The 57,671-nt window shown below is 35.7% G+C and carries 51 protein-coding genes (2 of these 51 only partly in view); 38 read left to right on the forward strand and 13 right to left on the reverse strand.

Annotation, left to right across the window (positions count from 1 at the left end; translation table 11 throughout):
* Positions 1–1,455, reverse strand: partial view of a spore germination protein GerKA gene (gene gerKA / locus MKX31_RS01515; protein ID WP_340979780.1) — the 5' portion only. It extends 48 nt beyond the left edge of the window; only the first 1,455 of its 1,503 coding nucleotides appear in the window; its start codon is at positions 1,453–1,455; its stop codon lies off the left edge, out of view.
* Positions 1,456–1,807: 352 nt separating this feature from the next.
* Between gerKA and MKX31_RS01520 the strand changes: the two genes are divergently transcribed.
* The 16 genes from MKX31_RS01520 to MKX31_RS01595 all read left to right on the forward strand — a co-directional run bounded on the left by MKX31_RS01520 (position 1,808) and on the right by MKX31_RS01595 (position 20,983).
* Complete coding sequence (locus tag MKX31_RS01520; RefSeq protein ID WP_088046978.1) at positions 1,808–3,631, forward strand: GAF domain-containing sensor histidine kinase; 1,824 nt, start codon at positions 1,808–1,810, stop codon at positions 3,629–3,631.
* Position 3,632: 1 nt separating this feature from the next.
* A complete protein-coding gene (locus MKX31_RS01525; protein WP_000590680.1) occupies positions 3,633–4,274 on the forward strand; it encodes a response regulator in 642 nt (213 codons plus the stop codon).
* A 390-nt stretch (positions 4,275–4,664) separates the two neighbouring features.
* On the forward strand, positions 4,665–8,906 hold the full coding sequence (locus MKX31_RS01530; RefSeq protein WP_088046977.1) for a S8 family serine peptidase: 4,242 nt from the start codon (positions 4,665–4,667) through the stop codon (positions 8,904–8,906).
* Between the two features lie 258 nt (positions 8,907–9,164).
* The gene (locus MKX31_RS01535) at positions 9,165–9,764 is read left to right on the forward strand and encodes a TasA family protein (protein WP_088046976.1); all 600 of its coding nucleotides are present in this window, start codon (positions 9,165–9,167) and stop codon (positions 9,762–9,764) included.
* A 202-nt stretch (positions 9,765–9,966) separates the two neighbouring features.
* The gene (locus MKX31_RS01540) at positions 9,967–10,653 is read left to right on the forward strand and encodes a CPBP family intramembrane glutamic endopeptidase (protein ID WP_340981536.1); all 687 of its coding nucleotides are present in this window, start codon (positions 9,967–9,969) and stop codon (positions 10,651–10,653) included.
* A gap of 23 nt (positions 10,654–10,676) precedes the next feature.
* The gene (locus MKX31_RS01545) at positions 10,677–11,648 is read left to right on the forward strand and encodes a phosphotransferase enzyme family protein (RefSeq protein WP_064477092.1); all 972 of its coding nucleotides are present in this window, start codon (positions 10,677–10,679) and stop codon (positions 11,646–11,648) included.
* 159 nt (positions 11,649–11,807) lie between these two features.
* Entirely contained in the window at positions 11,808–13,268 is a 1,461-nt protein-coding gene (locus MKX31_RS01550) for an alanine/glycine:cation symporter family protein (RefSeq protein ID WP_098103386.1), read from the forward strand.
* Positions 13,213–14,133, forward strand: a complete 921-nt coding sequence (locus MKX31_RS01555; RefSeq protein ID WP_340979784.1) for an amino acid ABC transporter ATP-binding protein — start codon at positions 13,213–13,215, stop codon at positions 14,131–14,133. The genes MKX31_RS01550 and MKX31_RS01555 overlap by 56 nt, the downstream gene beginning before the upstream one ends.
* Before the next feature lie 12 nt (positions 14,134–14,145).
* Entirely contained in the window at positions 14,146–14,976 is an 831-nt protein-coding gene (gene glnH, locus MKX31_RS01560; RefSeq protein WP_078183481.1) for a glutamine ABC transporter substrate-binding protein GlnH, read from the forward strand.
* A 97-nt stretch (positions 14,977–15,073) separates the two neighbouring features.
* Complete coding sequence (locus MKX31_RS01565) at positions 15,074–15,730, forward strand: amino acid ABC transporter permease (protein ID WP_001112680.1); 657 nt, start codon at positions 15,074–15,076, stop codon at positions 15,728–15,730.
* Positions 15,731–16,375, forward strand: a complete 645-nt coding sequence (locus MKX31_RS01570) for an amino acid ABC transporter permease (RefSeq protein ID WP_064477088.1) — start codon at positions 15,731–15,733, stop codon at positions 16,373–16,375.
* 204 nt (positions 16,376–16,579) lie between these two features.
* Entirely contained in the window at positions 16,580–17,998 is a 1,419-nt protein-coding gene (locus MKX31_RS01575) for an amino acid permease (RefSeq protein WP_064477087.1), read from the forward strand.
* On the forward strand, positions 17,982–18,359 hold the full coding sequence (locus MKX31_RS01580) for an OsmC family protein (protein ID WP_064477086.1): 378 nt from the start codon (positions 17,982–17,984) through the stop codon (positions 18,357–18,359). Before MKX31_RS01575 ends, MKX31_RS01580 begins: the two co-directional genes overlap by 17 nt.
* Positions 18,360–18,370: 11 nt before the next feature.
* The gene (locus tag MKX31_RS01585) at positions 18,371–18,856 is read left to right on the forward strand and encodes an HIT family protein (RefSeq protein ID WP_098103693.1); all 486 of its coding nucleotides are present in this window, start codon (positions 18,371–18,373) and stop codon (positions 18,854–18,856) included.
* 179 nt (positions 18,857–19,035) lie between these two features.
* Positions 19,036–19,593 carry an RNA polymerase sigma factor gene (locus MKX31_RS01590; protein WP_064477084.1) on the forward strand — a complete coding sequence of 186 codons (558 nt, stop codon included), beginning with the start codon at positions 19,036–19,038 and terminating at the stop codon, positions 19,591–19,593.
* The gene (locus MKX31_RS01595; protein ID WP_098103197.1) at positions 19,559–20,983 is read left to right on the forward strand and encodes a DUF4367 domain-containing protein; all 1,425 of its coding nucleotides are present in this window, start codon (positions 19,559–19,561) and stop codon (positions 20,981–20,983) included. The genes MKX31_RS01590 and MKX31_RS01595 overlap by 35 nt, the downstream gene beginning before the upstream one ends.
* Before the next feature lie 41 nt (positions 20,984–21,024).
* Here MKX31_RS01595 and MKX31_RS01600 read toward each other — a convergent pair whose 3' ends face one another.
* Positions 21,025–22,020 (reverse strand): helix-turn-helix transcriptional regulator, encoded by a 996-nt coding sequence (locus MKX31_RS01600; protein ID WP_179194439.1) that lies wholly within the window; start codon positions 22,018–22,020, stop codon positions 21,025–21,027.
* A gap of 65 nt (positions 22,021–22,085) precedes the next feature.
* On the opposite strand from MKX31_RS01600, the gene MKX31_RS01605 reads away from it, so the two are divergent.
* Positions 22,086–22,607, forward strand: a complete 522-nt coding sequence (locus MKX31_RS01605) for a dihydrofolate reductase family protein (RefSeq protein WP_088046970.1) — start codon at positions 22,086–22,088, stop codon at positions 22,605–22,607.
* Positions 22,608–22,626: 19 nt separating this feature from the next.
* Here MKX31_RS01605 and MKX31_RS01610 read toward each other — a convergent pair whose 3' ends face one another.
* Together MKX31_RS01610 and MKX31_RS01615 are read right to left on the reverse strand one after the other, a co-directional pair.
* Entirely contained in the window at positions 22,627–24,012 is a 1,386-nt protein-coding gene (locus MKX31_RS01610; RefSeq protein ID WP_340979788.1) for a sensor histidine kinase, read from the reverse strand.
* 11 nt (positions 24,013–24,023) lie between these two features.
* On the reverse strand, positions 24,024–24,701 hold the full coding sequence (locus tag MKX31_RS01615; RefSeq protein ID WP_064477080.1) for a response regulator transcription factor: 678 nt from the start codon (positions 24,699–24,701) through the stop codon (positions 24,024–24,026).
* Between the two features lie 174 nt (positions 24,702–24,875).
* On the opposite strand from MKX31_RS01615, the gene MKX31_RS01620 reads away from it, so the two are divergent.
* The 4 genes from MKX31_RS01620 (at position 24,876) to MKX31_RS01635 (ending at position 28,558) form a co-directional block, all read left to right on the forward strand.
* Positions 24,876–26,129: a cell wall-binding repeat-containing protein gene (locus tag MKX31_RS01620; protein ID WP_088046968.1), complete on the forward strand. Its 1,254-nt coding sequence runs from the start codon at positions 24,876–24,878 to the stop codon at positions 26,127–26,129.
* 155 nt (positions 26,130–26,284) lie between these two features.
* The gene (locus MKX31_RS01625; RefSeq protein ID WP_000487883.1) at positions 26,285–27,736 is read left to right on the forward strand and encodes a SulP family inorganic anion transporter; all 1,452 of its coding nucleotides are present in this window, start codon (positions 26,285–26,287) and stop codon (positions 27,734–27,736) included.
* Positions 27,737–27,801: 65 nt separating this feature from the next.
* A complete protein-coding gene (locus tag MKX31_RS01630) occupies positions 27,802–28,224 on the forward strand; it encodes a universal stress protein (RefSeq protein WP_000277996.1) in 423 nt (140 codons plus the stop codon).
* A 208-nt stretch (positions 28,225–28,432) separates the two neighbouring features.
* Positions 28,433–28,558 carry a DUF4027 family protein gene (locus tag MKX31_RS01635; protein WP_000453509.1) on the forward strand — a complete coding sequence of 42 codons (126 nt, stop codon included), beginning with the start codon at positions 28,433–28,435 and terminating at the stop codon, positions 28,556–28,558.
* A gap of 100 nt (positions 28,559–28,658) precedes the next feature.
* On the opposite strand, the gene opp4A is transcribed toward MKX31_RS01635, so the two are convergent.
* The 6 genes from opp4A to glpT form a co-directional block, all read right to left on the reverse strand.
* Complete coding sequence (opp4A, locus tag MKX31_RS01640; protein ID WP_000182624.1) at positions 28,659–30,434, reverse strand: oligopeptide ABC transporter substrate-binding protein; 1,776 nt, start codon at positions 30,432–30,434, stop codon at positions 28,659–28,661.
* Positions 30,435–30,446: 12 nt separating this feature from the next.
* The gene (locus tag MKX31_RS01645; RefSeq protein ID WP_000880734.1) at positions 30,447–31,352 is read right to left on the reverse strand and encodes an ABC transporter permease; all 906 of its coding nucleotides are present in this window, start codon (positions 31,350–31,352) and stop codon (positions 30,447–30,449) included.
* 17 nt (positions 31,353–31,369) lie between these two features.
* Positions 31,370–32,335: an oligopeptide ABC transporter permease gene (opp4B, locus tag MKX31_RS01650; protein ID WP_033657692.1), complete on the reverse strand. Its 966-nt coding sequence runs from the start codon at positions 32,333–32,335 to the stop codon at positions 31,370–31,372.
* 14 nt (positions 32,336–32,349) lie between these two features.
* Complete coding sequence (locus tag MKX31_RS01655; RefSeq protein ID WP_001196372.1) at positions 32,350–33,276, reverse strand: ABC transporter ATP-binding protein; 927 nt, start codon at positions 33,274–33,276, stop codon at positions 32,350–32,352.
* On the reverse strand, positions 33,263–34,282 hold the full coding sequence (locus tag MKX31_RS01660; RefSeq protein WP_000795364.1) for an ABC transporter ATP-binding protein: 1,020 nt from the start codon (positions 34,280–34,282) through the stop codon (positions 33,263–33,265). Before MKX31_RS01660 ends, MKX31_RS01655 begins: the two co-directional genes overlap by 14 nt.
* Positions 34,283–34,566: 284 nt before the next feature.
* Positions 34,567–35,916 carry a glycerol-3-phosphate transporter gene (gene glpT / locus MKX31_RS01665; RefSeq protein WP_048562905.1) on the reverse strand — a complete coding sequence of 450 codons (1,350 nt, stop codon included), beginning with the start codon at positions 35,914–35,916 and terminating at the stop codon, positions 34,567–34,569.
* A 272-nt stretch (positions 35,917–36,188) separates the two neighbouring features.
* Here glpT and MKX31_RS01670 point away from each other — a divergent pair, with 272 nt between their 5' ends.
* The 10 genes from MKX31_RS01670 (at position 36,189) to inhA2 (ending at position 47,472) form a co-directional block, all read left to right on the forward strand.
* A complete protein-coding gene (locus MKX31_RS01670) occupies positions 36,189–36,647 on the forward strand; it encodes a MarR family winged helix-turn-helix transcriptional regulator (RefSeq protein ID WP_001132358.1) in 459 nt (152 codons plus the stop codon).
* A gap of 19 nt (positions 36,648–36,666) precedes the next feature.
* On the forward strand, positions 36,667–38,280 hold the full coding sequence (locus MKX31_RS01675; RefSeq protein ID WP_064477078.1) for an MDR family MFS transporter: 1,614 nt from the start codon (positions 36,667–36,669) through the stop codon (positions 38,278–38,280).
* 137 nt (positions 38,281–38,417) lie between these two features.
* Positions 38,418–39,389, forward strand: a complete 972-nt coding sequence (rbsR, locus tag MKX31_RS01680; RefSeq protein WP_000104028.1) for a ribose operon transcriptional repressor RbsR — start codon at positions 38,418–38,420, stop codon at positions 39,387–39,389.
* Between the two features lie 13 nt (positions 39,390–39,402).
* Positions 39,403–40,299, forward strand: coding sequence for a ribokinase (gene rbsK / locus MKX31_RS01685; protein WP_064477077.1), 897 nt, complete (start codon positions 39,403–39,405; stop codon positions 40,297–40,299).
* The gene (rbsD, locus tag MKX31_RS01690) at positions 40,296–40,691 is read left to right on the forward strand and encodes a D-ribose pyranase (RefSeq protein ID WP_098103201.1); all 396 of its coding nucleotides are present in this window, start codon (positions 40,296–40,298) and stop codon (positions 40,689–40,691) included. The genes rbsK and rbsD overlap by 4 nt, the downstream gene beginning before the upstream one ends.
* Before the next feature lie 18 nt (positions 40,692–40,709).
* Positions 40,710–42,194 (forward strand): ribose ABC transporter ATP-binding protein RbsA, encoded by a 1,485-nt coding sequence (gene rbsA, locus MKX31_RS01695; protein ID WP_064477164.1) that lies wholly within the window; start codon positions 40,710–40,712, stop codon positions 42,192–42,194.
* Between the two features lie 2 nt (positions 42,195–42,196).
* A complete protein-coding gene (locus tag MKX31_RS01700; RefSeq protein ID WP_001074641.1) occupies positions 42,197–43,132 on the forward strand; it encodes an ABC transporter permease subunit in 936 nt (311 codons plus the stop codon).
* A gap of 14 nt (positions 43,133–43,146) precedes the next feature.
* Positions 43,147–44,073 (forward strand): ribose ABC transporter substrate-binding protein RbsB, encoded by a 927-nt coding sequence (gene rbsB / locus MKX31_RS01705; RefSeq protein WP_064477075.1) that lies wholly within the window; start codon positions 43,147–43,149, stop codon positions 44,071–44,073.
* Between the two features lie 34 nt (positions 44,074–44,107).
* Positions 44,108–44,755 carry a fructose-6-phosphate aldolase gene (gene fsa, locus MKX31_RS01710; RefSeq protein WP_000667669.1) on the forward strand — a complete coding sequence of 216 codons (648 nt, stop codon included), beginning with the start codon at positions 44,108–44,110 and terminating at the stop codon, positions 44,753–44,755.
* Between the two features lie 317 nt (positions 44,756–45,072).
* On the forward strand, positions 45,073–47,472 hold the full coding sequence (inhA2, locus tag MKX31_RS01715) for a M6 family metalloprotease immune inhibitor InhA2 (RefSeq protein WP_064477074.1): 2,400 nt from the start codon (positions 45,073–45,075) through the stop codon (positions 47,470–47,472).
* Positions 47,473–47,755: 283 nt separating this feature from the next.
* Here the strand turns inward: inhA2 and MKX31_RS01720 are convergent, their stop codons facing one another.
* A complete protein-coding gene (locus MKX31_RS01720; protein ID WP_064477073.1) occupies positions 47,756–48,934 on the reverse strand; it encodes an MFS transporter in 1,179 nt (392 codons plus the stop codon).
* Positions 48,935–49,160: 226 nt separating this feature from the next.
* Between MKX31_RS01720 and bdhA the strand changes: the two genes are divergently transcribed.
* The 6 genes from bdhA to MKX31_RS01750 all read left to right on the forward strand — a co-directional run bounded on the left by bdhA (position 49,161) and on the right by MKX31_RS01750 (position 55,453).
* Positions 49,161–50,213 (forward strand): (R,R)-butanediol dehydrogenase, encoded by a 1,053-nt coding sequence (gene bdhA, locus MKX31_RS01725; protein ID WP_000645834.1) that lies wholly within the window; start codon positions 49,161–49,163, stop codon positions 50,211–50,213.
* A gap of 118 nt (positions 50,214–50,331) precedes the next feature.
* The gene (locus tag MKX31_RS01730; protein ID WP_000948235.1) at positions 50,332–50,676 is read left to right on the forward strand and encodes a potassium channel family protein; all 345 of its coding nucleotides are present in this window, start codon (positions 50,332–50,334) and stop codon (positions 50,674–50,676) included.
* A gap of 264 nt (positions 50,677–50,940) precedes the next feature.
* The gene (cerA, locus tag MKX31_RS01735) at positions 50,941–51,792 is read left to right on the forward strand and encodes a phospholipase CerA (protein ID WP_000731009.1); all 852 of its coding nucleotides are present in this window, start codon (positions 50,941–50,943) and stop codon (positions 51,790–51,792) included.
* 74 nt (positions 51,793–51,866) lie between these two features.
* A complete protein-coding gene (gene sph / locus MKX31_RS01740; protein ID WP_098537750.1) occupies positions 51,867–52,868 on the forward strand; it encodes a sphingomyelinase C in 1,002 nt (333 codons plus the stop codon).
* Between the two features lie 111 nt (positions 52,869–52,979).
* Complete coding sequence (locus MKX31_RS01745; RefSeq protein ID WP_064477071.1) at positions 52,980–54,152, forward strand: amino acid deaminase/aldolase; 1,173 nt, start codon at positions 52,980–52,982, stop codon at positions 54,150–54,152.
* Positions 54,140–55,453, forward strand: coding sequence for a D-arabinono-1,4-lactone oxidase (locus MKX31_RS01750; RefSeq protein ID WP_064477070.1), 1,314 nt, complete (start codon positions 54,140–54,142; stop codon positions 55,451–55,453). Before MKX31_RS01745 ends, MKX31_RS01750 begins: the two co-directional genes overlap by 13 nt.
* 7 nt (positions 55,454–55,460) lie before the next feature.
* Here the strand turns inward: MKX31_RS01750 and MKX31_RS01755 are convergent, their stop codons facing one another.
* On the reverse strand, positions 55,461–56,612 hold the full coding sequence (locus MKX31_RS01755) for a VanZ family protein (RefSeq protein WP_064477069.1): 1,152 nt from the start codon (positions 56,610–56,612) through the stop codon (positions 55,461–55,463).
* A 172-nt stretch (positions 56,613–56,784) separates the two neighbouring features.
* Between MKX31_RS01755 and MKX31_RS01760 the strand changes: the two genes are divergently transcribed.
* Entirely contained in the window at positions 56,785–56,988 is a 204-nt protein-coding gene (locus MKX31_RS01760; protein WP_001268332.1) for a hypothetical protein, read from the forward strand.
* A gap of 117 nt (positions 56,989–57,105) precedes the next feature.
* Here MKX31_RS01760 and MKX31_RS01765 read toward each other — a convergent pair whose 3' ends face one another.
* Positions 57,106–57,671, reverse strand: the 3' portion of a protein-coding gene (locus MKX31_RS01765) for an undecaprenyl-diphosphate phosphatase (protein ID WP_000434544.1). Its footprint extends 247 nt past the window's final position; 566 of the gene's 813 nt are visible here — the last part of the coding sequence; the start codon falls outside the window, past its right edge; it ends in the stop codon at positions 57,106–57,108.

Raw genomic sequence — 57,671 nt, forward strand, 5'->3', positions numbered from 1 at the left:
TCGTTGCATTTTTTTCGGTTTTGAATCATGTGGTCGTTCCCAAAACGACCAAATTGGTAGTCGTACAAAAGAGTCTTTCATATCTTTTATCCGCATCGGAGCAACAGGAGAAAGATATGGGGTATGAAATGAATGTAACTGGCATAAATGAACGAAAGTTATAATGAGACCGAATGATATTCCTACATAGCCGAATATGGCAGCAAGGAGCATTAACGGAAAACGAAGAATCCGAACTGCGGAACTCATATCATTTGATGGAACAAGAAAAGATGAGATTGCAGTTAAAGCTACAACGATAATCATTGTATAAGAAACGAGACCGGCTTTTACAATTGCATCACCAATTACTAAACCACCTACAATACCGATTGTTTGTCCAACTCGGCTCGGCAAGCGAATACCAGCTTCCCGTAATAATTCAAAGATTAATTCCATTAAGAGAGCTTCAAAAATAGGAGGAAGTGGCACTTTTTCTAATGAAGCTTTAATCGTATAAACAAGTTCGAGCGGCAACACATCAGGATGAAAAGCAACTGTTGCGATATATATAGCGGGCAAGAGAAAGGCAATCAAGAAACTGACTAAGCGAATCATTCGGATGAAAGAACCGACAATCCAGCGGTTATTATAATCATCTGGTGATTGATAGAAAGCAAATAACGTAACAGGAACGATAAGTGCAGTTGGATCTCCATCAGATAAAATAGCAACTCGTCCTTCCATTAAATTTGCTGCGACTCTATCTGGACGCTCTGTATTTAATTGTTGCGGAAAGGGTGAGAAAGACGTATCCTCTATAAATTCTTGTATGTATCCGGGAGGCATAAGTGCGTCCGTTTTAATTGTTTCTAATCTTCTTTTCACTTCTGCAACTAAATCGTCATTCGCTATATTTTGCATATAAGCAATTGCCACTTTCGTGTGCATTTCTTCACCAAGTGTGAAATATTTAACGACGACATTTGGACTTTTTATGAGTTTACGAATAGAAGCTAAATTGGTTGCTAAATCTTCTACGAAACCAGTATGCGGTCCACGTACAATGCCTTCATTATCAGGTTCTGTTATATCTCTCTTTAAAGATAAAGCCGTTTCGAAAATACAAAAACTGTCGACCTGTTCATGAAAATATAAGGATTTACCTTGTAATAAAAGCTGTACACCATAATTTAAATTTGTTTCTTTTTTCATATTTAATGTGGAAAAAGCTTTATCTAAAGACAAATCAGACCGCGTTAATAATGGCTCAAGAGCTAATTGATGCATTAAATTTGGATCTGATAAAGATTCGATATATAAGATCGTTCCTTTTTCGTTTTGAAAAGGGAGATCTAATTTTTTTATATCATCAGAATGGAAAAGTTTATTTTCAATGTAATTAATGTTCTCCGGAAGTGATGGAAACATATGCTTTTTGCTATTATCTTGTTGTGAACTCTTCTGTTCGGCCATACTTTCCATCTCCTTTACATAGGAATTATTTCTGTTAATTTTTGCTTTTTGTGAGAAAATTATGCTTGGTTTATTTGGAAAAGGTAGGGTGATGGGAAGAAAGTATGTATTTGCGATATTAATATATATCTTTTGTACTATAAGTGGGTAAACCTAGCGGTATGTATAATTACATCATTCGATGAATATGAAATTTAAGAAAAGCGATTTATAATAATAGTATTGTGTCTTGCCTTTTTAGGTGCAGTACACAGCCGGTGATTGGCTAGTGGAGGTTCTTCCATTTTGCCAGTGCCGGTTTTTTATTGGATAATAGAGAAAATGAAGTTTTATAAAGAAAGAAGGGGTTGTTTTGAAGGATGTAAATTTTATTTTTATAAGAGAAAAGATTGCTAGTTCTTATCTTTATTTTATTTCTTTTCTTGGTTTGATTACTATAACTATATCTTTACTTGAAATTAAAATCCCTTCTCATTCAACAATACTAATATTGTTATTAATATTTATGGGGATTGCAGAGTATTTTCCTGTACGATTTTGGAGAGGAACGAGCTCGCTTACCTTTCCCATAATTTACGCTATGAGTTGGCAGTTTGGAATCCATATAACTATTATTGCTATTGTACTCGTAACGTTAATTATTCACCTGCATCGTCGTTCACCAATACAAAGAATGTTATTTAATAGTACTCAGCATGCGCTTAGCTTGATCTTGGCCGAATGGTTTTCAAATAAATGTATGCACTTATTAATTAACAATATAGATATGTCAGTTCTGTATGAAAATTTAATATCTTTGTTATTATTTTGCGTGTTTTTTTGTTTTTTCAACAACCGCTTTTACGATTTGTTAATGATACTCCTTCCACAGCCATATTCAATCTATCAGTGGTATAAAAAAACTGTAACGGTATTCCTTTGCGAAACTTTTGGTTTCTCTTATGCGGCCTTGATGCATGTATTAATTAGTAAATATAGTGTGGAAGTAAATGAGATTACAGTACTTTTTTTCTTTTTTCCACTTGTAGCAATTTCAGTTATTAGCTCTTTTTCTGTACGGATAAGGATGGAGAAGGAACGATTATATGAGCTGTTTCTTATTACGACAGAAATTAGTCGTGGACTAACCGGAGGGAACCTGAAACATATTAAACAAGCACTTAAAGGTTTTTTTGGCATACAAGCATATGGAATATGGACAAAAGATGATGGAAACTGGAATCTTCTATTAAAAGATGGGAAAGTCCATTTCGATATTTCTGATCATTCGGAAAAGTTTGAGGGAATCTCTAAAAATCTTGTGTTTAATGATTGGAAAACTGGTACGGCTCCTGGAGATGAAATATTTGATAGTGTCATACGCTCCCTTGTATATTTTCCTCTTATTGTAAATGATGAACTAGTCGGAATGTTTGTTGCAGGAAAAAGTAGAACTGCGGGTTTTTTCCCGGAAGATGTACAGTCTTTAGCTACGTTTTCTAATCAATTAGCTAACGTAGTTAAAACAAGGATATTGATTTCTGAACAGGAAAAAAGAATGATTTTAGAAGAAAGAAATAGAATCGCACGCGAAATTCACGATGGTATTGCGCAAACATTGGCAGGGGTGATATATCAACTAGAATCCGCACAGAAAAAATATCGTGATAAACCAATAGATATGCAACAAATAGTAGAGAAAAGTATAAAAGATTTAAGAGGAAGCTTAGGAGAAGTTCGCTATTCTATTTATGCTTTAAAACCATATCCGACACAACAATTAGGGCTAAAGCAGGCGATAGCAAGTAAAATAAAGTCTTTAAAACAAGAATATGAACTAGATATTACATATCATGAAAGAGGTCATGCACGTGCACTTAGCTTTTCAAAAGAAAGAGCTATTTTTGATACATTACAAGAGAGTTTGCAAAACATTGTAAAACATGCACAAGCAGACAAGACTGATGTTTTACTTAGCTATCAAAGTGAGCACGTGCTTTTAAGGGTTAAGGATAATGGGGTTGGTTTTTCACTATTTGAGTCTATGGTTAAAACGAAGAATGAGCCACATTATGGTATATTACATATGAATGAACAAGCTGAACAATTAGGGGCTACTTTACAGATTGATAGTTCTGTAGGGAAAGGGACAGAAATTACACTATTAATTCCAGATTCACAAACAAGGGGTGCGTAAAATGATTAAAATATTAGTAGTGGATGATCATGCTTTTTTACGAGACGCAATTCGGAGCATACTAGAGGATGAATCTGATATGAACGTGGTTGGAGAAGCTAGCTCTGGGGACGGAGTATTGGAAAAAGTAGAAGAATGCAGACCAGATTGTATTTTGATGGATATTAATCTTCCTGGGAAAAATGGTATTGAAGCTACAGAGTTGGTGAAAAAAAATTATCCGAATTGCCGAGTACTTGTGTTTACAATGTATGAGCATGATGAGTATTTAATGGATGCACTCCAAGCTGGTGCTGATGGGTATTTATTGAAAGATTCATCATCGGAGCAGGTAGTAGCAGCAATTCGGATGTTATATCGAGGTGATTCAGTTATTCATCCGCGTATGACTAAAAAATTAATTACATATCATCAGCAAAAAATGAAAGTAGAATCAAATGAAAATGAACTGACGGAACGTGAAAAGGAAATTCTCTTTGAATTAGTAAAAGGACTTAGTAATAAAGAAATTGCTGAAGCTCTGTATATTAGTGATAAAACAGTTAAAATTCACATCAATAAAATTTTTAAAAAACTAAATGTGAAAAGTCGGTCGCAAGCGGTGATTTATGCTGTTCGAAATCAATTGGTTCCGTTGGATTAAATAAGAGATGTTTAAAAGAACTATCGTGTTTCTTTATTCTATATTACAAAGAATAAAGAGCAAGATAGTTCTTTTGTACTATGTAGACATAGAATCATTAGAAAAAAGATACGCCTTTCGTTTAATTTTCAGAAAAGTTAGAATGTGGAATAATAAAAATAGAATTATTGCTTAAAGCTACTAATAATTCATGTTGTAAATCATTGTAGTTGGAAACAATTTATGGGGGCTTTTATAGAAAGAAGATTAGAAGTGTGGGGATGGCGGTAGTAGTGTTGGAGATTTTTGATCCTTTTAAATAGATCCAAGGTTGATAGAATTGCCAATGCTACATAGGAGCTCAGAAGATTTATTTTAGAAAAAATAATTTTAATAATAAGGAGATGCGCTATGAAGAAGGGGAAATTCGGAAGAATACTTATCGGAACGCTAACTGTTGGTATGTTAATGTCTCAAGGAATTCCATATAACGTATTGGCAGAAGAAGTAAATACATCTACTTTAACTGGAATTGATGATGCAAGTTCTATATTGAAAGGACTTACAAAGGAACAACGTAATGCTTTAAAAACACTAGATACAAAACCTGGTTTTGTTATTTCACCAGGCATTAATACAGCAAGTCCTGATAATGTGAATGTGATTGTAGAATTTAAGCAAGCACCTAGCAAAATCGAGATGTTAAAACAAGCAGCTAAAGGGAAAAAAATAGCTCTTTCAACTGCAGAACAAAAGGTGGAAGCATCGCATAAAGGATTTAAAACTGAGCTTGAACAGCTTCAAAAAAAGAAAGATAAGGGGCCGGATTTTAAAACTGCCAAAATAACAAGAGAATATAAGAATGCTTTTAATGGTGTGGCAATGTCGTTACCTGCGAATATGATCGAAGATTTAGTTCGCACTGGTATTGTTAAGCGTGTATGGGAAGATCGTGAGGTCAAAATTGATTTACCGAAAGAAACAGCTAAGACGGCTGCCGAACCCAAAATGGCAGATAGTGTACCACAAATTGGTGTGGACAAGCTGCATGATGAAAAAATAACAGGAAAAGGAATTAAGGTAGGTGTACTGGACACAGGTATTGATTATAACCACCCTGATTTAAAAGATGCTTATAAAGGGTATCGTGCAAAGCAAGGTGAAGATGCAAGCAAAATAGATCCGAACTCAATAAAAGGATGGGATTTTGTTAATAATGATGCTGATCCAATGGAGACAACGTATAAGGATTGGCAAAATTCTGGAGGATATCCTGAAATTTATGATGGAAGTGCATACTATACATCCCACGGTACTCATGTAGCTGGGACAATTGCTGCAGACAAAAAGAATAGTGTGGATTATGCAGTTACGGGAGTCGCTCCGGATGTAGATTTATATTCATATCGTGTATTAGGTCCATATGGAAGTGGACAAACAAGCGGTATTCTTGCTGCGATTGATAAAGCAGTGAAAGACGATATGGACGTTATCAATTTATCATTAGGTGCGTCTATTAATGATCCTTTATATCCTACTTCTATTGCAGTAAACAATGCGACGTTAGCTGGTGTTGTTACAGTAGTAGCGGCAGGTAATAGTGGTCCAGAAGAAGGTACCCTTGGATCACCTAGTGCAGCAGCACTTCCAATTACAGTTGGAGCAAGTGACGCTGCGATGACTATCCCGACATTTTCCGCCGATGCAGCTGATTTACATGTGGATAAAATGATGCTACTTGGAAAAAGCTTTACTGATAAGATTGAAGATTTGAAAGGTCAATCATTATCTGTTGTATATACAGGTCTTGGGAAAATAGATGATTTTAAAGGGAAAGATGTACAAGGAAAGTTAGCGCTCATCCAGCGCGGTGAGATTACATTCGATGAAAAAATTAAAAATGCTAAGGAAGCAGGTGCAAAGGCGGTAATTGTATATAACAATGTAGATGGTGAAATTACAAGTTACCTTGGGGAAAGTACTTCATCTATTCCATCGTTCCGCTTAACAAAGGCAGATGGTGAGAAATTGCAAGCAAAAGCTGTCCAAGGAGATGTCTCTTTAACATTTGGAGAACTGAGTAACACAAAAACAGAAGGAGATCACTTAGCTGATTTCAGCTCTCGCGGTCCTGCAAGTAAAACAGATGATATTAAGCCGGATATTGTAGCGCCAGGTGTTTCTATTTTCTCAACTGTTCCTGAATATATTAATGATCCAAAGGATGGAGAAAATTATCCGGTAGCGTATGGACGTATGTCAGGTACATCTATGGCAACTCCTCATACAGCGGGGGTGGCGGCACTCATTTTACAAGAACATCCAAACTATAGTCCGTTTGAAGTAAAAGAAGCGCTTATGAATACTGCAGTTGACTTAAAAGAGGCACGCTCTGTATTTGAGGTAGGATCAGGCCGAATTGATGCGTATCGTGCAGTTCATGCAGATACAGCTATCGAGGTTATCGATAAAACATCAAACGTTGTAAATGATGAAGAAGTAGAAATTGAAGAAAAAACAGGGTCTATTGCATTCGGGTATAAAAACCAATTGGGAAATGGACCTATTAAAGATAGTCGAAAAGTCTTAATTAAGAACAGCAATAAAACAGACGAGAAAGAGTTTAAATTAGAAGTAGAGTTTTCAACAACAAGTGTAGGTGTGCAAGATGCAGCGAAGAATGGTGTGAAGCTGAACGTACAAGATTCTATTAAAGTAGCTCCTAGTACATCAGGGGAAATTAGCCCTGAAATTATCATTCCAGAAAACGCTGAATTTGGTAGATATGAGGGATATATTCATATTTCAAATAAAAAAAATGAAAAAGAAGTATATCAAGTGCCATTTGCAGTTAAATTCACAGAAAAAGGAATTGAATCTGTAGATTTGCTGAGAGATGCAATGGCAACAGATACATCTAACTTCCATCCATTTATGGAAAGGCCGAGTTCACCGCTGACATTTAAATTGAACAGTCCACTTGAAACTATCGATGCAGTGGTGAAGGATCGAAAAACAGGAAAGGCATTAGGAATTGTGGGGACAATTAATGCTAGCAGTCTAACACCAAATATTGAATATATCATGTTCGATGGTATGGGTGGCTATGTATTCCCGTTTACAGGAGATCCAAATCATCCAATTGGAGACAAGCGAGTTACGTTGCCTGATGGAGATTACCAACTTGATTTCATTGGATATGACAAAGAAGGGAAACCTTATACAAAAGGAGATAGCGTAATTATTGATAATATCAAACCTGAAATGAAATTTACCGATGTAAAACCTGGCGTTCATGAGGTAAATGAATCTATGTTCAAAGAAGAAGATGGTCAGCGTGCATTATGGGTACATGGTAACATTTATGATTCTACGATAGATGTATTAAAGGCAAAAGGCCTTCAGTATGACCAAAAAACTAATGAAATTGTATATTACCAAAACTCTGCTTTTCCGTCAGGTTGGTTGAATACAATTCAAGCCAATGGTGATTTTAAATTTGGTGTACTTCCAGAGGAAATCAATGAACCGCTTAATTTAAGGTTATTTGGATATGATCTTGCAACTGCATCAAATATGGCAAATGGATTTAAAGATTATGTCTTTGTTAAAGAGGGAACGGAATACGCTGTCCCAAGCTATGACAAGGATAAAGTTAAACTAGGAGAAAAAATTACATTAACTTTAAATCTTAATAATGTGAAACAACTTATGTCAGGTACATTTGAGATTCCTTATAGTAAACAGTTGTTTAAATTTGTAGATGTTAAACCAAACCCAGCACTTGCAGAATATGCAAAACAACATGGATTAAATATTAAATTAGAAGATCCAGTGATAAATGAAGAAGGAAACTGGGAAAACAAGGTGAAAGTTGGTGCATCTTTAGAAGGAACAGAATTTAAAGGTCTAGATGGAGACGCACCATTTGTAGATGTTACATTTGAGATGACGAGTGACGAGTATTTTAATAATTTAACAGCATTTGGAGTAGATAAATTCTCTTATACAAAAACAGGTGCATCAGAAGGCGTTGAGATTCCTGTGTTTAAAGATAAATCCTTTTCTATTATTTCGAAACATGCAATGGTTACAGGATATATTGGACCAGAAGCTTTCTTAACTGAAGAGGGGTATTTAGGTAAGAATGACTACACAAAACTAGGAGCAAAAGTGTATGCAGTTGGTAAGGATGGAAAGAAATATACAGGAACGGTTGATGATAATGGGCAATTTGAAATTCATAGTGTTCCAGTAAGTGATACAGAATATAATATTTTCGTAGAAATGCCAGGTCATTTAAATAGTAAATTAACTACAAAAATAGGGAAAATGCAGGATGGAGAATTAGTGGGACAAAACTTTAGAGCTGATATGGATGACAGCCTTGCAGGTGATGTAAACGGCGATAAAATGGTAGATATTCAAGATGCTAGAATAGCAGCTCTTTCATATGAAAAAGGAAAAGTGGCTGTAAAAGATGGAGATGTCAATCAAGATGGTGTTGTAAATGAAACAGATATTCGTTTTATTGAGAAGAATTTCTTGAAAAAGGGTCCAGATGCCAAAGAAAATCAGAAACCGAAAGAAAATGTAGGGCCAGTGACGTTAGATAAAATCTTACGTTCCATTGGATTAGAGCCAAAAAAATAAGTGGGCACAATTCTAGAGTAAACTAAGTGATAAAACAATGAGTATAGAATTAAATAGGATTTACTAACAATGGACCGGTAATGATTCGATGTAACATTACCGGCTATTCTTAAAGTGATAGTTATTTGTATACATGAAGTAAATAGTTTAACGTTGGTTAGGTTTCGTTATGGGGAATATTATTTGTTTAATTAGTATTGTTTGTGGGATGGAAATAAGGTTTGGAGTTTGAACTTTAAAAATAGGGGGACTTGTGAAATGAGTATTAAGAAAAAACTTGGTATGGGTGTTGTAACTGCAGGGCTTGGTTTATCTTTAATTGGCGGGGGGACATATGCGTATTTTAGTGATAAGGAAGTATCACAAAACACGTTTGCAGCGGGTACTTTAGATTTGAGTGTTAATCCTGAAGTTGTTATTAATGTCGACAATATTAAACCAGGTGATGAAATGGAACGCGGTTTTCAATTAGTTAACAAAGGAACTTTAGCGATAGGAGACGTGAAACTTCTTACAGATTATAGTGTAATCGATGCTAAAGGAGATAATGGAAGTGCTGATTTGGGTGATCATATCCGTGTCGATTTCTTATGGAATTTGGATAAAAATGAGGTTCCAATTTGGTCTACTACATTATCTGAATTAAAGGTAGCTACGCAAAACGGAAGTATTCCTGATCTTGTACAAAAAGGTGTTGTAGACCGAGAAGGAAATGGACTTGCTCCTGGTAATGATGATACTTTCTATGTAATGTTCACATTTGTAGATAGCAATGAAGAGCAAAATGTATTTCAAGGAGATTCATTAAAATTAAATTGGACTTTCAATTCAATGCAGACAAAAGGTGAAGAGAGATAAAGATAAATGTTATATATAAGAATAAATTGATGAAGAATTGAGAAATAAAATTTTTAATAGTGTAAGGGTTGATTTAGTGAATCAACCTTTTTTGTGTTTTGAGAGAAAATTATGCTTGGATTATTTGAAAAAAAATAAGCTTGAAAGTTACGTTACGTCATCTTTTATACTTAAGGAAACAAGGAGTAGAGGGATGGTGTATATAATTTTGAAAAGTATGTGGGGATGGAAAGAAATTTTATATTTATTTGTGTTTGTATTTATTATTGTTCCAGTAACTGTTGAATCTCTTTTTTATGACTATGCTTTAAAAATAATAGGGAACTCATTATATGCTGGAGTATTAATGGGATTTATAATGGCAGTGATATTTACTACTGTAGTTTATCTTTTTTGTATAAAAAGATATAAGATCTCGTGGAGAGATATTGGAATTCGGAAGCTTTCATGGAAAGATTTCTTATGGACATTTGGAGCGGTTATTTTCTTAATTGTAGTTAGTATTGCTGTATTAATGATAATGGAGAAAATGGGTATTTCTTTTGAAAATAGTAAAACAGAAACGGTCCAAAATGATAAATCAATATATTCATTCTGTATCGCGGTAATTGGAGCAGCAGTTATATCACCAATCTATGAAGAGATTTTGTATCGAGGGGTTTTTTATACGTTTTTTCGTGATAAATATGGTATATGGGGCGGAGTGCTTATAAGTTCCATAATATTTACCGTTGTTCATATTCCAACATATAACACATTACCAGTGAATTTTTTTAGTGGAGTAGCATTTGCGTGGTTATATGAGAAAACAAATTCTATTTTATCAGCTATGATTGCCCACGCATTATTCAATTTTATAGCAGTACTTCTCACATTTATGTCGAATTAAGAAGATATATAGGAGGGATACATATGGAAATAGCTGTAGAACGTGTTTTTACGAAAGAGATCTTAAGAAGAGCGGCAAAGGCATTTCATGTAACAGTGGAAGAGAAGCCGCTTGGAGATTTTGAAAATTATATTTTTAAGGCGAAGGGAGATAATGATGAGGACTATGTATTACGTTTAACGCATTCTTCGCATCGCTCTAAAAAAGAAGTTGAAGCTGAACTAGATTTTTTACGATATGTTGCGGAGCATGGGGCAAAGGTAGCAGGACCTCTTAACTCAACTTCTCAAAATCTTGTAGAAGAAATTGGAGCGGAAGATAGCACTTTCTTTTTTGCTTCTTTATTTACATATGCAAAAGGTGAGCAAGTAAAAGGGGAAGGATCGCCTTATTGGGGAGATGATTATTTTGAAGCATGGGGAAAAGCGATTGGACAACTGCATCGCCTAACAATGAGCTATCCTAAAACAGACTATCGTGATACGTGGGAAGAAGACGAAAGTGGGATTGTTAATGAATTAGAAGATGATCAAGTGAAAAAGATTGCAGCGGTATTAATGGATGAAATAAAGGTTCTTCCAATTGAAAGAGAAACGTTCGGCCTTATGCACGGTGATATCCATCCCGGTAATTTTCATTATGATGGTAAAGAGCTAACAATCTTTGATTTTGATGATGCGGCTTATAATTACTTTATACATGATTTAGCGATGGTTCTCTATTACTCTGTTCTATTTACACCATGGACAGCGGAAGAGAAGACAGACTTTGCTCGTAAACAGCTACAAGTGTTACGAAAAGGCTATGAGCATGAGCACAGACTGGCGGATAGTTGGTATGAATCGTTACCGTTGTTTTTACGTCTACGTGATGTTGGTTTATACGGTACACTTCAAAAGAAGTTTAAGGGGAAAGATATGCCAGATAACTTCCGAGAATTATCAGAAGAGCTATATGAAAGAATTATAAAAAGAGAAGCAATTGTGAATATATAATACATTTAATTCGAAACAAAGTATATAAAACAAATATATACTTTGTTTTTTTATACAAAAATATGTTTACTTTATTAAAATAATATTGTCCTAGATTCAGTATACACTTATAATTTTATATATATTCTGAATATTCTTTATAAAGAAGGAGGGGGAATGTTGGAAGCTTTCGTGAATTGGTTAAATAATATTGTTTGGAGTCCAGCACTTGTTTATTTATGTTTAGGAGTAGGTTTATATTTTTCCATTCGAACGAGGTTTTTACAAGTAAGGCATGTAGGAGAAATGGTGAAGCTGACATTTCAAGGTGAAAAATCAGAGGCTGGTGTTTCTTCATTTCAAGCGTTAGCGCTTTCGTTATCAGGACGCGTTGGGACGGGGAATATAGCTGGGGTAGCAACAGCGGTTGCCTTCGGTGGACCAGGAGCTGTATTTTGGATGTGGGCAGTGGCCTTTTTAGGAGCAGGATCAGCTTATATAGAATCTACATTAGCGCAAATATATAAGACGAAACATCAAGGACAGTTTCGTGGTGGACCTGCTTATTACATTGAAAAAGGTTTAGGTGTGAAATGGTATGCATTAGTATTCGTTGCAGCGACAATTCTTGCAACGGGGCTTTTACTGCCAGGTGTGCAGGCAAATAGTATTGCTGTAAGTTTAGAAACAGCTTTTGGAATTAACACTACCGTATCAGGGGCTTTATTAGTTGTTGTACTAGCTATTATCATCTTCGGTGGTGTAAAGCGAATTGTTAACGTTGCACAAGTTGTCGTACCGTTTATGGCAGTTGGTTATATTTTAGTAGCTTGCGTTATTGTTGCTATGAATATTGAAAAGTTGCCAGAAGCATTTATGCTAATTATAAGAAGTGCTTTTGCATTAGAAGCGGCTTTCGGTGGTATTATCGGTTTAGCAATTTCTTGGGGAGTAAAACGAGGTATTTATTCCAATGAAGCAGGGCAAGGAACTGGACCACATGCAGCAGCTGCTGCGGAAGTATCACATCCAGCTAAGCAAGGTTTAGTGCAAGCATTTTCCGTTTACATTGATACATTATTTGTTTGTTCAGCAACAGCATTTATGATGATTATTACAGGCATGTATAACGTATTTGATGCAAGCGGAAAAAACTTTATCGTAAATAAATTAAATGGTGCTCAGCCAGGACCGGGATATACACAGGCAGCGGTAGAATCTGTTTTCCCTGGATTTGGAAACGGTTTCGTTGCAATTTCGTTACTATTCTTTGCATTTACAACAATTATGGCATATTACTACATTGCAGAAACGAATATTGCGTACTTAAATCGTGATAAAGACCGCCCTTGGCTGTCTATGATATTAAAATTTGTATTTTTAGGAGCTGTATTCTACGGCTGTATAAAAACAGCAGCAACGGCGTGGGCGTTAGGTGACATCGGTGTAGGAATTATGGCATGGGTAAATATCATTGCGATTTTATTATTACAAAAACCTGCATTAGTCGCATTAAAGGATTATGAAAAGCAGAAAAAAGAAGGAAAAGATCCAGTATTCGATCCAGGGCCATTAGGAATTAAAAATGCTGATTTCTGGGAGCATGAATACGGAAAAGATAAGAAAGAAGAAGTATCTTAATAGAATAGAAGTGAAAAAGCAAAGGGAAAATCCCTTTGCTTTTTTTATGGACAAAATGAGGCTGGAAGTTATTTTTTTTCCTATTTTTGAATATAAAAAGAATGTACATGCTTTGTTAGTGGAAGGGGGGAGTATGTTGATAGAGTTTCGTAATGTAAATAAATATTATGGCAATTTTCAAGTTTTAAAAGATATTAATGTGCAAGTGAAAAAAGGTGAGGTGGTAGTAGTTGTTGGGCCTTCAGGATCAGGAAAAAGCACGTTGCTTCGGTGTATAAATCAGCTAGAGACAATTACAGATGGAGAGTTAATTGTACAAAATACAGAGGTACACAATGTCAAAACAGATATGAATGAATTACGCCGAAATATCGGGATGGTCTTTCAACATTTTTATTTATATCCACATAAAACGGTTCTTCAAAATATTACACTAGCACCTATTAAAGTAAATAAAGTTTCAAAAGAGGAAGCTGAGCAAACAGCGATGTTTTATTTAGAGAAAGTAGGAATTCCGGAGAAGGCTAGTGTATACCCGCATCAATTATCCGGAGGACAACAGCAAAGGGTAGCGATCGCTAGGGGGCTCGCAATGCAGCCGAAAATTATGCTATTCGATGAGCCTACGTCTGCTCTTGATCCAGAGATGATCGGGGAAGTACTTGATGTTATGAAGACGCTAGCTAAAGAAGGGATGACGATGGTCGTTGTCACGCATGAAATGGGGTTCGCGCGAGAAGTAGCAGATCGGATTTTATTTATGGATGATGGCAAAATCATTGAGGATACAACACCGGCGCAATTTTTTGCAAGTCCTGAACAAGAAAGAGCTCGTCTATTTTTAAGAAGAGTGTTAAATCATTAAAGGGGGAGTTTTATGCTTAAAATGAAAAAGTTGTTTACGTTAATCGTATTTTCATGTTTATTCGTACTTGTCGTTGCTGGATGCGGAAGTAAAAAAGATGAGACGAAAGAAACGAACACGAAACAAGGCGGAGCTGTTGAGCAGATTAAAAAGCGCGGGAAACTAGTAGTTGGGGTGAAGAATGATACGAACTTATTTGGCTTGAAAAATCCTTCGACAGGACAGGTAGAAGGGTTTGATGTTGATATCGCAAAGGCGCTTGCGAAAAAAATCCTTGGAGATGAAAAGAAATTAGAATTAAAAGAAGTAACGTCTAAAACGCGTATTCCACTACTGAAAAATGGTGATATTGATGCAATTATCGCGACAATGACAATTACGGAAGAACGTAAAAAAGAAGTAGATTTTTCAGATGTATATTTTAAAGCAGGGCAATCGTTACTTGTGAAAAAAGGAAGCGATATTAAAAATATTGATGATGTGAAAAAGGGTGTGAAAGTGTTAGCGGTAAAAGGTTCAACGTCTACAAATAATATTCGTCAAAAATCACCAGAATCGACTGTATTAGAATTTGAAAATTACAGTGAGGCATTTACAGCGTTAAAAGCAGGGAAAGGCGATGTATTAACGACAGATAATGCAATTCTTTACGGCATGGCAAAACAAGATTCGAATTATGAAGTTGTAGGGAAAATTTTCACGGATGAGCCGTACGGAATTGCAGTGCAGAAAGGTGCAGATGATTTAACGAAAGAGATTAATAGCTTGCTAAAAGATATGAAGGCGAACGGGGAGTACGACAAATTGTATGAGAAATGGATTGGGCAAAAACAAGAGAAGTAAAGTGATAGTTTCATTAATGGAGCTTTATTCTCATTGATAAATAGTAAGAGGATGAGGGATGCTCATCCTCTTCTTGTAAAGAAAGAGGGGAGAATATGTGCCTGATTTTTCTATATTGACGAATAACATTGATATGTATTTAGAGGGCTTTAAGTATACAGTTATGTCTAGTGTAATTGCGTTAATAGGCAGCTTTATTTTGGGAGTAATTTTGGCTGTAATGCGCATTGCACCTATTCGTATTTTAAATTGGTTGGGAACGGCTTTTGTAGAGTTTGTAAGAAATATTCCACTCGTATTAATTGCATTTATATTTTATTTCGCTTTACCTGTAATAGGAATTACTTTAAATGGTTTTGTAGCAGGAACAGTTACGCTTACCGTATATACTGCAGCGTTTATTGCGGAAGTCATTCGCGCTGGTATTTTATCAGTTGCAAAAGGTCAAATGGAAGCAGCGCGTTCCTCAGGATTAACGTATGTACAGGGGATGTATTATGTTGTTTTACCCCAGGCGATGAAAATCGTAATCCCTCCTCTAGGAAATCAATTTCTCAATTTAGTAAAAAACTCTTCCATACTCGGAATTATCGCTGGTACCGATTTGATGTATCAAGGAGATTTAATTTCAACGAAGACATTTGTTACGTTCGACGTTTATATATTTGTCGGGATATTTTATTTAATATTAACAATTCCGCTCAGTATGCTAGTGCGTTATTTAGAAAAACGCTTAGCAAAGGAGGCGGTGTAAATGGATTTTAAGGGAGCAATTACAGGAGATCATATTCTGTTTTTATTAAAAGGATTACTTATAACGTTAGAGGTAGCGCTCGTAGCAATTGTACTTAGCTTTATTATTGGTAGTGTAATAGGAATATTGCGCTACATGAAAATACCTGTCGTCTCACAAATATTAGGAATTATTGTTGAAGTAATTCGAAATTTACCACTACTTTTAATTATATTTTTCACGTATTTTGCACTTCCAGAAGCAGGCTTAAAATTAGAAATTATAACAGCTGTAATTGTTGCCTTAACAATATTTGAAGCAGCAATGATATCTGAAATTGTTCGAAGTGGTTTATTATCTATTGAAAAAGGGCAGATTGAGGCTGCAAGATCTTCAGGATTAACGTATGTTCAAGCGCTTTGGCATATTATTTTACCACAAGCATTAAGAAGAATGGTCCCGCCGCTTGTTAGTCAGTTTATTTCATTGCTGAAAGATACATCATTAGCAGTTGCTATATCACTGCCAGAGCTTATGCATAATGCTCAAATTATTAGCGGACAGAATGTAAATTATATGATTCCAACGTTTATAGTAGTAGCTTGTATGTACTTTATCGTAAACTATAGTTTATCAATTTTATCGAGAAGATTAGAACTTCGTTAACCTTTACAATATATGTAAAGGTTTTTCCTTGTTTAACCTTATTTCCCTCTAATTAGAATCTAAAACTCGCGATAATTCGATTTTTTATATTATTTTATCAGAAAAGTTTTAATTTTATATAGAAATTGTAATCGCTTTCGTGTATATTTTTATTATCAGAAAATTTTAACAAGATATAGGGGTATCGGTAGGGGGAGGATTTAGATGCAGCAACCAACGAATGAGAAATTACATCGTACGATGAAGAGTAGACATTTATTTATGATCGCACTAGGTGGTGTAATCGGGACTGGTTTTTTCTTAGGTTCAGGTTACACCATTAATCAGGCTGGACCAGGGGGAGCCATCCTTTCCTATTTAGTGGGCGGATTTATTATGTATTTAACAATGCTTTGTCTTGGAGAGCTAACGGTAGCAATGCCGGTTTCAGGTTCTTTCCAAAAGTATGCGACGAAGTTTATTGGACCAGGAACGGGCTTTATGATCGGCTGGCTATATTGGCTTGGCTGGGCAGTAACGGTAGGTTTAGAATTAACGTCAATTGGTTTAATGATGAAAAGATGGTTTCCGAATGTTGATGTTTGGGTATGGTGTCTCGTATTCGGAGTTATTTTATATGCTTCAAATGCAATATCAGCGAAGAGTTATGCTGAATTAGAGTTTTGGTTCTCTAGTATTAAAGTAGTTACAATTCTTGCATTTGTTGTTCTTGGTGGTAGTGCATTATTAGGATTTATATCATATGACGGAAAAGAAGCAGCACCTCTTTTCTCTAACTTTGTAAGCGATGGCGGATTATTCCCGAATGGACTAGCTGCCGTATTACTTACAATGATTACAGTTAACTTCTCGTTCCAAGGAACAGAGTTAATCGGGATTGCAGCGGGAGAAAGTGAAAATCCAGAAAAAACAATTCCACGTGCGATCCGTAATACAGTATGGCGCATTATGTTATTCTTCATTTTAACAATGACGATTTTAGTAGGATTGATTTCTTGGAAAGAAGCAGGGGTAATTGAAAGTCCATTCGTAGTCGTATTTGATAAAATCGGTATTCCATACGCAGCTGATATTATGAACTTCGTTATTATTACAGCGTTACTATCTGTAGCGAATTCAGGATTATATGCGGCAACTCGTATATTATGGTCACTTGCAAATGAAGGAATGGCACCAACTTCTTTCAAGAAAGTAAATAAACGTGGCATTCCAATTACAGCACTAGTTGTAACGATTGCGGTAGCTGGTCTTTCTTTATTCACAAGTTTCCTTGCAGAAGATACAGTATACATGTACTTATTATCTATAGCTGGTTTATCCGCTGTTTCAAGTTGGATCATTATTGCTCTATCTCAACTTCGCTTTAGAAGTCAGTATATAAAAGGTGGAGGAAAGTTAGAGGACTTAAAGTATAGAACACCGTTATATCCAATTGTTCCTATTTTAGCTTTAATTACAAATAGTATCGTTGTTATTAGTTTAGCGTTTATTCCAGAACAAAGAATGGCGTTATACTGTGGTATTCCATTTATCATTTTCTGCTATATATATTATTATATGAGTAAGAAACGGAAGAAGCCGATGAAAGTGGAGATGGAAGCCAAGTATGAAAATAAAAATTAAGCATGATGATATAGAGGCAGATTTATCGTATGGTCCATTAGCGATTGGAAAAGAAAATGGGTATTCTCCGTTACAATTACTCGTTTCTTCTATCGCAGGATGTAGTGCAATTGTCTTTCAAACAATTTTAGAAAAGAAACGTATTATATACGATACGTTTACAATCGAAACGGAAATTGGTAGAAGTGAAGCTTTATCAAAACCAGTTGAAAGTGTTCATTTGCACTATAAAATTAAAGCGCAAAACATTACAGAAGAGCAGTTGGACAAAGCACTGCAACTTGCAGTGAAAAATTGCACGATTGTTCAATCTGTAAAAGATAGTATAAAGGTTACGGAAACAATTGAACTAATAAAGTGAAACATAAAAACGTGAGAATACGGCTCTCACGTTTTTATGTTTTTAATAAAGGGGGAAATATGATGGAATGTTTAGGGTGTAAATTAGCAAGCGGAGAGGAAAAAATATATAAAGTATATGAAGATGAGTATGTAACATGCTTTTTAGATCATGAACCTTTCTATCCAGGACATACTTTAATTGTGCCAAAGCAGCATGTTGTAGAAGTGGACGAATTAGATGATGTTATAGCGAAAGCAATTATGGATGCTTCTAAGCTGATTGCAAAAGCGATTAAATCATTATATAAACCAGACGGAATTACGATTTGTCAAAATGGTGGAGTATTTAACGAGCTAACACACTACCATATGCATGTCGTACCAAGATATAAAGGGCGCTCATTTGCTGAGTTTTATACGGTACAATCGGGAGAAAAGAAGAATTATAATTTTGAAGAGACACAGAATTTGTTAAAAGAAGCGATAGAGCAAATACTGCTTACTAAAAAGGCGTAAGAGGAATGTTCTTAAGGGAACAGTCAGGAAAATTCTAATAAACAAAAGCCCAATTTCTCAGTTAAAATAGAGAAATTGGGCTTTTGTTTATTCTATTATTAAATTTTATATATAAAAAGATTATGCAGTGTCACAAAGTATATCGCCCATTCGTTATATAGAGTGAGAGGAGGAATTATATGAAAGTCACAAACAACGATTATGAAAAGATGGAAGGGCTATATGAGTTGTACGAACAAAAAATTTATTATGTAGCGTATTCTATTTTAAATAATATTCAGCAGGCTGAAGATGCGGTTCAAGAGACGTTTATTACACTTTATAAGAACTTGGAAAAGCTCCATAGCTTGAGCACTGAAGAGCTCAAACGTTACATTTTGAGGGTCGTGAAAAACAAGGCGATTGATAGTTACCGGAAAAATAAACGACATGAAACATTTTTAGAAGAATATGAAAGAGAATCAATAGAAGCGGTAGATGAAAATATTGAAGAGTGGGAAAAACGTAAAATGTCTGAGGTTCAAATTGATACATTGCTAACAGAATTAAGTGAATCTAACAGACAGGTGTTTAAGTATAAAGTCTTCTATAACTTAACGTATCAAGAGATTTCAAGTGTTATGGGAATAACCGAGGTTAATGTCCGCAAGCAGTTTGAACGCGCTCGAAAACGAATCCAAAATATGATAGGAGGTATACAACATGACGAATTCAAAGAACTCCAAAGAAATATATGAACTTGCTGAAAAAATTGCTTTAGATGATTTTGATAAACTCGAAGAAAGACATGAATTTTCACATACATATACGCGCAAAAGGAAATTGTTTATGGAGGAAATGAAGCTGAAAGATGGACAACCGCAGAAAAAGCGTAAAAGACATCGTATGTTAATCGCTGCTGCTTGCTTATTAATCGGCATGCCGACAACCGTTTTTGGAGCAGTGAAAGTCTATAATATGATTGTTCAAAAACAAAATTATGAAGTAAATGTTTCGGTAACAAACAAAGACTCGAAAAAGGCGGACAAGTGGTATAAGTTGAAAATTGATAAATTACCAGAAAATATGGAAGCAATTGATGACAGTGCTATGAAATATTCATTTAAAGATAACTACGCAATGGGTGGATTTTCATTCGCACTTTGGAGAGTAGGGGGGAATTCAGATTTTCCAACTCTGTACTCGAAAAGTTATGAAGAAAAAGAGATAAATGGCCGGAAAGCAGTAATTGTTCATAAAGAAACTGGAAACAACAATGTAATGTTTGATAGGAAGGTCTTTCTCTTTTTTGAGAAAGAAGGGATTATGTTAGAAAGTTTTATTGGATCAGATATAAATGAAGAACAAATGATAGATGTGTTAGGGAGTATTTCACTGGAGCCTACGTCAAAAGGAAAGGCATCACATATATCAAATTATGATAAAAAGTATTTTAGCCAAGCAGATGAACCTAAAAAAACTATGGTGATTCCTTTGAAAAAAGATAGCAAACGACTATTTCATATAGGGCAAAAGGTCCCAGTAACGATATCTATGGATAACAGCCAAATTGAATATGTGATAGAGAAAGTTGAAGTTTTTGATTCGATTAAAGATTTTAAACAAGATAACTTTTATGAACTTGGCTTAGGAATACTAAGCAGGAACCAAGCTTTGGATCAAGCCGGACAATTAATACCGTATAGACGGGATAAATATAAGGTTGGAAATGGTAAAGATTCAATTGATACATTAGTAGAGTCAAAATTAATTCGTCCTAAATTTGTCTACCTAATAACAACAGTGAAAAATATTGGTAAACAGGCGACAGAAGAAATCTATATGACTCCATCCATACAAGTGCTTAAAGGTAAAGGTAATGTATGGAATTACGCTGAAAGAGATGGAATTGCGGAAAAAAATATTATGACGGGCGAAGTCGATTATTTAGAACCTCACGGAGATGGAAAAAGCTTTTACAATATTGGCAGTATCCTACCTGGCCAAACGATGAAAGTTAATTTAGGTTATTTTGTGGATGAGGATAAACTAGATTCAATTTTCCTTGATGCTTTCCGTTACAGTGGTTTTAGTGGAACTGAGAATATGAATTCGAAAAATCGTTGGTGGTTTGACATTCGTCAATAATAAAACAATAGGAACAACGGGACGAAAAAAGCTGCTTATATTTAGCAGCTTTTTTCGTCTTCATACATATGTAAAACTTCTTTCGCACGCATAAGTAAACCATCTATCAATTCTTTCGGTTCTAAAATTCGTGCATCTTTTCCAAGTCTATAAAATAAAGGGGTAATAAAGTTGATTTCGCCTTTATCAATTGTTGAATGTATATATCCTGTCCCGTCTTCGTTTATTACCACGAATTCTTCAAGGTAAGGAACACTTTTACATTGGCGCACGCCTTCTGTCGTTAGTAAAACATGTAATTGGGTAGGAATGTGCACTACGTTAGAGCTAGAGGTAAACCATTCTTCTAAATTCATGAACGTACTTTCATTTTTTTCTGTTGATAATATAGAAAGAATACGATCAACACGATACAGTAATACTTTTTTTCTCCTGAAGTCATAGGATGGTAAGTACCATAGCCCATCATGAGCGTATACACCGATAGGATGAACATGTTTTGTTTTTATCCCCGATTTAGATTCGTATTGAAAGTGTAAATTTTTATTTTCAATAGCCGCACTTAACACTGCGTTTAATAGAGGTGTATCAATTGTTCTCTTCGGATTCCAAAAAGCGATATAAGAACGTATTTTATTAACTTTCACTTTCGCATCATGTTGAAGAGAGCTATACAGTTTATGCGTAACGGAATTGATTTCTGTGTTAAAAGGCAAGTCTCTGTAGTAGCTTAAAGACTGAAAAGCAAAAAAGATGGAGACTGCTTCTTCTTCGGTAAATAAAATAGGCGGAATGACTCTAGTCGTTAATACTTTATAGCCTCCGTTACGACCTTGTTCTGCGTAAATGGGTAATCCCATATCACTTAAATCTAAAATATATCTATGGACAGTACGAACGGAAATATTAAATTCATCAGCTATTTCCTGAGCTGTAAATGTTCTTTTCGCAGAAGCAAATATAAGAATGTCTAGTAAACGTTTTGCTTTTGACAAATGTATCACCTTTTTCTTTTTAAACATGACATAAATTGTCATGTTTTATTGATAGTATATTGTTTACATCATAATGTTATCAAGATGAGATGCAAGGAGGAAAAAAGATGTCACGTGAAGTTGTTTTATTTATAGCCGCTAGTTTGGATGGATATATTGCGAAAGAAAATGATGATTTAGAGTGGTTAATGGAAACCGAAGGAGAGGGAGATAACGGTTATACAGAAATGTATGAAACGATTGATACAATAATTATGGGGAAAAGAACGTACGATTATGTAGTAGAACATACAGAAACATTCCCCTACTTAGATAAAGCATGTTATGTTTTTTCTCGTTCAGAAAAAGGCTCAGACGGAAACGTTGAGTTTATAAATGAAGATGTAGTGGAGTTTACTAAAAGGTTAAAAGCACAAGAAGGATCTAAAATATGGATGGTCGGTGGAGGGAGTTTACTGAAAGAGTTCTTTAAGAATAATCTAATTGATGAATATATCGTTACGATTACACCGCATATATTAGGTTCTGGAGTTCCGTTATTTCAAGACAAGAATCCAGAAATTAATTTAACTCTAACGGATACGAAACGTTTTGGGCAATTTGTAAATTTATATTATAAAGTAAAATGATACAAAAACACGACTACCATCAGTAGTCGTGTTTTTGTATAGATGGCAATGAAATGATAAAGCAAGACCCATGATCGACTTCGCTTGTTACAGTAATATTCCCGCCGTGTAGTTCTACAATTTCTTTCACGATAGATAGTCCTAAACCAGTTCCACCTGTAGCTCGTGATCTTGCTTTATCAACTCGATAAAAACGGTCGAAAATGTGAGAGAGATCTTCAGGCGGAATACCTTCGCCTTCATCTTCAATTGTAATGGAGATACTTTTATGTTCTTCCGTAACAGAAATGTTTATATGAGAATGTTCTTTTGAATGTCTATAAGCGTTATTTAAAATGTTTATTATAACTTGTTCAAATCGCTGTTCATCTAAGTTTAATACCAGTGTAGGAGGACAAGAGAAAGAAACTTTAATGTATCTTTCTTTATATATGGTATTTACTTTTTCGGCTATGCGAGTAAGGAAGGTATGTAAATGTACTTCCTTTACTTGAATAGAAAAGTTATGTTGTTCCATTTGTGCAAGTGAAAATAAATCTTGAACTAAGTTCGTAATGTAATCAGACTCATCTTTTATAATAGATAAATATCGCAAACGTTGCTCAGGAGATGTGGTTTCTTTTAAAGCAATGTCAGCATAACCTCTTACGTATGTTAACGGTGTTCGTAATTCGTGAGCAACACTTGCTAGAAATTCACTTCGCTCTGTTTTCATATAATGTAAATCATTAGCAAGCGTTTGAATAGATGATGCTAGCTCACCAATTTCATCATTTCGAGTAGTTGTTAATGAAACAGATAAGTCGCCTTTACTCATTTTTTCAGTGGCATGTTTCATGTGTAACAATGGTTTTGTTAACAACCGTGATAATAGAAAGATGGTGATGGCTGTTAATAGAAAAGTAATGACTCCAGCAATAATGAATTGTCTTGTTAGCCCGTTAACCATTTCCTCGATTGATTCCGTTCCGAGAAACATATATACGTAGCCTTCTGTTTTGCCTGCCACTATAATAGGACTAACTGTACATATATAATTAGATGTTTTCCAATGATTTTCTATAATTGCTCCGTCATGATCTGTCCGTGTTTGCATCTTTTCAATATGCTTTTTTATAGTAGTATTTATTTCATTAGATTTAGCTAGCACATCCTTATTGGCATTTGTAATAACGACAGTGGTTTCGGCTTCAGATTCCATTAGTGCAACATGGGAGATTGTTTGCTTATCAAAATACTTTTCAAGGACATCTCGGTGACTATTTCCACGCTTTAATAAAGCTGTCATTTCTTCATTTACTCTATTGTTGACAAGGCTATAATAAAGCAAGACAAATAGAACACTTTCGATTAAAAGTGTAACAATTAAAAAATAAAATCCGAGTTGAATAGAGATTCGCTTCATCGTTTTGCTCCTTAATCTACAGTATCAATCCATCGATAGCCGACTCCGTAAACAGTTTTTAAATGGTGATCAATAGGGAAATTTACTTTTCGTAATTTATCACGCAAATTACGAATATGTGAATCGACTGTTCTATCTTCTGTATTTGTATTTAATCCCCAAATTCTTTCAATGAGCTGATCGCGGCTTAACACGTAGTTCACATGACGTAAAAATAATCCGAGTAAAGAGAATTCGATTGGAGTGAGAAGAAGTTCTTCATTATAGACAGAAACGAAATGCTTTGCCTCATCCCATAAAATGCCGTGATATTGGATTTGAGCGTGTTGATTCGTTCGCCTTAAAACAGCTTCAATTCTTGCGAAAAGCTCTTCTTCATGGAAAGGTTTCGTTACATAATCATCCGCTCCAAGTTTTAACCCTTGGATGACATCTACCGTTTGATCACGAGCCGTTACCATAATGATGGGAACGTTACTAAAGGATCGAATTCTTTTGCACGTTTCCCACCCATCCATCTTTGGCATCATAATATCGAGTAAAACAAATTTGAAGTTTCGATTTTCTATATGTGAAATAGCTTCTTCCCCGGATACTGCACATACGCAGTTGTATCCGATTGGAGTAAGATAAAGCGTTAATAATTCAAGCATTCTCGGCTCATCATCTACGAGTAGTATATCGACCATAGAGTACCTCCGCATTTGTAGTTATTACTTAAATTGTAAGTCAAAATCATGAAGAAATGGTGCAGATTATCATGCATCTGCATAATTTCTTCAGAATTGCTTGTTATTGTAAAGTTGAAATTTCATTTTAGGTAATCATATTGGCTCGAAAACGATTCATACGGAGGCGGTATAGTGAAAAAGATGACCCGAATTTTAGGGATAACAATAATTGCGGCGGCTGGTCTTGCGGCGTGTGGGCAAACGAACACAGATCATAAAAATCATGAATCTAAAGAAGAGAAGAAAACAGAGCAAAAGGAAATGAAAATGAAAATGAAGCAGGAGGTAAGTGCGCCGAAAGAAATGAATAAAGGGGCATCGAATGATGTATTAACGACGAGTTTAAAAAATGTAACGAGATTAAATACAAATGACCCTATGCAAATGGCAGTATTAACTTCGCAAACGATATGGCCAGCAACGCATAAAGAGAATCAGCCAGGCGCTGTTATTTTAGTACCAGTAAACGAGTGGCAATTAGGTATTGCAAGTGCGGATCTTATTCACCATCCGAATAACGGGCCAATTTTATTTATAGAAAAAGAAAAGGTACCCGAAATGACGTTAAAAGAAATAAAACGATTAAATCCGCTCGGAACGAAAGATGGAACACAAATTATGTTGATGGGGGATGTAGGTCCATCTATCCTTGAGCAATTAAAAGCATATAAAGTAAAGCAAATAAAAGAAACGGATCCAGCTAAATTTGCTAAAGATGTGGATAAAGAATATGCCGATATAACAGGTAGCTATCCAAATAGTGTTATTATCGGTTCGTCTGAAGAAGAAGGGCGTTTATATACAACACCAGCTGTAAATTGGATTTCTCATATGCCAGAACCGCTTTTATATACAGAAAAAGATAAAGTGCCAGAAGCGACGATAGAGGCATTAAAGATGAGAAAAGATAAAGCGAATATATATGTATTAGGACCAGAAAAAATCATTTCAAAAGCAGTAGAAAAAGAGTTAAGTAAATACGGAAAAATAACGCGTATTAGTGGAGAGACTCCAACAGAAAATTCGGTTGTATTTGCGAAGTTTAAAGATGAAAAAACGAAATTTGGATGGGGGTTTACAAAACCAGGTCACGGTTTATCATTTGTTTCAAGCAAAACACCAGACTTAGCAGTTGCAGGGGCACCATTTTCACATATGGGTAAACACGCACCTGTTGTATTGTTAGAAGAAGGGAAAGCTTCACAGCCAGTGTATGAATTCCTTGCTAGTATTCAGCCGAAGTTTAAAGATGACCCAACACTTGGACCGTATAACCACGGCTTCTTATTAGGAAGTACGAGTGATATTTCATTTGAAACACAAGGTATACTGGATGAAAGGTTAGAGATTGTTCAGGAAAGTGGTCAAGGGCACGGTGGACATTAATGAAATGAGAAAAGACGCTATGAAGGTAGCGTCTTTTTTTAGGAAACTTTTACATAGCGCAAAATCCTCTACTCGTTATATAATAGCCTTCGTGCAGTCGGCCTAGGTTTTCTTATGGAGAAAATCAAATGATAAAAGAGTAGAGGAGTGGTATTTTGTTTCAAACGATAAAAAATGACTGGTTCTCCAATGTGAAAGGGGATGTGCTGTCAGGAATTGTTGTTGCTTTAGCGTTAATTCCTGAAGCGATTGCTTTCTCAGTTATTGCAGGCGTGGATCCGACCGTTGGGTTATACGCAGCCTTTTGTATTGCAGTTACCATTTCATTTGTTGGCGGACGAACTGGGATGATTTCAGCTGCAACAGGTGCAATGGCATTATTAATGGTCACGCTCGTGAAAGATCACGGTTTGCAATACTTATTTGCTACAACAATATTAACCGGTATTGTCCAAATTATTTTTGGCGTGTTCAAACTGAGCTCATTTATGAAGTTTGTACCTAAATCTGTTATGAGTGGTTTTTTAAATTCACTTGGAATTTTAGTTTTTACAGCGCAATTACCACATTTTAAACATGCAACTTGGCAAATGTATGCACTTGTCGCATTAGGACTTGTAATTATATATGTATTTCCACGTATTACGACGGCTGTACCGTCTACACTTATTTCTATTATTATTGTGACAAGTATTGCACTTATGAGCGGATTGCAGTTAAAAACAGTAGGAGATATGGGAAGCTTGCCGAAAGAATTACCGTTCTTTAGCATTCCTGACGTACCTTTTACACTTGAGACGTTAGGGATTATTTTACCGTACGCAGTTATGCTTGCAATTATCGGTTTACTAGAGTCATTATTAACAGCTTCAGTTTTAGATGATATGACGCATACGGAAAGTAATAAACATAAAGAAGCACGTGGGCAAGGTATTGCAAATATTGTGGCTGGTTTCTTCGGAGGAATGGCAGGGTGTGCAATGATTGGACAATCTGTTATTAATATTAAATCAGGTGGACGAGGTCGTTTATCCACATTTGTAGCGGGCGGATTTTTAATCGTATTACTATTTGTTTTAGGTGACTATGTCGTTCATATTCCAATGGCAGCTTTAGTTGCAGTAATGATTATGGTTTCAATCGGAACATTTGATTGGAACTCTGTAACAACGATTCATAAAGTACCAAAAGGAAATGCGTTTGTTATGATCGTAACAGTTGTGATTGTCTTAATTACACATAATTTAGCATTAGGTGTAATTATTGGAACAGTAATTAGTGCGGTTTTATTTGCATTCAATATGGCAAAGATTCACGTGAAACATTTATATATTGAAAATAAGAAAATATACGAAATTCATGGTCAACTTTTCTTTGCATCTACAGCAGACTTTATAAATAATTTTTCATTCAATGAAGATGTGGAAGAAATTGAGTTGAACTTTACTTATGCGCATATATGGGATGATTCAGCAGTAGCTGCAATTGATAAAGTTATCATGAAGTATGAACAAAGTGGCGTGAAAGTAAGTATAACGGGATTAAATGAACGAAGCTCGAAGATTATTTCAAATTTAGCTACTTATAATAAAAGAATTGCTAGTTAGAAGCCTCCTTTTTAGGGGGCTTTATTATATAATACGGGTAGGATAACGAAAAGGGGATTCAGCATATGTACAAACAAATTATATTAGCATGTGACGGTTCTGAACATGCACTTCGAGCAGCGGAACATGCAACATATATTGCGAAATGTAGCGAAGAAACAAATGTTGAAGTTGTGTACGTAGTAGATAATAGAACGGCAAAATCAGATATTATACAAGGTCAAACAGATCTAGAAACAATATCGGCTAGTCGAAAAGATAAATTAAAAGAGATTGAAGGTTTATTAAAGAAAGAGAACATTTCTTATAAAATTACGATATTACATGGCGATCCAGGAGATACGATTGTTCAATATGTAAATACAGGAGACATAGATCTTGTTATCGCTGGAAGTAGAGGATTAAATACACTGCAAGAGATGGTGCTTGGTAGTGTAAGTCATAAAATAGCAAAACGAGTGAAATGCCCGGTGATGATTATTAAATAAATTGAGTGAGATACTCTGTAGTGTAAGCAGGACTTTGATATAATTCAAGGTCCTTTTTGGCGTATAAAAGGGGAAGGTATGGACATACTAGATACATAAGTTTTAGAAAATGTTAACTTACAAATTTGTAAGTTTGTTGTCAGAAAAATCGATGTTATGAAATTTTCCCCATTGGTAAAATAAGAGTATCAAAGGGGAGATAGGGAGGATGGAAGTAATGAAATCATTGCAAAATTTATCATATAGTCAAGGGGTAAGCTTAATTTGTTTAGGCGGATTTGCTGCATCTGTTACGTTAGCTATTTTAATAAAGATGGTTCATCAAATCTTTTAATTTTAGAGTAGGGAAGGAATTGGTTGTTATTAATAGCAAGAGAAGTATTATAAATAGAAAATAGCTCCTAGCATGTATCTTAGTGCTAGGAGCTATTTTCTTATTTCTCTGTTTCTGCTTTATCGCTTGTTACGCTAACTTTACCCCACTTGTATTGATCTTCTGGTGTATATTTATAATCTTTTACGCGATTATTTACACCTTTTAAGTCAAATTTATAATGAAGTGGAATTAATGGTACTTCGTCATGAACTAATTTTTGCCATTTATCGTAGACATCTTTACGGTACTTTTCATCAGCAGCTTCTGGAGAAATACCTTGTTTTAATAATTCTGTGTTTTTGTCAGTAGCCCAACGTGGGTAATTGAACGCTGCATCTTTAGCCCAAATACCAGAAGGATCTGGGTCAGATCCAGTTCCCCAAGCTGCCGCGAAAAGATCAACTTTTGGATCATCTTTTTTAATCATATCGTAGAATGAGTTAAATTCATGTAAGCGACCATCAAGAAGCTCTACTTTTAGGCCGATGTCTTTCCAAGATTGAATAAAGAATTTTGCAAGTGGTTCACTTACATCGCTACCACTCATTGATAAGAAATTAGCTTTAAATTCTTTACCATTCGGATCTTCACGGAATCCATCTCCGTTCGTATCTTTATAGCCAGCTTCATCTAATAATTTTTTAGCTTTCTCTATATCTTTATCATAGGCACCAGCTTTATTGTTATGATATTTTGGTAGAGATGGTGGAATTGGTGAGTTAGCCGGATAACGTAGGCCGTGATATAATTTTTCACCAATTTCTTTTCGATCGATAGCATACGCCATTGCTTGACGTACACGAACATCTTTAAATTTCTCCTTATCCATCACTACTTCTTCTTTTTCTTTATCCATATGGCCTAATTTAAAACCGATATAGCTATAGTATAAATCAGTTTTACCGACTAATTGTGCATTTTTTAATTTACTTACATTTGGATACTGATCTGCACTTACTTCAGCAATGTCAATATCACCATTTTTTAAGGACGCGTTAACAACGGAAGGGTTAACAACTTTTAAAACCATACTTTTTAGTTTTGGTTTTCCGCCATAATAATCATCAAAACGTTCAAATTCAACGGCTTCACCTGGCGTAATTTTCTTCACTTTAAAAGGCCCGAAACCAATTGGGTTTTTACGAATTTTATCAGATTCTGCTAATTTATCGATTGGTACATCTCCTAAGTATTTCTTATGAAGAGGATATGTCCAAAGTCCAGTTTTCACTGAAGGATTCGGTTCTTTAAATGTAATCGAAATTGTTTTTGGATCCGTTACCTTTATACCCGAAATTTTTTCGGCTTTTCCATTATGGTAATCTTCCATACCTTCAATCATTTGCATTTGAGTGTCATAGCGAGAACCAGCATATTGTTTGTTACCAATTACTAGATAAGAGTATTCTAAATCCTCAGCGGTAACAGGGTTTCCATCATGCCATTTTACATTATCTTTGATTTTTAATGTAATTGTCTTTTTATCTTTAGAAATTTCATATGTAGCAGCGCCATCATTCGTGTATTCCCAGTTTTCGTCATTTGATAATAAAGATTCATCGAAAATTGTAATGACTTGGTTATCAGGATCTCCTTCATATACAGCGAAGTTCAAAAGTCCTTCAAATGGTGTGTTAGAAACAAGACCATATGTTAATGAACCATCTTTAATTTCCTTTTTATCATTTTTAACAGATGCACTAAATTTATTTGTATCTACTTTTTTTGTGCTGCTCGTTTTTTCACTACCACCACTGCCCCCACATGCTGAAAGTAGTAATGTTGAAACGGCAAGTGTACTTAATACTTTGAAAAATTTTGGCTTATTTGTCATTTCTTCCACCCCTTATCCTTTTCTTTGTCTTGCGTCGGCCGAGCGGCGTAGCGCTTGACCAATAAAATTTATACACAGCATCAATGTTAAAATCATGACTGATGCGGGTAACCAAATCCACCATTTTTCTTGTAATACATCTGGATTTCTAGCATAACTAACAAGTGTACCAAGGCTTGGTGTACTTTCTGGTAGACCAAATCCTAAGAAAGTTAGACCAGATTCAATACCGATGTTTCCAGCAAGATTTAATGTAACGCTAACAATGATAATTGAACTTAAGTTAGGTAGTACTTGGAAAAGAATGATTTTCCAGTTTGGTGTTCCTAAAGTTTTAGATGCAGAGACATAATCTAGTTCTTTTTCAGTTAATACTTTTGAGCGAATTAATCTGGCCTTTCCTGTCCATAAGAACACGCTCATAATTAAAATGAAAGTAAAAATATTGAATGTAGGAACAAGTGTAATAAATACAATTACAAGCATTAAAAATGGTAAAACCATAACAAAGTCGATAATGCGCATAATGATATTATCAATAGCTCCTCCAAAATACCCGGCAATTAATCCAATTGAAAGACCAATTAAACAAGAAAGAATAGTAATTGCTAATCCAATTGTAAAAGAGTTCCGTGTACCAATAATAAGTTGGCCGAAAATATCGCGTCCTCCATAATCTGTTCCTAACCAATGTTCAGCAGAGGGGGGAGCATAAATAGCGAATAAATCAACTCGTACAATATCTTCTTGTTTCATAATAAAAGATGTTGCGTAGACTGCTAGTAATAAGATTGCTAGGAAAATAAGTGAAAACATTGCTAATTTATCTTTACGAAGTTCTCGCCACATAATAGAGAAACCAGAAGGGCTTTTTTCGTAATGAATAACTTCAGTTTGTTTTTCAGGGTTTGCTAACATAACGTCATCTCCTTTCTTTAATCAATACGAATACGTGGATCGACGATGCTTAGAATAATATCTGAAAGGAGAGTTCCAAGTAACGTTGCAAATCCAGTAAACATAACGAGTGCAGTTATTACACTAAAATCACGTTGAGAGATAGATTGTATAAATAGTTGTCCAATTCCTGGATAGCTAAAAATACTTTCTAAAAAGATGGCACCGCCAACTAATCCTGTAATTTCATAGCCTAAGAAGGCTGCAATTGGTAAGAATGAATTTCGTAAAATATGTCTAGAATAGATTTTTGATTCTGGAACACCTTTTGCTCTTACTGTACGAACAAAATCTTTATGTTTCGTATCAATAATTTCGCTTCGTAAATATTGAACAGTACCAACTGTTGCGATTAATGCCCCGGATAAAGCTGGTAGTAGCATGTGATTCAATTTGCTTAAATAGTAAGCAAATGTACCTGTTGCAACTTGAGGATCTACGCTACCGCCGGTTGGGAATATTGCAAACTTAAATCCGAATAGGAAGAGCATAACTAGTGCAAATATAAATAGTGGTGTAGCAAAACCTAGATAGTTGTAAAGGGTAATGAGTCGATCAGCCCATGTATCATTCCAACGCCCACTTATAACTCCCAGTGGTATGGCAATTAAATAAGTAAGAATAAGAATGACAAGTGCTAAAGATACTGTATTTCCAAGTCGTTCTCCAATTAAATCGGTTACTTTCATTTTATGTGCATAGGAAATACCAAAGTCACCTTGGGCTGCATTTTTAATCCAGCGAACATATTGTGTTGGAACTGGGTCATTTAATCCAAGCTTTTCACGTTGTTCTTCAATCACTTTTGGATCCGCTTTTGGATTCATTGCTTTGCCAGTTAAGGCATCGCCTGGCATTGCCTTAGCTAGTAGAAAGACAAGTACACTTAACACGAATAATTGCGGGATCATCACTAAAAATCTCCGTAATATAAACTTCCACATGTTTTATCACTCCCTTATGGTAATGCCACCCGGTGCGTTGGCGAGATTGCTTTTAAGTCATAAGCACGACCGTTTTCATTGAAATAATTTTCGTATGATTTCTCGTATTCAGAGCTTACTTGTTGACGGAGCTTACGCTGTCTCTCTCTGTTTTCAGGACGAATATCAGGAATTGCTGATATTAGGCGCTTCGTATAAATATGTTGCGGATTACTATAAATTTCTGCACTAGTTGCTTCTTCGACGATGCGTCCGCGATACATAACACCGATACGGTCACACATATGACGAATTACACCTAAATCATGACTAATGAATAAGTATGTTAGTCCGAGCTCAGCTTGTAAATCTTGCAAGAAGTTTAATACTTGTGCTTGTACAGAGACATCAAGCGCAGATACTGGCTCATCAGCGATAATAAGCTTAGGTTTTAATGTAAGAGCGCGTGCAATACCAATCCGCTGCCTTTGCCCGCCGGAAAATTCATGTGGATATTTATAAATTGACTCTGGATTTAGACCAACTTTATCAAGATATTCTTGAACCGCTCTACGTTCTTCATCAGGTGAGAGCTTCTCAAAATTTCGAAGAGGCTCAGCAATAATGTCGAGAACACGTTTCTTCGGATTTAATGATGAATAAGGATCTTGGAAAATCATTTGAATATCTTTTCGTTGTTCACGTAGTTCAGAGCGACTTAATTTTGTTAAATCTCTATTATTAAAATGAATGCTACCCTCTGTTGCTTTCGTTAAATGCATAATTGCTTTACCCGTTGTTGATTTGCCACTTCCTGATTCACCAACGATCCCATATGTTTCACCCGGTTGTAATTCAAAACTTACACCATCGACAGCACGCACGTAATCTAATGTGCGGCCGAAGAAGCCACCTTTAATTGGAAAATGTACTTTTAAATCTTCTACTTTAAGCAGTGCCATGAGTTACGTCATCTCCTTTCTTATCTTGGAAGTTGAAATGCTTGTAGCAAGTACAACGTACCCAATGGTCTGGTTTTACTTCATGTAAAATTGGATTTTCCTCGTGTTGATCAGGTCTAATCCATGGAATTCGAGCTTGGAAGCGACAACCTGTGCGAGGAAGCTTCGCTAACGAAGGAACCACCCCTTGAATTACATGCAATTTTTCTTTTTCACCATACGCAGATGGAATGGAGTTTAATAGAGAACGAGTATATGGGTGAAGAGGATTGTTAAAAATCTCTTCAACTTTTCCTGTCTCTACAACTTGTCCAGCGTACATAACGACGATACGATCGGCTGTTTCTGCGACAACACTTAAATCATGAGTAATTAAAATGATGCCCATTTTCGTTTGTTCTTGAATAGATTTTAGTAAGTCTAAAATTTGTGCTTGGATGGTTACGTCAAGAGCCGTTGTTGGCTCATCCGCAATAATGAGTGCTGGGTTACAAGCAATTGCAATTGCGATAACAATTCTTTGTCTCATTCCGCCAGATAATTCGTGTGGGTATTGTTTATATGTAAGTTCTGGTTTTGGAATACCAACTTGATGAAGTAGTTCTAAGGTGCGTTCTTTTTTTTCAACTTTTGAAAGGCTTGTGTGGTAGTCTAAGTTTTCTTCGATTTGTTTTCCAACTGTCATGAGAGGATCGAGTGCTGTAAGAGGTTCTTGGAAAATCATACCGATGTTTGATCCGCGTACTTTATTCATCTCTGCGGCTGACATAGTTAGTAAATCCTTATCTCTATAGTTAAGCTGCCCTTGTAATTTTGTATTTGCTTCATTATGCAATCGCATAATAGAAAGGGCAAGTGCACTTTTTCCGCAACCTGATTCACCAACTATCGCGACAATTTCATTTTCATGGACAGTTAACGAAACATCATCTACTGCTGCATGATAGTGATCTTGTATGCGAAAGGAAGTCTGTAAGTTTTCAATGCGAAGAAGTGGATTCTTCATGGCTATCCCTCCATCTTTTCAGAAAAGACTAAATATTTTGTATGTTGTTGTTATTTTAATATAAAATGACAATGTTTGACAAGTATAAGTTGAGAAAATATTCAAAAATCTTTTTATACAAAAATTGAATGCAGTTGTATTAGTAGTTGAAGTGTTTTGAAAACGCTAACATATATGTGAGAGGAAAATAAATCTTTTGTAAGAAAAAAGATTTATATGTAGAAAAAAGAGAGGTGTTCTGGAAAGAACAGTCTCTCTTTTTTTGATAAGAATAATATTAGTACTTAAGCTTGTTTTGGTTTTGCAGATCCTGTCTTTAAAGTAAGAGCAAGGAAGAACATTGCAAGTACACAAGATACAAGTAACAAGATGAATCCGCCATCCCATCCGAATGCATCGACGATAAAGCCCATAGCTGCGCTAGCAAAAGTAGCTCCACCTAGGTAACCGAAGAACCCAGTTAAACCAGCTGCAGTTCCAGCAGCTTTTTTTGGTGCTAAGTCTAGTGCGTGTAGGCCGATTAACATAACAGGTCCATAAATTAAAAATCCAATTGCGACAAGTGCAATACTATCAACCATTGGATTACCAGGAGGATTTAGCCAGTAAACAAGAACGGCGATAAATACACCAACCATAAATAAAATACCAGCAGGTGCGCGGCGCCCTTTAAACAGTTTATCACTCATCCATCCGCAAAGAAGTGTACCTGGAATACCAGCCCATTCGTATAGAGCATAAGCTGTGCGAGAGCTACTATGAGTAAAACTTTTTTCTTCTACTAAATAAGTAGGAGCCCAGTCTACAACGCCGTAACGTACGAAATAAACGAAAACGTTCGCAATAGCGATGTACCATAAAAATTTATTGTTTAGTACGTATGTAAATAAAATTTCTTTTACTGAAAGTTCGCGTTCTCGATCTTTTACTTTTTCATCTGCTGGATATTCTCCAGTATGTTCTTCAATAGAAGGTAATCCACAAGATTGAGGTGTATCTCTCATCGTAATTAATACATAAATACCAACTAAAATTGAAAGAATACCTGGGAAGTAAAAAATACTATGCCAGTCATTTGCAAAGAAATATAACCCTAATGTTACAAGAGAAGGCATAAGTGCGCCACCGACATTATGAGCGACGTTCCAAATAGACATTTTTGTACCACGTTCACTAATAGAGAACCAGTGAACCATCGTACGACCACAAGGAGGCCAGCCCATACCTTGTACCCATCCATTTAAAAACTGAAGGACAAACATAAGTATAATGCTCGTTGTAATGAAAGAAAATGAGCCGAAAATAATATTAATGATACCTGATAAAAATAGCCCAGCTGCTAAAAAATAGCGAGGATTACAACGGTCGGATACGATACCCATAAGAAATTTACTTAATCCGTAAGCGATAGATACTGCTGAAAGGATAACCCCAAGTTCCCCTTTACTAAAGCCTTGTTCAATTAAGTATGGCATTGCTAGTGAAAAGTTTTTTCGAACAAAGTAGTAACCTGCATAGCCGATGAAGATACCTAAGAATACTTGTAAACGTAATTTACGGTATTCGCTATCAACGCGATCAGCTGGTAAGCGTTCCGCGTGGGGCGCAGGTTTAAATAATTGTGTAAAAAACATAAAATGAAAATCCTCCCCTAATGAATTCGAAATGTTGTAAGTCAGAGAGAATATAAAAAGGCCATGAAATATAAAAAAGTTTCCTTTTTTATGATTCATAGCCGTATACTCCGATTCTCCGTGACTGTCAATATTAACTTCGTCGAAAATTATACAACTTTGTGACAAAAATGTAAACGTTTTTATAAATAAAAAGTGTTGACGGATTTTGTTTGTGGGATTAATATTTAAATACGTTAAATATTTTATTGCTTAAATAAGAGGTGGATAACATGCCAAATGATATGACGCATATCGATAAAATTCAAGCTCTTGCCTTTTCGATTGGAAAGAAAATGCAGACGGAGTTATTAGAACAAATGCAAGCAACAGGACTTACACCACCGCAGTTTTATATTTTAAAGATTTTGGATCATTACGGTGCTTCAAGAGCGACAAAATTAGCAAAAAAGATGTATGTAAAGCCTAGTGCAATTACAGTGATGATTGATCGCCTAATTGACCAAGAGCTTGTAGAACGCTATCACGACAAAGATGACCGTCGTGTTGTCATCATTGAGTTAACAAAAAAGGGGAAAGCTAGAGTAGAAGAGGCAATGACCGCTCGTAATGAGCATATTGCAAAATATTTCTCACATTTAGAATTACAAGAAAGAGAAGATTTGTTACGCCTCTTTGAGAAGTTAGAAACAATTATTTGCGGGACACAAGAGAAAAAAGAGAATAACTAAGAGGAATTGAGGAGATTACATGGAGCAACAAGAAAACATAAATAGAAAGTTGCTGTTAATCGGTTTAATAATCGCGATGCTATTTGCTGCATTAGATGGAACAATCGTTGGTACAGCAATGCCGCGTATCGTCGGTGAACTAGGCGGATTAAGCTTAATGACGTGGTTAACAACAGCTTATATGTTAACATCAACGACAGTTGTACCAATTGCAGGTAAATTAGCGGATTTACTTGGCCGTCGTAACGTATATATTACGGGACTAGTTATCTTTATGGTTGGTTCGGCGTTATGTGGTATGGCAAATGGTATGACAGAATTAATTATTTTCCGTGGTATTCAAGGTCTTGGTGGCGGTATTATGATGCCAATGGCTATGATTATTATCGGAGATATGTTTACGGGAAAAGAACGTGCGAAATGGCAAGGTATTTTTGGTGCGTTATACGGTCTTGCTTCTGTAATTGGACCACAAGTGGGTGGCTGGATTGTAGACGCAGTGAACTGGAGATGGGTATTCTACATTAACTTACCAGTCGGTATTTTAGCAACAATCTTTATTGCAATGGGATTAAAGTCACATAAACAAACAGGACCGATCAAAATTGATATCGCTGGAATCTTTACGATGATTCTCGGTGTTGTAAGTTTATTACTTGCATTAACGTTTGGCGGAAAAGATTATCCGTGGGATTCTTGGCAAATTATCGGTTTATTTGCATTAGCTCTAATTGGTATTGTTAGCTTTGTTATCGTTGAAACGAAAGCAGAAGAACCAATTTTACCGATGCATTTCTTTAAAAATCGCACGTTTACAATACTGAATGCGATTGGTTTCTTTATGAGTATCGGAATGTTCGGTGCGATTATGTTTGTACCATTCTTCATGCAAGGAATTGTAGGAGTAAGTGCTGCTGAATCAGGAACAATTATGACACCAATGATGATTACAATGATTGTTATGAGTATTATCGGTGGTCAACTTGTATTAAAAGTTGGTGTGAAACCACAAATTATTACAGGGATGCTTATTATGGCTGGTGGTTTCTGGTTATTAACAACGATGGATATGCACACGACTAAACTTACTGCTACTTTTTATATGAGTATTATCGGTTTAGGAATGGGTCTTGTTATGCCGACATTAACATTAGCGTTACAAGAAAGTTTCCCGAAAAAAGATCTTGGAGTCGTAACATCATCAAGTCAGTTCTTCCGTCAAATCGGTGGAACATTTGGTATTACAATTTTAGGGTCAATTATGAACAACACTTCAGGTACAACATTAACAAATAAATTAGTACCTGTATTAGATACGTTCCCGAAAGAAGCGGGACAAATGGTAACGAAATTTAAAGATATGATTCATACAGACCCGCAAGGTTTATATTCGATGCTATTTAGTCCAGAGGCATTAAAACAAATGCCAGAAGCATTCGCTAACAGCATTGTACCGATTTTGAAAAACTCTTTAGTAGACTCACTTCATACTGTATTCCTAACAGGATTAGTATTTATCGTAGTAGGTGCTATCTTTACGATTTTCTTACAGAAGATTAAACTGTCAGATCGTAAAAAAGACGCTGAAGAGCCAGCTGCAGAGGACAAAGAACAAACTGTATCGTATTCGTAATGAAAAAGCATCGCCTTATGGCGGTGCTTTTTTGAGTATAACCTTAAAAGCTTTTTCGTGAGAAATGATTGACGTATTTCTAGAAATACGTTATATTATTTTCTGTAAACGGTTACATGAAATGGAGAGGGAAGAGAATGAGTACGATTAAAGACGTTGCAAAATTAGCGGGAGTATCTGTTGCGACCGTTTCCAGAGTGTTAAATAAAAATGGATATGTTCATGAAGATACATTAAAGAAAGTAGAGCGAGCAATTGAGATGCTAGATTATAAACCTAGTACAGTAGCGCGTTCACTGTATAACAAAAAATCTCGTTTAATTGGCTTAGTTGTTCCAAATATCGTGAATCCGTTCTTTCCAGAAGTTGCACGTGCCGTAGAAGATGTAGCGCATAAGCAAGGATACACAGTTGTCCTTTGTAACTCTGATGAGAGCTTAGAGAAAGAAAAGCAATATATTGATGTACTTAGGCAAAATAATGTGGATGGATTTATTGTAGCAACAAATCCACAAAATAGTGTTAATTACATGAAGTTGTCTGTTCCAGTTGTTGCAATTGACCGTATGTTTAATGAGCGTATTCCTACTGTATATGCAGATAACTATGCAGGGAGTCAGGCAGCGACAAAGTTATTAATAGATAAAGGCTGTAAACATATTGCTCATATTCGCGGACCGCGTGACGTAAGCACGGCTAATGAGCGTTTTGAAGGTTTTGTAGACGTTATTACGCAAAATAATCTTTCTTATATGATTGCAGAGAGTACATTTGATCCAGCTAATAGTGAGCGTGTAGCGGTGGAATTATTAGAAGAATACCCACATATTGATGGAATTGTTGCTGGAAATGATTTAATTGCAATAGGTATTGTAAAGGCTGCACTTCAAAAGGGGATTTCTATTCCGGATAATTTACAAATTATCGGATTCGATGGAATTTCTTTAACAGAAATGATGTATCCATCTATTACAACTGTTGCACAGCCAATTTATGAAATGGGGAAAATTGCAACAGAGCTGTTGTTAGAGCAGATGGAAGGAAACGTATTAGAAGAGAAACACTATCGTTTACCGATTGAAATTATAGAACGAAATACAACGAAGTAAGGAGATGAAACAGATGCCAAATATTGCAGTAGTAGGTAGTATTTCAATGGACTTAGTGGCTGTTTCAAAAAAACGTCCGAAAGCAGGAGAAACAGTAATTGGTGAAGCATTTCATACAATCCCGGGAGGGAAAGGGGCAAACCAAGCGGTTGCTGCAGCTAGATTAGGCGCAAATGTAGCAATGGTTGGAGCAGTTGGAAACGATAATTATGGAACTGTAGTTAGGAGCAATTTAGAGAACGAACGCGTTTTTATCGACTATGTGGTACCGGTTACAGATGCGGCGACAGGAATTGCTCATATCGTTTTAGCAGAAGAGGATAACAGTATTGTTGTCGTGCAAGGGGCGAATGCTCATGTAAATGAGTCGGTTGTAGATCGTTCAAAAGATCTTCTTATAAAAGCAGATATGGTTGTTCTTCAACTAGAGATTCCACTTGAAACAGTAAAATATGTATTGGCTATTTGTGAGGAGCATAATATTCCAGTTATGTTAAATCCAGCGCCAGCACAAGTGTTATCAGAAGATATTTTAAAAAAGGCAACTTATATTACGCCAAATGAACATGAGTGCCGCATCGTATTAGATGATTTCACATCACCAATTGAAGATTTACTGGCTAAATATCCAAATAAACTATTGATGACAGAAGGTTCTAAAGGTGTTCGTTTCCATAATGGTACGGAGATTGTGCATGTTCCTAGCATCGCTGTTGATGTAGTAGATACGACTGGAGCTGGTGATACATTCAATGGTGCATTAGCAGTTGCGCTTTCTGAAGGAGAAACACTTCAAAAAGCAATTCGTTTTGCGAATATTGCTGGTGGCCTTTCTGTAACGAAACTTGGAGCACAGGGCGGTATGCCAACGAGAGATAGAGTACGTGAAGTGCAGGTGATTGTCGGATGAAAAAGCACGGTGTATTAAACAGTGAGATTGCATCAGTCCTTGCTTCACTTGGGCATACAGATACAATTGTAATCGCAGACTGCGGGTTACCAATTCCTCACGGAGTAAAACGAATTGATTTAGCAGTTGAGATTGGAAAACCTAGCTTTTTAGACGTATTGCAAGTGGTAGCTGATGATATGGCAATTGAAAAAGTAACGTTAGCAGAAGAAATCATTAACAATAATGCGGAAGTAAATAAAGAAATCGAGCTGAAATTAATAGGACCAGCATTTGAATATGTATCGCATGAACAATTTAAAGAGCACACGAAGAAAGCGAAGGCGATTATTCGTACAGGAGAGGCTACGCCTTATGCCAATGTAATTTTACATGCAGGCGTGATTTTTTAATAAAGGGAAGTGATGGGAATGCGTATTGAAATGAAAAATATTTCAAAGGCGTTCAATGGTAATCCTGTTTTGAAGAATGCACAGTTTATGATTGAAACAGGGGAAGTCCATGCATTGATGGGGGAAAATGGAGCGGGCAAATCAACGCTTATGAAAATTTTAACAGGTGTATACAAAAAAGATGGTGGAACCATCACGATTGATGGACAAGAACGAACTTTTAAAAATGCGAAAGAAGCTGAAGAGTACGGTATTGCATTTATACATCAAGAATTGAACATATTATCGAATTTAACAGTAGCTGAAAATATGTTTCTCGGTAAAGAGTTAATGTATGGGAAGACAGGTATTTTACGTACGCGTCAAATGAACGCGATTGCGCAGCAGCAACTAGCGGAGTTAGGGTTACATGTAAAAGGTGCTATGTTGGCAGGAGAGTTATCGGTTGGACAACAGCAAATTATCGAAATTGCGAAAGCGTTAATGACAAACGCGAGCGTTATTATTATGGATGAACCGACAGCTGCATTAACAGATCGTGAAATTGAAACGTTGTTTACTGTCATTAATAAATTACGTAAAGAAGGCGTTTCGTTCGTTTATATCTCACACCGAATGGAAGAAATCTTTTCAATATGTGATGCCATTACGATTTTACGTGATGGGGAATACGTAGGAAAGAGATTAATTCCGGAAACATCGTTTGATGAAGTAGTGAGTATGATGGTGGGGCGCAGCATTGGTGAACGTTACCCGGAGCGAAATAGTCAAATTGGTGATGTTATTTTTGAAATGCGTAACGGAACGAAAAAAGGGAAGTTTGAAAATGTTTCGTTTCAAATTAGAAAAGGTGAAATCCTTGGTGTTGCTGGCTTGATGGGAGCTGGCCGTACAGATATTATGAAAGCGATATTTGGATACGAACCTTTAGATTCTGGCCAAATTTTTATTAATGGACAAGAAGTAAAGATTGATAGTCCGATAGATGCGATTAGACAAAGAATAGCTTTCATTACAGAGGATAGAAAATCTGAAGGGTTAGTTTTAGATTTCTCAATCCGAGAAAATTTAGCTTTACCGAATTTAGAAAGTCTTTCAAAGGGAAGTGTCCTTAGTAACGAACTAGAACAACAGTTTACAGCGGATATGATGAAGCTACTTAATGTGAAAGCATCTAGTGGAGAGCAAGCGGTGAAATCTCTTTCTGGTGGAAATCAGCAAAAGATTGTAATCGCGAAATGGCTAGGTATCCACCCGCAGTTACTTATTTTAGATGAGCCAACAAGAGGTGTTGATGTTGGAGCGAAAAAAGAAATTTACTCTATCATGAATAAGCTTACTGAGCAAGGAGATGCCGTTATTATGGTGTCATCTGAGCTTCCAGAAGTTTTAGGGATGAGTGATCGTGTTCTTGTTATTCATGAAGGAAAAGTCGGCGGCATTTTAGAGAAAGATGAGGCATCACAAGAGTCTATTATGGCACTAGCTACAGGGGGAGAGTAAGGATGGCTAAGAAGGGGAATGTATTACAACAACTTGGGTCTTTAATTGGACTAGTATTAATTATTGTAGTAATTACAGCTTTAAATCCAGCATTTATTGAAATTCCAAATTTATTTAATATACTGCGTCAAGTATCGATTAATGCGCTTATTGCATTCGGAATGACCTTTGTAATTTTAACAGGGGGTATTGACTTATCGGTAGGTTCTATTTTAGCATTATCAAGTGCACTTGTTGCTGGAATGATGGCAAGTGGCATGGACCCGTTCCTTGCGATGGCAGTTGGATTATTAGCTGGTCTTGTAATGGGAATTGTAAACGGTATCATCATAGCGAAGGGAAAAGTAGCTCCATTTATTGCAACTTTAGCAACAATGACTATTTTTCGTGGGTTGACGCTTGTTTATATGGACGGACGTCCGATCACTGGTCTTGGTGATCATTTAATGTTCCAAATGTTTGGCCGCGGTTATTTTCTTGGTATTCCGGTACCAGCTGTTACAATGATGATCGCTTTCGCAGTACTGTACTTCATTTTGAAGAAAACGACATTTGGTCGCCGTACATTTGCAATTGGTGGAAATGAAGAAGCAGCAGCACTATCAGGTATTAATGTTACGAGAATTAAAGTAATGATTTACGGTCTTTCCGGAATTTTGGCAGCGCTTGCAGGTATTGTCTTAACATCACGACTAGATTCTGCACAGCCAACTGCAGGTACTTCTTACGAATTAGATGCAATTGCAGCAGTTGTATTAGGTGGAACAAGTCTTTCTGGGGGAAGAGGATGGATTGTTGGTACATTCATCGGTGTACTAATTATCGGTGTACTAAATAATGGTTTAAATTTATTAGGTGTATCTTCTTTCTTCCAACAAGTTGTAAAAGGGCTTGTAATCTTACTAGCTGTATTAATTGATCGTCGAAAAGAAGCGTAATGGAGGGAAAGTTCATGAAGAAATGGTTACTTATACTCGTTGCATGTATTATGGTCATTACTGCTGGTTGTTCAATGGAACCACCAGAATGGGCAAAGGATTCTAGCGATAAAGGTCGAAATAAAACTATTAAAGTTGGATTCTCTGTTTCAACTTTAAATAATCCATTTTTTGTAACTTTGAAAAAGGGTGCAGAAAAGCAAGCGAAAGCAAGCGGTATTGAATTGATTGCTGTTGATGCACAAAATGATGCAGCAAAGCAAACGAACGATGTTGAGGATTTAATTCAAAAAGGTGTCGATGTAGTTGTTATTAATCCGACCGATTCAGATGCTGTTGCTTCAGCAGTAAGTGCGGCAAATGCAGCAAATGTTCCTGTTATTACAGTAGACCGCGTTGCGAATTCAGGTAAGGTTGTTTCTCACATTGCCTCTAATAATATCGAAGGTGGTCAAATGGCCAGTGATTACATTCGTGAATTAGTTGGCGGGGGAGCAAACGTTGCTGAGTTAGAAGGAATCCCTGGGTCTTCTGCTGCTCGTGAACGTGGGAAAGGATTCCATAACGTAGCTGATAAATCTTTAAAAGTAGTTGCCAAACAAGCGGCTGATTTTGATAGAGCAAAAGGATTATCTGTTATGGAAAACATTTTACAAGCAAATGGTGATATTAAAGCTGTGTTTGCGCATAACGACGAGATGGCATTAGGTGCACTTGAAGCATTGAAATCTGCTGGAAAAACGGATGTAGTCGTTGTTGGGTTTGATGCAACAGAAGATGCTGTAAAAGCGGTTAAAGATGGGCGTATGGCTGCAACAGTTGCTCAAAAACCGGAATTAATCGGAGAGAAGGCGATGCAAACAGCAAAAGAGATCACGCAAGGTAAAAAAGTGGACAAATCTATTCCGATTGAATTAGAGCTTATTAAGAAAAATAAATAAATATAAAATGAAAATTAGGAAGGAAGAATAATAAATGAAATTCTTTATTGATACAGCAAACATTAATGAAATTAAAGAGGCAAATGCATTAGGCGTAGTAGCTGGAGTAACGACAAACCCATCACTTGTAGCAAAAGAAGGCGTAGATTTCCACGAGCGTATTCGTGAAATTTGCAGCTTTATAGAAGGACCTGTAAGCGCAGAAGTAATTAGCTTAGAAGCTGATAAAATGATTGAAGAAGGAAAAGAATTAGCGAAAATTGCTCCAAACGTTGTTGTAAAAGTTCCAATGACAACAGAAGGTTTAAAAGCAGTAAAAGCATTCTCTGACTTAGGAATTCGTACAAACGTTACATTAGTATTCTCAGCAGTTCAAGCATTACTTGCAGCTCGTGCTGGTGCAACATACGTTTCACCATTCTTAGGTCGCTTAGACGATATCGGTCATAACGGTATGGACCTAATTCGCCAAATCGCAGAAATCTTTGCAATTCACGGCATTGAAACAGAAATCATTGCAGCATCTGTACGTCACAGTGTTCACGTAACAGAAGCAGCATTAAACGGTTCACATATTGCAACAATCCCAGCAAACGTAATTGCTTCATTAGTGAAACATCCATTAACAGATCAAGGAATTGAGAAATTCTTAGCTGATTGGGAAAAAACACAAGAGAAATAATAGAAAATCGAGAATCCTAGTTTAATTGACTAGGGTTCTTTTTTTATTTAAAAGAATTTTCATGCAATTTTGCATATTGTCTTTTAAATTTGTTATATAAGCTATTTAATATATATCAAATCACTTTTTATTTTTCATATTTCGACATAAAAAGGTAGAGGTTCTGACCAGAAAACTGGAGGGGCATGATTCTATAACAGAAAGCTTAACGTTTATAGAATTATGCCTTTTTATATAGGGAGGGCAGAAAGTAGGGATTTCGATTTAAATGCACTAATTTATCTGAATTTTAAGTTTTATAAAAGGAGAGAAATAGAATGAGAAGAAAAGCGCCATTTAAAGTGCTATCATCTTTAGCAATTGCGGCAATTATCGGATGTACATCTGTAATGAGTACTCCGCTAGCATACGCAGAAACGCCAGCAAAAGAGAAAGATAATGTATCTACAACACCAATTGATTACAATTTAATTCAAGAAGATCGTTTAGCGGAAGCATTGAAAGAAAGAGGAACAATTAATCCAGCATCTTCTAAAGAAGAGACGAAAAAGGCTGTAGAAAAGTATATTGAAAAGAAACAAGGCGATCAGGCAAATAAAGAAATCCTACCAGCGGATACTGCTAAAGAGGCATCTGATTTTGTGAAAAAAGTAAAAGAGAAAAAAATGGAAGAAAAGGAAAAGGTAAAAAAACCTGAAAAAAATGTTAGCCCTGAGCAAAAGCCAGAACCAAATAAAAAACAATTGAATGGGCAAGTCCCAACTTCTAAAGCAAAGCAAGCGCCATATAAAGGGTCAGTTCGAACTGATAAAGTATTAGTATTACTCGTTGAATTTAGTGATTATAAACATAATAATATTGATCAAACACCAGGGTATATGTATTCGAATGACTTTAGTAGAGAGCATTATCAAAAAATGTTATTTGGTAATGAACCGTACACATTATTTGATGGTTCGAAAGTAAAAACATTTAAACAATATTATGAAGAGCAATCAGGCGGAAGTTATAAGACGGATGGATATGTAACGGAATGGCTAACTGTTCCAGGAAAAGCGTCTGACTACGGTGCTGATGGTAGTAGTGGTCACGATAATAAAGGGCCAAAAGGCGCACGTGATTTAGTGAAAGAAGCTTTACATGCAGCTGCTGAGAAAGGGCTAGATTTATCTCAATTTGATCAATTTGATAGATATGATACAAATGGTGATGGAAATCAAAATGAACCTGATGGTGTAATTGATCATTTAATGGTAATCCATGCTGGCGTTGGTCAAGAAGCTGGTGGCGGTAAATTAGGTGATGATGCAATTTGGTCACATCGTTCAAAATTAGCAATAGATCCAGTAGCGGTTGAAGGTACAAAATCAAAGGTAGATTACTTTGGTGGAAAAGTAGCGGCGCATGATTATACAATTGAACCAGAGGATGGAGCAGTAGGTGTATTTGCGCATGAATTTGGACATGATCTTGGCTTACCTGATGAATATGACACGAAATATACTGGAACTGGTTCACCTGTCGAAGCGTGGTCATTAATGAGTGGAGGTAGTTGGACAGGGAAAATTGCAGGAACAGAGCCAACTAGTTTCTCACCACAAAATAAAGACTTCTTACAAAAGAATATGGGTGGCAACTGGGCAAAAATTTTAGAAGTAGATTACGATAAAATTAAGCGTGGAGTAGGAGTTCCTACATATATTGATCAAAGTGTTACAAAATCCAATCGTCCAGGCGTTGTACGTGTTAACTTACCAGGTAAAAGTGTTGAAACGATTAAACCGGAGTTTGGAAAGCATGCATATTATAGTACAAGAGGCGATGATATGCATACAACATTAGAAACACCATTCATTGATTTAACAAAAGGAACAAATGCAAAATTCGATTATAAAGCAAATTATGAGTTAGAAGCAGAGTGTGATTTTGTTGAAGTACATGCAGTAACAGAAGATGGAACGAAAACATTAATTGAGAGACTTGGAGAAAAAGTAGTCCAAGAAGATAAAGATACAACAGATGGGAAATGGATGGATAAATCATATGATTTAAGTCAATTTAAAGGGAAAAAGGTGAAACTGCAATTCGATTATATTACAGATCCTGCTGTAACATATAAAGGTTTTGCGATGGATAATGTAAATGTAACTGTTGATGGACAAGTTGTATTTTCTGATGATACAGAAGGACAGGCTAAAATGAATGTAAATGGTTTTGTTGTTTCTGATGGAACAGAGAAGAAAGCTCATTATTACTACCTAGAGTGGAGAAACTATGCGGGGTCAGATAACGGATTAAAAGCAGGAAAAGGTCCAGTGTATAATACAGGTCTTGTCGTTTGGTATGCAGATGATAGCTTTAAAGATAACTGGGTTGGGGTGCATCCAGGTGAAGGCTTCCTTGGTGTTGTAGACTCTCATCCAGAAGCACTTGTTGGTAATTTAAACGGGAAACCAGCGTATGGTAATACAGGCATGCAAATTGCAGACGCTGCATTTTCATTTGATCAAACACCAGCATGGAGTGTAAATTCATTAACACGTGGACAGTTTAACTATTCTGGATTACAAGGTGTTACAACTTTTGATGATTCAAAAGTATATAGTAATAAACAAATTGCAGACGCAGGAAGAAAAGTTCCAAACCTTGGACTTAAATTCCAAGTTGTTGGACAGGCAGACGATAAATCGGCAGGCGCTGTTTGGATTAAACGTTAATAATATAAAAGCACATTCTTCCTATGGAGAATGTGCTTTTTAATTTGTACAGTAAGTTATTATTTTAGCCTATGTAATACAAGTTTCTGTTCATATGTAGTGTATCAAATTATGTGGGGATAGGAAATATTTCCGAGGAAATTGTCGAAGTATCATCGGTATTTATACACTTTTTTTGTAAAAGGAGAAATGTAGTATTGTCTTTATACATAAGTTTATTTACAGTATTACTTGTTTATATACAAAAGTAATATAGATTAGGCGAAAAAAGACAATGATGGAGTTATCCCATCATTGTCTTTTTTACTTTGCTTTTTGCTTTACTTTTTATTTTGCTTCTTACATAAATCATTCCAGCGAATGTTAATAAGAATGCAGTTCCGATAACGAAGCTGACGCTAGGGGATGCCCCGATTACACCAACTGTAAAGGATCCAGCAACAACTCCTAATGAGAAGAAAGCATAAAACAATCCGAATGCTTTTCCGCGCTTATTATCTGTCGTATTTTCAACAAGTAATGCATTTATCGATGGGAAAAGGATAGCAAATCCAATGCCATAAATCATCATAACGATAAAGAGCATACCTTTTGTTGCGAATAATCCAAGTAATGATAACGCAAATGCCATTACTGCAATACCAATTAGCATGAGTTTTGAACGATTAAATCGATCATAAATACGGTTTGTTGGCAGCAAGAAGAAGAGGATAGCGGTAATGCCGAATACACTTAACATCATGCCTGTTGTAGATGCTTTAAGTGCTAATGCCTCAACTTTCACTGGTAGCATATACGTGACAATTCCTTGTGAAAACATTAGCGTGAAAGCACCAATATATGCTTGCAATAACGGTTCTGATTTCAATAGTTCAATCATATCTTCTTTGTTCATCATTTGTGTTCTTGAAGTATCTTTTCTTGATACGTTATTTGGTAAGAAGAATAGAGATACGATTGTACCAAGGACCATTAAAATAGAAATGGTAATGAACACCCACTCTATACCAGCAGTTGCTTTCATAATTCCACTGAAAGCAGGTCCTACAATTGCCGCTGTTCCAACAGCAGCACCAGATAGAGCCATTGCCTTACCTTGTCTTGCTGAACTTGTTTGTTTTGATAAAAACGTAAAGGCAGCAGGAATTAAAAATCCGTCACTAAAGCCGTGCATAAAGCGCACAACTAATAGTTGTTCACCACTTTGAACAACGGTGTATAACAAGACTATGAAACTCGTAAGTCCCATGCTTATATAAAGTATTTTTTTTGCACCAAATTTATCGACAGCAGCGCCAGCAATAATATTACCGATCATATTAGCGAATGAGTACATACCGACAACTAGCCCAATAATAAGAGGAGATCCTCCAAGACTTTGAGCGAACGTACTCATAATAGGTAATTGTGAAAATGTATCTAGAAACGCTACGATAACAATAAAGTAAATAAAATATTTCAAGCGATATTCACCTCTCCTCTGCTATTATGGCATAATGCTAATTTCAACCGCAATGAAATTAGCATTAACAGATGTGGAAAAAAGTACAAAGTGACAAAATATTGAACGTTATTTGTTAAAATTTAGTGGAAATGATATTGTTTTTTTGAAATATATGGATAGAAGTATTATAATAGATTTATAAACTTCACCAGGTTAAGTATATACGTAGAGAGGGATGTATAAAATGAAAGCATTACTTTGGCATAATCAACGCGATGTACGAGTAGAAGAAGTACCAGAACCAACTGTAAGACCAGGAGCAGTTAAGATTAAAGTGAAATGGTGTGGTATCTGCGGAACAGACTTGCATGAATATTTAGCAGGACCTATTTTTATTCCAACAGAAGAGCACCCATTAACACACGTAAAAGCACCGGTTATTTTAGGTCATGAGTTTAGTGGTGAGGTAGTTGAAATCGGTGAAGGCGTTACTTCTCATAAAGTGGGAGATCGCGTCGTTGTAGAACCAATTTATTCTTGTGGTAAATGTGAAGCTTGTAAACATGGACATTACAATGTTTGTGAACAACTTGTTTTCCACGGTCTTGGCGGAGAAGGCGGCGGTTTCTCTGAATATACAGTAGTACCAGAAGATATGGTCCACCATATTCCTGATGAAATGACGTATGAACAAGGTGCACTTGTAGAACCAGCAGCGGTAGCAGTTCATGCAGTACGTCAAAGTAAATTAAAAGAAGGGGAAGCTGTAGCAGTATTTGGTTGTGGTCCAATTGGACTTCTTGTCATTCAAGCAGCTAAAGCAGCAGGAGCAACTCCTGTTATTGCAGTAGAACTTTCTAAAGAACGTCAAGAGTTAGCAAAATTAGCAGGTGCGGATTATGTATTAAATCCAGCTACTCAAGATGTACTAGCAGAAATTCGTAACTTAACAAATGGTTTAGGTGTAAATGTGAGCTTTGAAGTAACAGGTGTCGAAGTAGTACTTCGTCAAGCGATTGAAAGTACAAGCTTTGAAGGACAAACTGTAATTGTTAGTGTGTGGGAAAAAGATGCGACAATTACGCCAAACAACCTTGTACTAAAAGAAAAAGAAGTTATCGGTATTCTTGGATACCGTCATATCTTCCCAGCTGTTATTAAATTAATTAGCTCTGGCCAAATTCAAGCAGAGAAATTAATTACGAAAAAAATCACAGTAGATCAAGTTGTTGAAGAAGGATTTGAAGCACTTGTAAAAGATAAAACACAAGTGAAAATTCTTGTTTCACCTAAATAATAGAGAATAGTAAAAAGTAGCCCTTTTCTAGAAATAGAAGAGGGCTACTTTTTTTCTATACAGAAAGGTGATAGACTTTCCTTTAACTACAGGTATTTTGTTTGGAAGGGGTAGTCTAATGCTTTCATTTATGTTGACATTGAAACGAATGCTAAAAGCTTGTTTACGAGCGTGGAAAGATAAAGAATTTCAAGTGTTATTCGTATTAACATTTTTAACATTAACATCTGGTACAATTTTTTATAGTACAGTTGAAGGATTACGTCCTCTTGACGCTTTATATTTTAGTGTGGTCACGTTGACGACTGTCGGTGATGGGGATTTTAGTCCGCAAACTGATTTCGGAAAGATATTTACAATCTTATACATATTTATTGGGATTGGATTAGTGTTTGGATTTATTCATAAGTTGGCAGTTAATGTACAACTGCCAAGTATATTATCGAATAGAAAAAAAGAGTAAAGCATGTGAATGCTTTACTCTTTTTTTACATTAGTTTTGACAATCATTCGTAGTAGCTTAACAATACTTTATTACAATATAAGTGCATTCATTCATTATATTCACTATGTATAAAGTTATAATGATATGAAAATTTGCATATTTTAATTTATTGATAGAAATTTCATGAAAGGTGGGATATTCTAGTCATAGGTTAACCGGACGACATCTTAGGATCCTAACAAAAAGTTTACAATAATTCAATTATAAAATGGAGGATTTCAGATGAAAAAGAAAGTACTTGCTTTAGCAGCAGCTATTACATTAGTAGCGCCATTACAAAGTGTTGCATTTGCACATGAAAATGATGGGGGAAGTAAAATAAAAATAGTTCACCGCTGGTCTGCTGAAGATAAGCATAAAGAAGGCGTAAACTCTCATTTATGGATTGTAAACCGTGCCATTGATATTATGTCTCGCAATACAACACTTGTAAAACAAGATCGAGTTGCACAATTAAATGAATGGCGTACAGAGTTAGAGAACGGTATTTACGCTGCTGACTATGAAAATCCTTATTATGATAATAGCACATTTGCTTCACATTTCTATGATCCAGACAATGGAAAAACATATATTCCATTTGCAAAGCAGGCAAAAGAAACTGGGGCTAAATATTTTAAATTAGCTGGTGAGTCATACAAAAATAAAGATATGAAACAAGCATTCTTCTATTTAGGATTATCTCTTCATTATTTAGGAGATGTAAACCAACCGATGCATGCGGCAAACTTTACAAATCTTTCATACCCACAAGGATTCCATTCTAAATATGAAAACTTTGTAGATACGATAAAAGATAATTATAAAGTAACGGATGGAAATGGATATTGGAACTGGAAAGGTACAAATCCAGAAGAGTGGATTCATGGAGCGGCAGTAGCAGCGAAACAAGATTACTCTGGAATTGTAAATGATAATACGAAAGATTGGTTCGTAAAAGCAGCTGTATCACAAGAATATGCAGATAAATGGCGCGCTGAAGTTACACCAATGACAGGTAAGCGATTAATGGATGCACAACGTGTTACTGCCGGATACATTCAGCTTTGGTTTGATACGTACGGAGATCGTTAAGTATTTAAAAAAAGGTCAAATCTCATAATAGAGTATTTGGCCTTTTTATCACTATACACATGGAGGTATGAAACGTGAAAGGTAATTTGCTAAAAGGTGTACTTAGCTTTGGAATTGGTTTAGGAGTTTTATACGGAGGATCTTCAGCTCAGGCAGAGATGTCTACAGATCAAAATAACACTTTGAAAGTGATGACGCATAACGTGTACATGCTATCAACAAACTTATATCCGAACTGGGGACAAAGCGAGCGTGCTGATTTAATTGGGGCAGCGGATTATATTAAGAATCAGGATGTAGTTATATTAAATGAAGTGTTTGATAATAGCGCATCAGATCGTTTGTTAGGGAATTTGAAGAAAGAATATCCAAATCAAACAGCGGTATTAGGCCGTAGTAACGGAAACGAATGGGATAAAACGTTAGGTAGCTATTCATCTTCAACTCCTGAAGATGGGGGAGTTGCAATCGTGAGCAAATGGCCGATCGTTGAAAAGGTTCAATATGTATTTGCAAAAGGATGCGGGCCAGATAATTTATCGAATAAAGGATTTGTATACACGAAAATTAAGAAAAATGATCGTTTCGTTCATGTAATTGGGACGCATTTGCAGGCTGAAGATAGTATGTGCGGAAAAACTTCACCTGCATCTGTACGTACAAATCAGTTAAAAGAAATTCAAGATTTTATAAAAAATAAGAATATACCAAATAACGAGTACGTTCTATTTGGTGGTGATATGAACGTGAACAAAATAAATGCAGAGAACAATAGTGATTCAGAGTACGCATCCATGTTCAAAACATTGCACGCTTCTATTCCATCTTATACAGGACATACAGCAACTTGGGATGCGACGACAAACAGTATTGCGAAATATAATTTCCCTGATAGCCCTGCTGAACATTTAGATTATATTATTGCAAGTAAAGATCATGCGAATCCATCATTTATAGAGAATAAAGTATTACAACCGAAATCTCCACAGTGGACTGTTACATCATGGCTCAAAAAATATACGTATGATGATTATTCTGATCATTATCCAGTAGAGGCGACTATTTCTATGAAGTAGTCCTAAAAAAGTTTCTTCTTAAATAGGAAGAAACTTTTTTATTTTGTAAGAGGAAATTTAAACTTTCTTTCCAATATGTATAAGACATATAGAGAAGAGGAGAGAAAAAATGTGGATAGAGGAATTTTTAAAGAAGTTCCATTACCGTGTGCATTTTTGGATGAGGTGTCTTTAGATAGAAATATTCAATCGATTATAGAATTAAGTGGAAATAAGAAGATTCGTATAGCGAGTAAATCGTTACGTTCTGTTCCGGTTATGCGAAAGGTTTTAGCTGCAAATGATCGATTTCAAGGTATTATGTGTTTTTCACCTAGGGAGGCTTTGTTTTTAATTGAACAAGGATTCAATGATTTATTGCTCGGATATCCTGCTTATGATGAAAGAGCTTTACATGAAATAAGTTTGCTAACAAAGCAAGGGCTCATTATAACTTGTATGGTGGATTGTGAAGACCATATTGTTTATTTAGAAAAAATTGCTGAGAAATCTAAAGGGTGTTTTCGTGTTTGTTTGGATATTGATATGAGTAGTTATTTTTTTCAATTTCATTTTGGGGTCAAAAGATCACCAGTAAAAGATGTGCAAGGTGCTTTGAAAATAGTAAAAAGGGTGAAAGAATCATCATGTTTAATACTAGATGGTGTAATGGGATATGAAGCCCAAATTGCTGGGGTAGGAGATCACATACCGAATCAGCGAGTGAAAAGTAAAGTAATTTCGTATTTAAAGAAGAAATCGGTTTTAGAAATTAAAGACAGAAGAGGACATATCGTAAAAGAAATACAAAACCTAGGTATTGAACTAAGGTTTATAAATGGGGGAGGCACAGGAAGTATAAAAACAACCGAGAAAGATAATGCGGTTTCGGAGATTACAATAGGTTCTGCTTTTTATGCCCCGAAGCTGTTTGATTATTATAAAGAGGTGCAATTTCATCCAGCTGTCGGATTTGCTTTACCAGTTGTGCGTAAACCAGCCCCATCTATTTACACTTGTCTAGGTGGTGGATATATTGCCTCAGGTGCAATTGGTAAAGATAAAGAACCTGAGATTTGGAGACCAAATGGTGCCAAACTATTAGCTTTAGAAGGCGCTGGCGAAGTGCAAACACCGATTTTTTATAACGGTGAGGAACGAGTAGAGATAGGAGATTCTATCTTGTTTCGCCATAGTAAAGCTGGTGAGTTATGTGAGCGTTTTCCTTTTTTATACCGTGTGAAAGAAGGAGAGATTGTTGGGGAGTATTCAACATATCGGGGGGATGGTCAATGCTTTCTATAAAGGGACAAAAATGGAGAAATTGGACAGGGAATGTAGAAGGAACGCCGCATTATACGATGTATCCAGAAAGTATACAAGATGTAGTAGAAGTTGTAGGGCTTGCTCGAAAAAAAGGGAAGAAAATTCGTGTTGTCGGTTCAGGACACTCATTTACACCTCTTGTGCAAACGGAAGAAATTTTAGTTTCTTTAGATAAATTGAAAGGTATTTTGGATATTGATGCAGAGAAGATGGTTGCCGAAGTATGGGCAGGAACAAAGTTACATGATTTAGGGAAGTTACTTGAAGAAAAAGGTTATGCACAAGAAAATTTAGGGGATATTGATTCACAATCTATTGCAGGAGCGATTAGTACAGGGACTCATGGAACGGGGATTACCTTTGGAAGTTTATCAACACAAGTTATAGAGATTACCGCAGTTTTATCTACAGGTGAGAGTATAGTTTGTTCGGAAACTGAGAATGTGGAATATTGGAGAGCCTTTCAGTTGTCGCTTGGAATGTTAGGTATCATTGTAAAAATAAAATTGAAGGTTATTCCAGCCTATTCACTCGTTTATAAAAGTGAAAAACAGTCATTATCTACGGTAATGAACAAGCTAGAAGAATATAAGAAGAATCGCCATTTTGAATTTTTCGTTTTTCCTTATTCAGATGAAGTGCAAGTAAAATTTACAAACGAAACAACGGGTAAAAAAAGTGACTTGAAATGGCATAAACTAAAGGTAGAGTTGCTTGAAAATAAGATGTTCTCTTTGTTATCTAAAGGATGTAAATGGTTTCCTTCTATAAGTAAAGGAGTAAGTCGATTATCGGCTAAAGCTGTACCGAATACAAAGATAGTTGGTCCGAGTTATGAAGTATTTGCTACATCGCGTGCGGTTCCATTTTATGAAATGGAGTATAGTGTTCCTTCAAAATATATGCGGGCCGTTGTAGAAGAGATTTCAAACCTTATTGAAAAGAAAAAATATAAAGTGCACTTCCCAATTGAATGCCGTTATGTGAAAAGGGATGATATATGGCTCAGTCCAGCGTATGGAAGGGATTCAGCGTATATTGCTGTTCATATGTATAAAGGTATGAAGTATGCTGCTTATTTTGGTGAGGTAGAGAAAATTTTTCTAAAGTATGAAGGACGCCCGCATTGGGGGAAAATGCATACGTTAACGTACGAAAAATTACAAAATATATATCCAGAAATGCATTCGTTTCTAAAGGCGAGGAAGTTACTAGATGAAGCAGAAATATTTTCAAATCCTTACACAGAAAAATTATTTACGATTATGAAAAAAAGCTGACAAAGTATTACTTGTCAGCTTTTTTTAGTATGATCGCATTTCTTGTTTGACTAATACGCTCGTAAAATAGTAATTTATCACGACTAAATACATGTAATAAAACATGAATAATAAATAGACCGTTAATTACAAATTGGAATAATAGTATAACTAGTAATACTAAAGGCTCTGTATGATTTAAGATAGAGCTACTCGAAAGAATATAATTGATTCCGCCTAAAATGAAATAGAATATCCCGTAACGAATGAATAATTCTTTTAGTGTAATACGCTCTGCTTGTCCTTTAATGTAAATCCGAAGCAACGCTTTTCCTATTGTTCTTCCATTCGTAAAGTATGGAATGATAATAAAGTAAATAAAGATTGAACATGTAATGAAAAAGAGTTCGTATACATTTGTGTAAGATTGGACATTAGAAATAAATAGAGAATTTCCTTTATTTTTAATGACAGGCACAACGATAGATAAGAACAGCCAATCAATTTGCATAGCGATAAGACGACGAACGAATCCGACTGGTTTTGTTTCCAAATCAATATGACTATCCAATTCGCTTGTTTTCGGAAGGAAGTACGTAAATATTGGTGCAATGATAAAACCAATTACGCCGCCTAATGTGTTTAAAAATAGATCATCGATATCGAATAAGCGATATGCACAATTGTATATACCGTATAGTCCAGTCACCTGTGTCAGTTCGAAAAATAGTGAAAGACAAAAAGAAATACAAACTGTTTGTAAGAAACTACGTCGGAAATAATAACGTAGATAAACACCGAATGGAACGGTTAATAGAACGTTAAATGCTACTTGTAAAAACGCAGATTCTTTTAATAAATAGAAATAAGTAGTTGGTTTCGCTAAAATTGCCGATGTATGATTACTAATCTCTTGTATGAAATAAAATGGTGAGAGTTGCATGTGCTGTGTATTAGCCGGTTGTAGGCTACAAGTATCATACGTTTGTGGTAACGGCAAAATAACAAGAAAATAGGCATTTAATAAATAGAGTAGTAATGAATACAAAATAAATGAGCGCCATTTATTTAAATAACCGTATTTTCGATAATTAAATATTAAAAATGGGATTAACAGAAACATTGCTAAAATAGGAAATAAAATAAATGCTGTTTTTACTGGAAATAAATATGCAGTCAAAATGAAGCTCCTTTCAATGAAAATTCGTTTATCATTATAACGTTAAAAGAACTTTAAAACAAAATTAAAATATTTCTAAATAGAAAAAATTTCAAATTTAAACGGGATTAAGTTATACTAAATTTAATATAAGGATATTGTGATTATTATAAGTTGAGAGAGGGTACAAGATATGCGGTATGAGCTTTTTTCTGTAAGTGGGGATCATATTACAACTTTTGAAAGTGCATGGCGTTTTCAGGAGGGAGAACAGATTTTTGTTCATGATGATCAAACAAAACGAAATTTTATTATTATCCGCCTAACGCATGATGTATTTCAACAAAATAAACATGTTATTCGTTTGTATTGTCAAGAAAAGAAAGTATACGCATAAAAGGGGCCCCTCTTACTGTACAGAAAGGTAAGAGGGGCTTTATCATTATAAAAATATAAAAAAGAGAGTCATCCTAGTTTAATAGAATGACTCTCTTTTCGATTTGTAAGTTTCACTTTATAAGAAAATAAGAGTAAGTACACCTACGATAATGCAATAGAAAGAGAAATATTTTAAATTTCCTTTTGCCATAATGTTCATAAACCATTTTAAAGAAATATACGTCATGATAAATGTTGCGATAAATGCAACGACATATGGTACGAATAATGTATCTAGGTTTGGATCTTTTGCAATGTCTGTAATACTTAGTAATAAACCACCTAAGCTAACAGGGATATACAGTAAGAATGAGAAACGAAGAGCTGTTTCTTGCTTCATACCAAGTAACATCGCTGCGACGATTGTTGCACCTGATCGGCTTATTCCAGGAATTAGTGCGCAAGCTTGTGCTAATCCGACGATAATTGCATCTTTCATAGAAAGATCGCCATCATTTTTACGTCCACGCAAGTTTCTAATAATCCAAAGGCCGACAGCAGTAATAAGAAGGGAAATCCCAACCATTTTCACGCCTTTTAAGTACTGGTCGATATAGTCTTTAAATAAAACACCAATAACGCCTGCTGGAATGGTCGCAATAACAAGGTAAATAATAAAGAAGAAATCTGATTTTGCATCTT

Source organism: Bacillus sp. FSL M8-0063, from assembly GCF_038005545.1.
Taxonomy (GTDB): domain Bacteria; phylum Bacillota; class Bacilli; order Bacillales; family Bacillaceae_G; genus Bacillus_A; species Bacillus_A wiedmannii.

Excerpts from the sequence above, each read along its gene's own strand:
- MKX31_RS01535 (WP_088046976.1), top strand. The coding sequence starts at position 9,165 with ATGAGTATTAAGAAAAAACTTGGTATGGGTGTTGTAACTGCAGGGCTT.
- MKX31_RS01760 (WP_001268332.1), top strand. The coding sequence starts at position 56,785 with ATGCGGTATGAGCTTTTTTCTGTAAGTGGGGATCATATTACAACTTTT.
- MKX31_RS01575 (WP_064477087.1), top strand. The coding sequence starts at position 16,580 with ATGCAGCAACCAACGAATGAGAAATTACATCGTACGATGAAGAGTAGA.
- MKX31_RS01580 (WP_064477086.1), top strand. The coding sequence starts at position 17,982 with ATGAAAATAAAAATTAAGCATGATGATATAGAGGCAGATTTATCGTAT.
- rbsR (WP_000104028.1), top strand. The coding sequence starts at position 38,418 with ATGAGTACGATTAAAGACGTTGCAAAATTAGCGGGAGTATCTGTTGCG.
- glpT (WP_048562905.1), bottom strand. The coding sequence starts at position 35,916 with ATGTTTTTTACACAATTATTTAAACCTGCGCCCCACGCGGAACGCTTA.
- rbsB (WP_064477075.1), top strand. The coding sequence starts at position 43,147 with ATGAAGAAATGGTTACTTATACTCGTTGCATGTATTATGGTCATTACT.
- MKX31_RS01570 (WP_064477088.1), top strand. The coding sequence starts at position 15,731 with ATGGATTTTAAGGGAGCAATTACAGGAGATCATATTCTGTTTTTATTA.
- inhA2 (WP_064477074.1), top strand. The coding sequence starts at position 45,073 with ATGAGAAGAAAAGCGCCATTTAAAGTGCTATCATCTTTAGCAATTGCG.
- MKX31_RS01530 (WP_088046977.1), top strand. The coding sequence starts at position 4,665 with ATGAAGAAGGGGAAATTCGGAAGAATACTTATCGGAACGCTAACTGTT.
- MKX31_RS01600 (WP_179194439.1), bottom strand. The coding sequence starts at position 22,020 with ATGACAATTTATGTCATGTTTAAAAAGAAAAAGGTGATACATTTGTCA.
- opp4A (WP_000182624.1), bottom strand. The coding sequence starts at position 30,434 with ATGACAAATAAGCCAAAATTTTTCAAAGTATTAAGTACACTTGCCGTT.
- rbsA (WP_064477164.1), top strand. The coding sequence starts at position 40,710 with ATGCGTATTGAAATGAAAAATATTTCAAAGGCGTTCAATGGTAATCCT.
- cerA (WP_000731009.1), top strand. The coding sequence starts at position 50,941 with ATGAAAAAGAAAGTACTTGCTTTAGCAGCAGCTATTACATTAGTAGCG.
- MKX31_RS01645 (WP_000880734.1), bottom strand. The coding sequence starts at position 31,352 with ATGTTAGCAAACCCTGAAAAACAAACTGAAGTTATTCATTACGAAAAA.
- MKX31_RS01655 (WP_001196372.1), bottom strand. The coding sequence starts at position 33,276 with ATGGCACTGCTTAAAGTAGAAGATTTAAAAGTACATTTTCCAATTAAA.
- rbsK (WP_064477077.1), top strand. The coding sequence starts at position 39,403 with ATGCCAAATATTGCAGTAGTAGGTAGTATTTCAATGGACTTAGTGGCT.
- MKX31_RS01675 (WP_064477078.1), top strand. The coding sequence starts at position 36,667 with ATGGAGCAACAAGAAAACATAAATAGAAAGTTGCTGTTAATCGGTTTA.
- MKX31_RS01730 (WP_000948235.1), top strand. The coding sequence starts at position 50,332 with ATGCTTTCATTTATGTTGACATTGAAACGAATGCTAAAAGCTTGTTTA.
- MKX31_RS01605 (WP_088046970.1), top strand. The coding sequence starts at position 22,086 with ATGTCACGTGAAGTTGTTTTATTTATAGCCGCTAGTTTGGATGGATAT.
- MKX31_RS01610 (WP_340979788.1), bottom strand. The coding sequence starts at position 24,012 with ATGAAGCGAATCTCTATTCAACTCGGATTTTATTTTTTAATTGTTACA.
- MKX31_RS01660 (WP_000795364.1), bottom strand. The coding sequence starts at position 34,282 with ATGAAGAATCCACTTCTTCGCATTGAAAACTTACAGACTTCCTTTCGC.
- MKX31_RS01670 (WP_001132358.1), top strand. The coding sequence starts at position 36,189 with ATGCCAAATGATATGACGCATATCGATAAAATTCAAGCTCTTGCCTTT.
- MKX31_RS01545 (WP_064477092.1), top strand. The coding sequence starts at position 10,677 with ATGGAAATAGCTGTAGAACGTGTTTTTACGAAAGAGATCTTAAGAAGA.
- MKX31_RS01635 (WP_000453509.1), top strand. The coding sequence starts at position 28,433 with ATGGAAGTAATGAAATCATTGCAAAATTTATCATATAGTCAAGGGGTA.
- MKX31_RS01525 (WP_000590680.1), top strand. The coding sequence starts at position 3,633 with ATGATTAAAATATTAGTAGTGGATGATCATGCTTTTTTACGAGACGCA.
- rbsD (WP_098103201.1), top strand. The coding sequence starts at position 40,296 with ATGAAAAAGCACGGTGTATTAAACAGTGAGATTGCATCAGTCCTTGCT.
- MKX31_RS01595 (WP_098103197.1), top strand. The coding sequence starts at position 19,559 with ATGACGAATTCAAAGAACTCCAAAGAAATATATGAACTTGCTGAAAAA.
- glnH (WP_078183481.1), top strand. The coding sequence starts at position 14,146 with ATGCTTAAAATGAAAAAGTTGTTTACGTTAATCGTATTTTCATGTTTA.
- bdhA (WP_000645834.1), top strand. The coding sequence starts at position 49,161 with ATGAAAGCATTACTTTGGCATAATCAACGCGATGTACGAGTAGAAGAA.
- MKX31_RS01750 (WP_064477070.1), top strand. The coding sequence starts at position 54,140 with ATGCTTTCTATAAAGGGACAAAAATGGAGAAATTGGACAGGGAATGTA.
- opp4B (WP_033657692.1), bottom strand. The coding sequence starts at position 32,335 with ATGTGGAAGTTTATATTACGGAGATTTTTAGTGATGATCCCGCAATTA.
- MKX31_RS01630 (WP_000277996.1), top strand. The coding sequence starts at position 27,802 with ATGTACAAACAAATTATATTAGCATGTGACGGTTCTGAACATGCACTT.
- MKX31_RS01615 (WP_064477080.1), bottom strand. The coding sequence starts at position 24,701 with ATGGTCGATATACTACTCGTAGATGATGAGCCGAGAATGCTTGAATTA.
- MKX31_RS01590 (WP_064477084.1), top strand. The coding sequence starts at position 19,036 with ATGAAAGTCACAAACAACGATTATGAAAAGATGGAAGGGCTATATGAG.
- MKX31_RS01700 (WP_001074641.1), top strand. The coding sequence starts at position 42,197 with ATGGCTAAGAAGGGGAATGTATTACAACAACTTGGGTCTTTAATTGGA.
- MKX31_RS01555 (WP_340979784.1), top strand. The coding sequence starts at position 13,213 with ATGCTGATTTCTGGGAGCATGAATACGGAAAAGATAAGAAAGAAGAAG.
- fsa (WP_000667669.1), top strand. The coding sequence starts at position 44,108 with ATGAAATTCTTTATTGATACAGCAAACATTAATGAAATTAAAGAGGCA.